We start from the raw sequence: 57,671 nt of genomic DNA, 5'->3' as shown, positions 1-57,671 counted from the left end.
TGATCCGCAGGACGTGCACGCCCTGGTTGGAGTAGTGGTTGCCCTCCCGGTCGGTGAGGTGGTCGACCCATTCGACGAAGGCGACGGTGTCCCACGGCCAGCCCTTGGCGACGACCTTCTTCAGCTCGAAGCGCAGGTCCGGCAGGACCTCCGCCAGCCTGTCGTACCACCGCTGGATCTGCTCGGCGTCGTTCCGCCCGCCCGCCAGGGCGTGCGAGCCGGAGAACCAGTGCTCCGCGTCGGGGGTGAACTGCCGGACGATGGCCGGGTAGTTGCCGCGGTTGACCTCGGCGAAGGAGTTGCGCAGATTGCGCCGGACGATGGCGTGGTACACGTTTCCACCTCTGGTCGGTATGGTGACGGTCCGTCAGGGACTCTAGGGCTTCGCGGCGGCCGGCGGTGTCCCGCCCTCGCGGAGTCCGAAGCGCTCGTACAGCCACCGCAGGGGCGCCGGCGCCCACCAGTTCCAGCGGCCGAGCAGGCGCATCAGCGACGGCACGAGCAGCGCCCGGACGATGGTGGCGTCCAGCAGTACGCCCAGTGCCGTCCCGAAGCCGAGTTCCTTGATGAACACGATGCTCGACGTGGCCAGTGCGCCGAGGGCGACGCAGAAGAGCAGGGCGGCGGCCGTCACGACACGGCCGGTCCTGCCCACGCCGAGCGCGACCGACTCCGCCTCGCCGGCCCCGGCGTCCCGCGCCTCCTTGATCCGGGCCAGCAGGAACACGCCGTAGTCCGTCGAGAGCCCGAAGACCATCGCGAAGAGCAGCACCGGCTGCGTGGCGTCCAGGGCGCCCTGCGCCGAGGTGCCGAACAGTCCGGCGAGGTGCCCGTCCTGGAAGATCAGGACCAGGACGCCGAAGGTCGCCGTCAGGGTCAGCAGGTTCATCAGGACGGCCTTGAGCGGCAGCACCAGGGAGCCGGTCATCAGCAGCAGCACCAGCATGCTGGTCAGGAAGACGATCAGGGCGGCCGCCGGGAGCCGGTCGACCAGGCTGTCCTTGAGGTCGACGAAGACGGCCGTCTGCCCGCCGACCAGGACCTCGTCCGGCCCCGACAGCGCGCGCACGTCCTTGACCAGCCCCTGGCTCGCCGCGCTCAGTCCGGACTCCCGGGGGGTGGCCTGGATCAGCCAGGTGTCGCCGTTCAACTGCCGCGCGGGGGACACCGTCCCGGCGGCCGGCAGCGCGGCGACCCGCTCGCGCAGGGCGGCGAGCCGCTGCCCCGCCGCCGCCCGGTCGCCCTGGGCGGAGACGACGACCTGCACCGACTCCAGCGGGTCGGCGGCGAATTCGGCGCGCAGGACGTCGTTGACGGACCGGCTGCTCGCACTGGTCGGCAGGGACGCGGGGCCGACCGTGGTGAAGGCGACCTTCAGGAAGGGCAGGCCGAGCACCACCAGCAGCGCACTCGCGCCGAGCGCCACCAGCGGGGCGCGCCGCATGACGCCCCGGGCCACCGCGAACCAGCCGCCCGTGGTGCTCTCCGGCTCCTCCAGCGACCGGTGCCAGCGGGCCGGGGCAAGGAAGTCGATGCGCCGGCCCAGCAGTCGCAGCGCCGCGGGCAGCACCAGCAGTGCCACCAGCAGTGCGGAGGCGGACACCAGCAGGCCGCCCACCGCCATCGAGTAGAGGAAGCGCTGGCGGAAGACGAACAGCGAGGCCATCGCCGCGCTCACGGTCAGCGAGCTGAAGAGGATCGTGCGGCCCGCGGTGTGCAGGGTGACGGTGATCGCCCTGGACACGTCCGGGTCGGTGGCCAGTTCGCTGCGGAAGCGCGAGACGATGAGCAGGCTGTAGTCGATGGCGAGGCCGAGGCCCAGCGCGGTCACCAGGTTGAGCGAGAAGATCGACATCGGCGAGAACTGGTCGACCAGCCGCAGGCCCAGCAGGGTGAGGACGACGTTCAGCCCGCCGATCACCAGGGGCAGCGCGGACGCCACCAGGCTCCGGAAGATCCACAGCGACAGCAGGAACAGCACCGGGAAGGCGAGCAGTTCGGCCCGCTGCAGGTCGTGCTGGACGGTGCTGACGACCTGGTTGCCGACCACCTCGCTGCCGCCGAGGCGGACGTTCGGGTTGCCGTGCAGCTCCTCGGTCAGCCGGTCGACCGCGTCCTGGTAGTGGTCGCTCTCCCCCGCCTTCAGCCGCCCGACCACGATCGTCCGGAGGCCGTCACGGGAGACCAGGGCCTCGTCGCGGGTCCGCTCGTACGTCAGCACGTCCGCGAACACGGGATCGCCGGCCATCAGCGCGGCGACCCGTCCGACCTCGTCCCGGGTGCGGGGGCCGTTCACCGACTCGCCGGTGGAGACCAGGGCGATGACGCCGCCGTCGCTGCGGATGCCGGTGGCCTCCTCCAGCCGCTGGTCGGCCCGCACGCTGCCGGAGCCGGGGGTGACGAAGTCCGGGTTGCCGCCGGTCAGCGACGCGACGACGGGGGCGCCGAGGATCGCCGCCACCGCGGCCACCACGACGCCGCACAGCACCATCACCCGGGCGTGCCGGTCCGCCAGCCGGGCGAGCAGGTCCATCATGCGTGGCTCCTCTGCCGGGCCGCTTCCGGTGCCTCGGGCGCCTCGGGCGTCCCGACCCGGGCCGGCGCGGCTCCCCCGGCGCCCGCAGCCCGGCCGGCCGCGCCGGCCGCGCCGCCTGCTCCGACCCGGCGGTCCGCGACGGCCGGCGGCTCGGCCTTCATCCGGCGGACGAGCTTGCGCAGCATGGCCCGGTAGGAGAAGTGCTCGACCTGGAGCCAGTGCCGCTCGGAGTCGTAGTAGCTGATGCCGCCGCTCAGTCCGGCCGCGCTGAGCGGCCGGGCCTTGGCCTGCTTGAACCAGGCGGCCCGCTGCGGGTCGGTCCGCAGCAGGTGCAGGTAGCGGGCCATCAGCTGCGACTGGTAGTCCATGATCGGCCAGTTGCCGGTGGAGGTCTGGAAGTACCCGATCACGAAGAGGTTGTCGTAGTCCGGGTGGAAGGCGTTCAGGTGCAGCTGCGGGGTGCGGTCGCCCCAGTTCAGGTGCTTGCGGTCGATGAACGGGAACTCGGTCATCCGGTAGCCGGTGGCGTAGACGATGACGTCGAACGCCTCCTCGGTGCCGTCGGTGAACCTCACGCGGTCACCGCGGAGTTCGGCGATGTCCGGCCTGGCGGTGATGTCGCCGTGCCCGAGGTGGTACAGCAGCGTCGAGTTGATGACGAAGTGCTCCTCCAGCAGCTTGTGCGAGGGCTTCGGCAGCCCGTACTGCTCCGGCCGGCCGGCGCTGTTGAGCCGCAGGAAGAGGCCGCCGAAGAAGCGCACCACCGGCCGGGGCATCCGCCACTTCAGCACGTTCTCGTAGAGCACGTCGGTCGGCATGCCGAACAGGTACTTGGGCCAGTAGTAGCAGCCGCGCCGGATGCTGAGCGAGGTCGCGGCGGCGTTCTGCGAGGACTCCACCGCGATGTCGCAGCCGGACGTCCCGCCGCCGACCACCAGCACCCGCTTGCCGCGCAGCGGCTCCGGGTCGCGGTACTCGCACGAGTGCATCGTCACGCCGTCGAAGTGCCCGGGGTACGAGGGCATCCGGGGGCTCCAGTTGTGGCCGTTGGCGATCACCACCCCGGCGTAGCGCCGCACTTCGCCGCCGTCGAGGACGACGTACCAGTCCGGGGAGCCGTCCCGGCGCTCGATCCGCTCCACCGTGCGGTGGAACTCGACGTGCTCGTGGACGCCGAAGTGCTCGGCGTACGACCGCAGGTAGGCGTGCGCGTGGTCGCGGCCGAGGTAGGTCGGGAAGTGCTCAGGGATCGGGAAGTCGTCGTACTGGATGTAGGGCTTGGACGTGATGAGGTGGACCGAGTCGTAGGCGGCGCTGTGGGAGTTGCCGCCGTACCAGTTGCCGCCGACGTCGCCCGCGCGCTCGATCACGTCGATGTCGAACCCGAACTCCCGCAGGTTCTTGGCGGCGGCCAGGCCGCCCGCCCCGGCGCCCACGATGCAGTAGGCATCCGATCGGTCAACGATCGTGGTCAACGGTGCCCCCGGTAGATGGTGTCGTCGTGCCGTGCGGCACGGGTGGAATGGTCATCGGAAGCGCAGGCCCGTCACCCGGAGCAGCGGCCGGCCGACCCCGGCCGTGCCGGCCGGCCGGTGGCCGCTCCAGTCGCGGCCGTCCGGCGAGCCGACCAGCAGGGCGGCGGGGGCGGTCGGGGCCGGCGGGTCGGCGCGCAGCCGCTCCACCGTCAGCCGGGACGCGCCGCCCGCGGCGCCCTGTCCGGCCCGGTGGAGCCAGGCGGCCCGCACCACGTTCTCCAGCTGGTTGAGCGGGAGCACGGAACCGGGGGCCGGTGAGGCGACCAGCAGGTCGGACATCCGGCCCGGCTCCGCCCGCCCGTACCAGTGCCCGGTCTCCCGGTCGCGCTGCCAGGCGGCCAGCCGGAAGGCGTGCCCGGTCCACCCGAGCGCGCCGCCCGGGACCGGGGGGACCGCGGTCGCGGACGCGGGTGCGGCGAGCGGGCCGTCCCGGCCGTCCTGGCCGTCCTGGTCCGACCGCTCGCCCGACGGCTCGGCCCGGTAGACCAGTTCGGCCGAGGCCAGCCGCCGCCCGTCGCGTTCCAGGGTCACCGCCACCCGCCACGTCCCCTCCGACCAGCGGCCCTCGGCGTGCCGGGTCAGCTCGGCCGTCCGCCGCCCCGAGCCCATCCGCAGGCCCGGCAGGTCGACGGTGACGTCCCGCAGTGCGTCGAACCGGAGCTGATCGCCGTTCTCCGGCAGCACCCACTCCCCGGCGGCCCTCAGGTACTCCAGGCAGAGCGAGACCGGCAACGCGGGCCCGCCGTCCACCCGGAAGTCGTCACAGCACGGCAGTTCCTCGGCGCGCAGCAGGTGGGCCGTACCGATCGCCCCGTACGGCCGGAAGTGCAGCGGCTCGCCCAGGTAGAAGCGGCTGGAGGCGAGGCGCTCGATGCCGGGCAGCCCCGAGTCCTGCTGGTAGCCGCGCAGCACGGCCGGCAGCATCGCCGGGCCGACGTCGCCGATGAAGGTGGACTCGCCGCTGCCGCCGGCGAGCAGCTCGCGCTTCCAGTGGTGGAGCCCCTCGCGGACGTCGACCGCCGACATGTAGCGCAGGGTGGCCTCGTAGTTGGTGATCATCCCGAGGCGTTCCCAGGTCGGCCAGCAGACCGTCGACACGGGGGTGCGCCGCTCCCGCCCCGACTGCTCGCCGTCCTGCGAGGCCCACAGCCCGAGCCGGCTCAGGGCCTCGTTGGCGGCCCCGTAGTCGAGCTGGCCGACCATGCCGCCCCAGCGGCCGGTCAGCGAGCCGACACTGCAGAAGAACGCGAGCGGCGGACGGTCCGCGACGGCCCGCAGCAGGTTGAGGAAGCCCCCGACCTTGACCCGGACCACCCTGGAGACGATCTGCTCGCTCTTGCCCGGCAGCCGCACGGGGACGTCCACGCCCGCGTTGTGGACGACGCCCACGAGCCGGTCGCCGGCCTCGTCGAGGAGCCGGGCGACCTGCTCCCGGTCGGTGATGTCGCACCGGACGTAGTCGATCCGCAGGCCGTCCTCCCGGGCCGAGGCGAGGTTGGCCCACAGCTCACGGTCCTGGGCCAGCTTCTCCAGCTCGGCCCGGACCTGCGGCACCCGGCGCCCGGCCACCGCCTCCCGCAGCCGCTCGTCCCGGTACCGCCGGAAGTCCCGGTCGTCCAGCGCCAGCGACGGCGTCTCCCGGGCGTCGGGCTCGGCCCCGCGGCCGCTGACCACGACCCGGGCGCCGAAGTCCTCGGCGAGCGACCGGGCGAGGGCGAAGCCGATGCCGCGCCCTCCCCCGGACATGACCACGGTGTCGCCGGGCCGGATCGCGCGGCGCGGCGCACCGGGGTGCGCCTGGCGCGCCCGCAGGCTGTAGCGGCGCCCGCCGTGGTACCCGATCTCGAACGGACCCCACCGGTAGAGCTCCCGGCCGACCAGGTCGCCGATCTCCTCCGCCGAGTGCTCGGCGGTGAGGTCGAGGATCCTGATGTTGCAGTTGGGTACCTCCCGGGGCAGGCCCTTGGCGAGCCCCGCCCAGAGTCCGCCGAGCGGCTGCTCGACCCGGTCGGGGCCGAAGCCCATCCGGCCGCCCAGCCAGGTGACCGGCAGGTAGAACAGCCGGCCGGCGTCGGTCTCGGCCACCCAGTCGGCGAAGCAGGCCTGGAGCAGCGCGATCGTCTGCAGGAAGGGGCCCTCCCAGCCGTCCGGTCCGCTGCGGTCGAAGGGCTCCTCGACGTTGAGGTCGACGATCCCGTCGATCCGCCCGGCCGCCGCGCGGAAGGCGGCGGCCGACTCGACGAACCCCCCGGTCCGCCCACCGGCGGGCGGGGCGAGCCTGTGCACCACGGCCCCGGCGGCGGTCAGCGCGGCGCCGACCGCGGCGGCGGTGGCCTCCCGGCCGCCGATCACCGCGACCGAGCGTCCGCGCAGCCCGGCGGCGGCGCCCGGCGGGAGCGCGGCGGTCTCCACCGGCTCCCACACGTGGCGCCGCACGGGCCGCACCGAACCGTCGTCCGGATAGTCCACCACCGGCGCGGCGAGGGCCTCGGCCAGGGTGGGCGGTTCCTTCAGGGTCATCGCTTCCTCGGCTCCACGACGAGGCGGATGCCGTCCAGCGGCCGGAAGGAGACCAGCGTGCCCAGCGTCAGCGGGTGGTCGGGGACCAGCCGCAGCCGGAAGCGCTGGGCGACCATCGCCAGGGTCAGGTGCATCTGCACCACCGCCATCTGGTTGCCGATGCACTTGCGCTGGCCGCCGCCGAACGGGAAGTAGGCGTAACGCGGCTGCCGGGCCCGGTTCTCGTCGGAGAAGCGCTCCGGGTCGAAGCGCTCCGGGTCGACCCAGAAGTCCGGGTGCCGGTGGGTGACGTACGGCACCATGAAGACGCTGCCGCCGGCCGGGACGCGCCAGCCGCCGACCTCGTCCTCCTGGACGGCGTCGCGCGGGTAGACCCAGATCGGCGGGTGCAGCCGCAGCGTCTAGTCGGCGACCATCCGGGTGTAGGGGAGCTTGTCCAGGTCCCCGATCTCGGGCGTCCGCCCGCCGAGGACCTGTTCGACCTCCTCGTACAGCCGCTCCTGCGCCTCCGGGTCCTTGGCCAGTTCGTACAGCGCCCACGCCAGGCCGGTGCCGGTGGTCTCGTGGCCGGCCATGAAGACGGTCATGATCTCGTCGCGGATCTGCTGCCGCGTCCACTCGCCGCCCGACTCGTCGCGCGCCTGCAGCAGCAGGCTGACCAGGTCGGTCAACCCCTCGTGCCGGCCCGCACGGTGGGACTCGACGATCTCGTCCACCACGTCGTACATCAGCCGGCGGGCCTTGCGGATCCGCAGGTTGTACGGGATCGGCACGACGTCCGGGGTCAGCTGGTTGAGCGTCCCGCGGAAGACCATCGCCTCGATGGAGGTGACCATCGCCGGCCCCACCCGGTCGCTGACCGGGTGCAGGTCGGTGTCGAACATGACCTTGCCGAGGGCGCCGAGGGTCAGCTCCATCATCTCCGGCACCACGTCGACGCCGTCCGCGGCGGACGCCGACCGCTCCCAGCGGTCGAGCACCGTCGTGGTGGAGTCGGTCATGGTGCTCGCCATGCCGTCGATGGCGGTCTTGTGGAACAGCGGGTTGACCACCCGCCGGTGCTGCTTCCACTCCTCGCCGTCGAGGGTGAGCAGGCCCATCCCCATGAAGATCTTGAAGCGGTCGTAGCCCTTGCCGCGGACGTAGTTCTGGTTGTTCTCCTGGAGGACGTGGCGGACGTTGTCCGGGTGGTAGTTGAGGTGGACGGTGAAGAAGCCCAGCGGCAGCCGGACCATGTCGCCGTAGGAGCGGCCCAGGTCGCGGAAGAAGGCGGGCGCGTTCTGCTGGAACTTCCGCAGGCTGCCGGGGACGGTCCGCAGGCCGCGCGGTCCCGGTGCGGGGCGCGCGGTCCGGGGTTCCACGGGGGCGGCGGAGCGGCGCGGGGCGCGCCGTTCGGGGGCGGCCGTCGCGGGCCGCGTGTCGGGGAGGTTCTGCGGGGTGGTCACGGTGCTCCGGGGTTCGGTCGCGGTGCTCTGCGGGACGGTGGGCACCGGCGTCGGCTCACCCGCCGCGCCGGCCTCAGCTTTTCCCATCGGTGCCACCACCTCGCTGCTCTCGGCGCTCGTGGTGCTCCCGGTGCTTCCTGTGCTTTCCGTGCCTTCCGTGCTTTCGGTTCTCCCGGTTCTCCCGGTACTCCCGGTGCTCTCAGCGCGCGCGGTGCTCCCGGTAACCGGGCCGCTCTCCGCGCGCCCGGCACCGTCCGCGGCGGCCGCCGCCGCTTCCTCGGGCGTCAGGAACTGCCCGGTGCCGCGGTCGAGGTACCCCATCAGCGTCCAGCCCAGGTCCTTCATCTGGAGCAGGATCCGGCCGTCGGGCCGGACCGCGACGAAGCGGTTGCCCGCCCCCGGGGCCCGTCCGTCGGCATCGGCCTCCGGCAGGACGGCGTAGAGGTCGATCAGGCCGTACCGCTCGGCGACCCGGCAGTCCCCGCCGTGCTCGTAGACGTCGATCCGGCCGATGCTCAGCGGTGCGGCCAGCGGGATCAGGTCACCGTCGACCAGGGCCAGCACACCGGTCCGGGCGAGGCCGTCGAGCAGCACGACCGGCATCCCGAATCCGGCGAAGACCCGGTGGTCGGACGGAAGTTGCAGGTTGTACGTGGCGCGCTTGCCCTCCGGGTGCAGCCGGGTGTCGGTGGTGGACACGAACAGGTCGGTGAGCATCACCGGCGAGCCCGGGCTGTGGTACGGGTCGGGCACCGGGGTCTCGGCGGCCGGGTACCACGGCTTCCAGTCCGGCGCGGCCGGCAGCGATCCCGACATCAGCACCCGGACCTCGAAGTGCAGCCGGTCCTTGACCAGGACGGTGCCGTTGGGCGCCACCACGTCGCTGGTGATCCGCACCGCCACCACGGCCTGGTCGAGGTCGGCCCTGCGCTCCACGACCTCGGCGCGGATCTTCTTGCGCAGCCCGGCCCGGTCCTGCTCGCGCACCTTGAGGAAGTGGTGGAAGCGGAGGTCCTCGAACGCGTAGACCTGCAGGCCGGGCACCAGCCAGGAGGCCGCCTCGAAGGCGATCTCGGTGACGAACGTCCCGGGCAGGGTGGGCACGTCGCCGACCCGGTGGTGCCGCAGGTAGTCGTCGGTCTCCAGGTCGAAGACCCGCTCGAAGGTCACGGAGTCGGCGGCCCGCTCCAGGACCTCGCCGAGGTAGAACGAAGCGGCGGCTTCCCCGGCGGCCGGCAGTACCGGTGCCGGCGGCGCGGGCGCCGGAACGAGATCCGGCACGGCCGGACGCTGCGGGGCTGGACGCTGCACGGCCGGACGCTGCGCGGCCGGGTCGAGGAACCCGGGCAACAGCCCCTCCACGGCCCGCCGTTCGGCGACTCCCAGGTGGACGGTGTACGGCGACGTCTTCGCCAGGTTCAGCTCCCGGACGAAGTGGTGCACGCCCTCCGCGGTGCTCATCGCGGAGTACAGGCCGCTCTTCTCGAAGTACGCCTTGGTCAACTCGTTCGCTCCGAGGCCGACTTCGCCCCAAAGCGTCCAGCCGATCGTGAACTCCTCGGTCCCGAGCACCTGGTGGTGGTAGGTCGCGCTGGTGCCGAGGAAGTCGTTGCCCGAGGCGTAGTCGGCCTCCCCCACCTGGCCCGTCATGCCCAGCAGCGAACCGAAGTTGCACCAGGCCAGCGGAGCCCGGCCGCGCAGCGCGGCCTTGAGGTTGGAGTAGCCGCGGATCTTCAGGTCACGCACCTGGCGGAACTCCGCCGGGCTCTTGGTCGCGATCGGCGCCGAACGGTTCAGCCCCGCCGCGTTGATGAGGAGGTCGATCCGCCCGCTCCCGGCATGGATCCGGTCCATGGCCGCCACGACCTGGTCGAGGTCGTTCACGTCGCAGGTGACGTAGTGCACGGCGGCCGCGCCGCTGTGCTCGGCCATCCGGTCGAGGTTCGCCCGGATCACGCGGGCCTGGCCGATCCGTTCGTACTCCCGGTTGAGCTGCGCCGGGTTGCGGCCGGTCCGCAGCGCGAGCTGCCGGCGGATGTAGTCGGCGCGCCCCTTGGCGAACGCCTCGTCGTCCAGCTCCAGGTACTCCCTCGGGTGGGAGTCCACCGGGTTGCTGCCCAGCACGTACAGCGTGGGCCTGAAGTGCCGGGCGACCTCGGTCAGCAGCTCGGCGGTGATCCCGCGGCCCCCGCCGACCGCGACCACGACGCTGTCCGGGCCGAGGACGGCCTCACCCGGCGGCACGAGTTCGCCGGGTTCCGCGGAGAGGGTGACGGCGAACCGCCGCCCGCCGTCGTAGTACGCCACGGGCAGGCCGCGCTCCAGCCCGGACTCACGGGCCGCCTGCGCCGCACCGGTGCCGGCGTCGCGCGCCCCGGTGACCAGCGCGTACGTCACGCAGTGCGCGTACTCCAGGTGGATGACCTTGAACAGGCCCGTGAACAGGCCGGTGGCGGGGTGCGGCGTCCGGTCGGTCATCGCCCCGAGGAGCAGCCCGACGCAGCTGGCACCGCCGGCCGGGTCGGCCAGCGCCTCGTGGCGCTGCTGCACCACCAGGAACAGCAGTTCGTGCAGCGCCGTGAGAGCCTCGAACTCCGCCGGCGCGACCGCGTCGGCGGCCGACAGGTCGGTGACCAGCCGGACGTGCCGGATCCGGCGGTCCGGGTCCGCCCCGTCCAGCAGCGCCCGGACCGCCTCCGCGTCCTCGACGTCCCCGACGTGCCGGATCCCGGGACCGCCGGGCACGGTGGACAGCACCAGGGTGCCCGCCGGGGGCCCGGCCGCGGTCACCGCCTCGGGCCGGTCGGTCAGGACGACGGTGGGCTCCGCGGGCCAGAACGGCACCTCGCCGCGCACCCGTCGGCCCGGGGTCTCGGTCAGCCCGGGCACCTGCCGGGTGACCAGCAGCGGGTGCCCGTCGGCGTAGTTCTGCTCGTCGTAGAAGCCGGACGGCACCTGGGCACCGTCCTCGGCGGCGGGGAGGGCGGCCGGGCCGGGGGCCGAGACGCGCACCGTGAGGTCGGGGGCACCGCCCTCACCGCGGCAGACGACCAGCGCGTCGCGCTCCGCCGGCTCCTTCGCCAGCGCCTGGAGGATGCCGACCGCGCCCTCGGCGCCCAGGTAGCACGCCGGCCGCTCGGTCCGCCGGGCCCCGCACTCGATCGTCGGGACGTGCTCCTGCGAACGGCCCGGGTCCGCGAGCGGGGTGTCCAGGTAGCCCAGGATGTCGAGCCCGGCGGCGACCGCGGTCTCCTCGGTCACCAGGGCGAACAGGAAGGCGCCCTCGGCCAGGACCGTGTCGGTGTCGAGCGCGTCGTCCAGCAGCTGCCGGACCTCGTCGGTGCTGTTGCCGTTGATCCCGCCGACCAGCGCCATCGACAGCTCGCCCTGCCGCAGGTAGCGGATGGCCACGTCGATCGCGCTCAGGGTGGAGGTGAACCCCGTGTCGACCGTCATGTTGAGGCCCTTGAGGTCGAAGTAGTTGGCGACCCGGGCCGGGATCACGTTCGGCATCATGCCGGGGAAGGAGTCCTCGTTCGACGGCGGGACCATCCGCCGCACCTCGGACCTGAGCAGGTCGAGCGCCTGCGGCAGCCAGGGCGCCGACCCGAGCGACGGGTCGGTCCGCAGTGCGAGGGTGAGGTCGTCCAGGTAGCAACGGGTCGCGTAGAGCGTGGCGTTGCGGGTGGCACCGAGGTGGCCGAGCACCACGCCGGTCGTCTCGCTGTTGTCCTCCCAGAACGAGCCGAGGCCGTCCCGCAGCCGGTGGGCGCACTTGAGGATCATCAGCTGGCAGCGGTCGATGCCGCGCATCATGCCGGGAGGCATCCGCACCTGCTGGAACGACGGCAGCGGGTAGGTGTCGCCGAACGACAGGCCCTCCGCCGCGGGCGCCCTGCCCAGCCAGGAGTCGACGTCGTCGGCCGACTCCGTCCCCGGCACGTGCGCGGTCCGCGCGACGATCGCGATGCGCTGCGCCCCGGCCGGGTCCTGCGCCGCCGCGGCCGGCGGCGGCGCCGTCAGCCCGGTGGCGGGCGGCTCCTGGACGACCAGGTGCGCGTTGGTGCCGCCGAACCCGAAGCCGGACACCGCCGCGGTCCTGCGGCGCCCGCCGCGCGGCCACGGCACGGCCTCGGTGGGCACGACCAGGTTGGAGCTGCCGATCGCGAAGTCCGCCGGGGTCTCGGTGAACCGGTGCTGCGGCGGGATCAGGTCGTGCTCGAAACCCAGCACGACCTCGATCAGCGACGCCACGCCCGCGGCCCAACCGGTGTGCCCGATCACGGACTTGTTCGAGGTGACGACCACCGGTGCGGCCCCTGGGCCCCCGTTGCCCAGCGTCTCGCGCAGGGTGGTGAACTCCGCCAGGTCGCCCGCGGGGGTGCCGGTGGCGTGCGCGACGATCCAGTCGGGCCGCACGTCCGCCATGCCCGGCCGGTCCAGCGCGCGCCGGATCGCCAGCTTCTGCCCCGCCGCACTGGGGGCGTAGATGGCCTTGCCCTTGCCGTCGGAGGAGGAGCCGAAGCCGCGGATGGTCGCCAGCACCCGGTCGCCGTCCCGGCGGGCCTTGCTCAGCCGCTTGAGCACGACCGTCGCGGCGCCGTCCGAGAACAGCACCCCGTCGCTGGCCGTGTCCAGGGAGCGCACCTCCCCGCTCACCGACAGGCCGTTGAGCTTCGCGAAGAGGATCGACCCGCGCGGCCCCACGGCGAACGAGCCGCTGCACACCGCGATGTCGTGGCGCCCCTCCAGCAGCCCCTTGAGGCCGAGGTCCACCGCGTAGAGGGAGGACGAGCAGGCGGTGTCGACGAGCAGCAGCTCGGCCCGCTGCGGCAGCAGGCCCCGCATCGCGTTGAGGCCCACCCGGTGCGGGAAGAACTCCAGCGGCTCGGGGCCGCTGCGGGGGTAGTGGCCGGTCAGCCGCTGCTCGACGGCGTCGAGGGCGGCGGCGCGGTCGGCTCCCGAGAGGCCCAGTCCGTCCAGGATCGGCCCGATCCGCCCCAGCACGCCGGCCCGTACGGTCGCCTCCTCCAGGTGCTGGCTGCCGTCCGCGGTGTAGCCGACCAGGAACGAGCACCGGTCGTCCTCGCCGCGCGCCACGCCTTCCATGGCCTGCATCAGCGAGTGGCGCAGCCACAGCGTGGTCGACTCGACGGAGTCCGGGTCGATCCCCGCCGCGGCCAGCTCCTCGGCCAGCCGCGGGTGCGGCACGAAGTCGGTGATGAACGCCGACCGCTTGGAGTAGGTCTTGTCCTCGTCGCGCTTGTCGGCGGAGTGGAACTTGTCGTTGTCCCAGCGGTCCGCCGGGATCTCCACGAACCGGTCGGCCCCGTGCAGGAGTTCCTTCCAGTACTCCTGGAGGTCGTTGGCGCCGGGCACGACGATGCCCATGCCGACGATGGCGATCTCGTCGTCGTCGAACGGCGCGCCGTCCCCGGTCGGGAGGTCCGCGGGGGCGGGCGCCGCCGGCGGGGCCACCGCCGGCGCGGCCGGGGCGACGGCGGCCGGGGCCGCCACCGGGGCGGGCGCCGCCGTCACGACCGGGACCACGAGGTCGGCCGGGGACGCCACGGCGGCGGCCACGACCTTGGTGACCGGTGCCGGGACGGGGGCCAGGAACGCGGGTACGGGTGCGGGTGCCGGGGTGGGTGCGGCTGCCGCCGTCGGCACCGCGACCGGCACGACCGGGGCGACCGGCGGAACCGGCACGACCGCCGAGACCGGCACCGTCGGCGGAACCGCCACCACCTCCGCGCGGGGCGGCGAGAGCAGGGCCTGCCCCGTCGAGAGCCCGCCGTCGGCGAGGATCAGCTGCCCGGTGATCCAGCTCGACCGGGGGGACGCCAGGAAGGCCACCACCTCGGCCAGTTCCTCCGGGTGGCCGAGCCGCCCCATCGGCGTGGCCTCGATCGTGGCGCGCTGCATGCGCGCGGCGTCCGGGAAGAGGTCCACCACGTCGCTGTACAGCATGCCGGCCGCGGCCGTGTTGACCCGGATGCCGTCGCGGGCGTAGTCGACGGCCAGGTAGCGGGTCATGGCCTCGACGGCGGCCTTCGCCGGCCCGCAGGCCAGGTAGTTGGCCATGACGAACTGCCCGCCGCCGAGGGTGGAGACGTTGATGATGCTGCCCCCGCCGCGCCCGGCCATCAGCTCGGCGGCCCGCTGGGCGCACGCCAGCCCGCCCTTGAGGTTGGTGCCGAGCGCCCGGTCGAGCAATTGCTCCGTGACCTCGCCGCTCGGCACGAGCGCACCGTTGGCGGCGTTGTTGACGAGGATGTCGAGCCCGCCGAAGCGCTCCCCGATCTCGTCGAACATGCGGTCCACCTGACCGCGTACGGCGACCGAGGCACGCAGCACGTACGCCTGCCCGCCCGCCCGCTCGATCTCCGCCTGGGTCTCCCGGGCCGGGCCGGGCGAGTGCAAGTGGTTGATGACGACCAGCGCGCCGTCGGCGGCGAGCCGCTGGGCGATGACCTTGCCGACGTTCCGCGCCCCTCCGGTGACCAGGGCGATCTTTCCCCGCAGCTCCCCGGACACGCCACTCACGCCGTTCCGCCCGACGCGAGGATCAGGTCCGCGATCTTGCCGAGGGTGTTGTACGCGGCCGGCCGCACGTCGGAGGGGCGCGGCGGCAGTTCGTAGCGGTTGCCCACCCGGACCAGCAGCTCCGTCTGCTTCACCGAGTCGACGCCCAACTCGGCCTCCAGGTCGGTGCCTTCCTCGAAGACCTCGGCCGGGTACTCCAGCGCCTCGGCGTAGATGTCGGCCAGCTGCCGGACCAGGGAGTCCCGGTCGACGGCCGGCGCGCTCGCCGCGGCCGGCACAGCCGTGGCGACCGCGGCGGAGACGGCGACCGCGGCCGCCGGGCCCCCGGCACCGGCCGGGCCGGCCTGCGCGCCCGCGTAGGTCAGGTACGCCTGCCGCGCGAACGCCCGAACCTCCTCGCCGCGCCCGCTCCAGAACTCCTCGAAGTCCTCGACCGACACGTCGGACAGCAGCGCGTGCCGCAGGTGGTCGGCCGACGAGTGACCGGCCGGGGCCGGCTCGATCGCGCCGGCCGAGGCGAGCCGGTCGACGGCCTGCCGCAGCACGGCGGCACCGCCCGCCTCGGGCAGCAGGGTCGGCACGGTGACCACCGGCGACCCGACGATCCGGCCGACGATCCGGCTGAGCGCGTCCAGCGCGCCGCTCTCGACGAAGACCGGCAGTCCGTCGCCCGTCAGCTCGCGGATGGCGTCGGCGAAGCGCACCCGGCTGGTGAAGTGACCGGCCAGCAGCTCGGTCAGGACGTCCCCGTCCTCGTAGGCCCGGCCGAGGATGGGCGAGTACACCGTCGTCTCCAGCGGGCGCTGGCGGATGTCCCCGATGCGCTCGGCGAACTTCTCCGCCGCCGGACCGAGCAGCGGGCTGTGGAAGGCGTAGGGCGACTTGAGCCGGGCGAAGTCGATCCGCAGCACCGCCGCGAGGCGGCCGACCGTGTCCAGCGTCTCGGCCCGGCCGGAGAGGACGGTCTGCCCCGCGTGGTTCTCGACCGCGATGCCGGTCAGCGGATCCCCGGTGACGTCGAGGAGCCGCTGCGCCCGGTCCGCGTCGGTGCCGACGGCGGCCATATAGGCGTCGCCGAGGCCGGCCTCACGCAGGGCGATGCTCCGGTGACAAACGATCTCCGCGCCTTCGGCCGCGGTGAAGGCACCCGCCGCGACCAGTGCGGCAATCTCACCGAGGCTGTGGCCGATCAGGACGTCGGGGCGCAGACCACGTGCCCGCAGCACGGTGTACGTGGCCGTCGAGACGGCGTAGATGGCCAGCTGGAGCGCCTCCGGGGCGTCCTGGAGCAGCTCCGCGGTGTCCGGGGTCCGGGTACCGAACAGCTGGTCAACGGCCTCGCCGCCGAGCAGCGGCCGGGCAGCGTCACGGATGTCGGAGAGAACCGGTGCGACCTCGGGGAATTCGTCCCGGAGGTCGGCGAGCGCACGGCCGTAGAAAGCTCCCTGGCCCGGGAAAAGGACGGCGATCGGATTATTGGGCATGATGCACACTTCCCCCATACTCTTTTTTGCGTGATCAGCTGTACCGGCCGGGCATGCGGAAATAAATCGGCCGAGAAAGGACCGTATTCACACCCCGGTCGCACAGCGAGGCGCTCCCGGAAAATTTCCGGTTAATTCAGGGAGCACCGAAGCCGGAAATCGATGACGTCCGGCGCGGATTCACGGGTCGCGGCGCCCGGCGGCGCGGGCACGGCACTGCCCGGCCCACGCGTTCCGACGGCGCGGGACAGGGCGAGGCAAACGGGACATGGCGAGGCAACTGGCAAGAACTGGGCAGCTGTTGGGATCAACCGACGTCAGAAGGCACCGGGCGGCCACCCACCGCCCCCCACACCCGCCGGTCGAACGACTGGAATGGCCGGGCCGACTCCCTAGGATTGGCAGCCGCTGCCATATTCAAAGTTCAATTTTCCCCCGTATCGCTGCATGCCGAGCCGGCACAACGACTCATGTGCATTCACCCTAGGAATCCGGGTCCAACGAAGTCAAGCACTTCCCCGGTGCGACCAGCCGGTAACATTCGCGACCTGCGACGGAGCACCCCGGATTTTCCGCGGCCCGGCCGCGGCATCCGGTCCATGACAATCCACCGGGCCGCTCGGCCGCTTTCCGGGGCGGCCGGCCGGCGCCGGCCGGGAAAACGGAAAGGCCGCGCGGATCGGCCCGACTGGGTGCGCCGGGCTCAATCCGCCCCCGCCCGACTACCGGGAGTCACCGCGTGCCGCCGGACGAGAGTCGTACGGGAGCCGGAGCCGGACGCGTCGGCCCGGACCGGACTGACCCGCTCGGCGCAACCCGAATCGTGGCGCGCGCCCGTTGTTCGCAGACTCGGATGCAGGGGTGGACTCCCGGGGGTGGACTCCCGGGGGCGGACCCACACGGAAGAGGCATCCTCATGAGCAACGGTCTTCGCCACGTCGTCGCGGTGATCGCGATGGCGTCGGTCGGTCTCGGCCTGGCGGCCTGCGGCAGCGCCAAGGAGTCGACCGGCGGCACGTCCTCGGGCACCGCTGCCTCGGGCGGAACGATCAAGATCGGCCTGCTGCTGCCGGAGACCAAGACGACCCGGTACGAGCAGTTCGACCGCCCGCTGATCGAGCAGAAGATCAAGGAGTTGGCGCCGAACGCGCAGATCGACTACTACAACGCCAACGAGAACGCGACCACCCAGCAGACCCAGGTCGACACCGCGCTCACCAAGGGCGACCAGGTGCTGATCCTGGACGCCGTCGACTCCAAGTCGATCCAGTCCTCCGTCCAGAAGGCGCACGACGCCGGGGTGAAGGTGATCGCGTACGACCGCCTGGCGCAGGGGCCGGTCGACGCCTACGTGTCGTTCGACAACAAGAAGGTCGGCGAGCTCCAGGGGCAGGCCCTGGTGGCGGCCGTCGGCGACAAGGCGAACGCCGGACAGATCATCATGATCAACGGCTCGCCGACCGACCCCAACGCGGCCGACTTCAAGGCGGGCGCGCACAGCGCGATCGACGGGAAGCTCCAGATCGGCAAGGAGTACGACACCCCGAACTGGGACCCGAACAACGCCAACCAGGAGGCCGCCGCGGCGATCACGGCGATCGGCGCGCCGAACGTCGTGGGCGTGTACTCGGCCAACGACGGCATGGCCGCCGGCATCGCGACCGCGCTCAAGGCCGCGGGCATCAGCGTTCCACTGACCGGCCAGGACGCCCAACTCGACGGTGTCCAGCGGATCCTGGTGGGCACTCAGACCATGTCGATCTACAAGCCGTTCAAGCCCGAGACGGAGGCCACGGCCAAGATCGCGGTCGCCTTCGCGGAGGGGAAGACGCCGGACCCCGCGCTACTGCCGACCACGGTGACCAACGGCAGCGGCAACACCGTGCCGGCCAACCTGATCACCCCGATCGTCCTGACCAAGGACAACATCAAGAGCACGGTGGTCGCCGACGGCCTCTACACCCCGCAGCAGATCTGCACCCCCGACTACGCAGCGGCCTGCGCCGAGGCCGGCATCTCGTAACCGACCACCGCCCCGCCCGGGCCGGGGCGTCCCCCGGCCCGGGCCCCGGCCCACCCCGCGCCGGCCCGCGGCCGGCCCCCGGCCGCATCTCCCGGCCGGCCCCGCAATCCGTAGACGCCCCGCCCTCCCCGAGGGCGGGGCAAGGGAGTTGGTCACAGTGGCAGGTGAGACCGTGCTGGCCCTGCGCGGGGTCTCCAAACGGTTCGGCGCCGTACAGGCGCTCACCGACATCGAACTGGAGGTGCACGCCGGCGAGGTGCTCGCCCTGGTCGGCGACAACGGCGCCGGCAAGTCGACCCTGGTCAAGGCGATCGCCGGGGTCCACCAGCCGGACGAGGGCGTCATCGAGTGGCACGGCAAGCCGGTCTCCATCCACCGGCCGCAGGACGCCCAGCACCTGGGCGTGGCCACCGTCTATCAGGACCTCGCGCTCTGCGACAACCTCGACGTGGTCGGCAACCTCTTCCTCGGCCGCGAGATCCGGCGCTTCACCGTGCTCGACGAGGTCGAGATGGAGAAGCGCTCCCGCGAACTGCTGGACACCCTCTCCATCCGCATCCCCAGCGTCCGCATCCCGATCGCCTCGCTCTCCGGCGGCCAGCGCCAGGTGGTGGCGATCGCCCGCGCGCTGATCGGCTCGCCCAGCGTCGTCATCCTGGACGAACCGACCGCCGCGCTCGGTGTCGAGCAGACCGCCCAGGTGCTCGACCTCGTCGAGCGGCTGCGCGAGAACGGCCTCGGCGTGATCCTGATCAGCCACAACATGGCGGACGTCATGGCGGTCGCGGACACCGTCGCGGTCCTCCGTCTCGGGCGCAACAACGGCGTCTTCGACCGGCGCTCCACCACCCAGGAACAGATCATCTCGGCCATCACCGGTGCCACGGACAACGCCGTGACCCGTCGGCAGGCCCGCGGCACGGAGGGCACCCAGTGAGCGACCCCACTCCCGGCGGCGAGCACGGCCGCCACGTCCCGCTGCCCGAGGACAGCATGCCCAAGGGCGGCGTCAACGCGCCCGTCCCGGTGGCCGCGGAGGCGACCCCGGCCGTCGACCCCCGGCTGATCGTCCGCCAGGAGGGCATCAAGGGCTACCTGGGCGAGTTCCGTCGCCGCCTCAGCAGCGGCGAACTCGGCTCGCTGCCGGTCTTCCTGGCCCTGATCGTGATCTGGGCCGTGTTCGGCAGCCTCAACAGCAGCTTCCTCTCCGCGCAGAACCTCTCCAACCTGTCGCAGCAGATCGTCGGCACCGGCATGATCGCGATCGGCGTGGTCTTCGTCCTGCTGCTCGGCGAGATCGACCTGTCGGTCGGCTCGGTCAGCGGCCTGTGCGCGGCGATCTTCGCGGTCATGAGCGTCACCCACGGGATCAACCAGTGGGTGGCGCTGATCGTGGCCGTCGCCGGAGGTGCCGTCGTCGGCCTGATCCAGGGCCTGTTCTTCGCCAAGGTCGGCGTGCCCGCCTTCGTCGTCACCCTCGCCGGCAACCTCGGCTGGAACGGCGCCATGCTGCAGATCCTCGGCTCCAGCGGCACGGTCAACCTCCCCGGCACCGACATCGTCTCCAGGCTGTACAGCACCATCTACGGCCAGCAGGCCGCCGCGTACGGCGCGGCCGCGATCGGCGTCGGGCTGTTCCTCCTGGCCTCACTGGTCGACACCCGCCGCCGCCAGCGCGCCGGAGTACCCTCCCGGCCGGTCGCGGACATCGCGCTGCGCACGGCGGTCCTCGCGGTCATCGCCTTCCTGGCCGCCTACACCCTCAACCAGTACAAGGGGCTCCCGCTGGCCCTGCTGATCTTCCTGATCTTCATCGTGGTGCTGGACTTCGTGCTGCGCCGCACCCGCTACGGCCGGCAGGTCTTCGCCCTCGGCGGCAACATCGAGGGCGCCCGCCGCGCCGGCATCAACATCTCCTGGACCCGGATCAGCGTCTTCATGATCTGCTCGACCATGGCGGGCATCGGCGGCCTCTTCCTCGCCGCACAGATCCAGTCCGCCAGCCAGACCTCCGGCGGCGGCAACCTGCTGATGAACGCCATCGCGGCGGCCGTCATCGGCGGCACCAGCCTCTTCGGCGGCCGCGGCACGACCTGGTCGGCCCTGCTCGGCGCCCTGGTGATCGGCTCCATCCAGTCCGGCATGAACATCCAGGGCCTCAGCAACGCCATCCAGTTCATGATCACCGGCGCCGTCCTCCTCGCCGCCGTGGTCATCGACTCCCTGGCCCGCCGCACCCAACAGGCCGCCGGCCGCGCCTGACCCCCGGCCGCCCCCGACCGCCAAACCCCACCCACCCACGCAAAAGCCCCAGGTCACGGCGAGTGAGTCCTGGGGCTTCCACAGAGCCGCCTGCGGGATTCGAACCCGCGACCTACGCATTACGAGTGCGTTGCTCTGGCCAACTGAGCTAAGGCGGCACCGCTGCCGTAAGTGACGGCAACGCGGGTCAGTCTACACAGGTTTCGGCGGTGATCCGTACCGGGTGGAGGGGGGCGGTCAGGCGGAGGTGACGGCGAGCTTGGCGGCGAAGCCGGCGAAGAGGGCGGCGACGCCGCTGGTGAGGCCCGCGGAGAGGCGCTTGCGGCGTCGGAAGGCGGCGGAGAGCGTGGTCCCCGCGAAGATCAGGAGGGAGAGGTAGAGCACGCTGAAGGTCTGGAGGACGCCGCCGAGGAGGCCGAAGGAGAGGACCGGGCTGCCGTAGGAGGGATCCACGAACTGCGTGAAGAAGGAGAGCAGGAAGAGGATCGCCTTGGGGTTCAGCAGGCTGATCATCAGGGCCCGGCGGAACGGGTGCTCGTTGGACTCCGGGGCGGGGGCGGCGGGGTCGGGGGTGTCGTCGGCGGTGCGGTGTTCGCGCCAGAGCTGGCGGGCCGCCCGCAGCATGCCGATGCCTATCCAGAGCAGGTAGGCGGCGCCGCCGAACTTGACCACCGCGAAGACCGCCGGGTTGGCCTCCAGGAGGGAGGAGGCGCCCAGGGCGGTGAGGCTGATCAGGGTGAAGTCGCCGACGAAGACCCCGGCGGCGGCGGTGTAGCCGGTGCGGACGCCCTTGCGGGCGGCGACGGACAGCACGTAGAGGGAGTTGGGGCCGGGGAGGAGGACGATGACGAGGGCGCCGAGGACGTACGTCGCCAGGTCGTTGACTCCGAGCACGGGGGGCTCCGGTGGGGTGACGGGGAGGGCGGGGGGCGCTCATCGTAACGTCGCACCGGGTGGTGGCAGAAGGCTACGCAGAACGGCCCGCCCGGCTCACTTCCCGCAGCGCTTCCCGTTCTCCGGCGGCTCACCGCCCAGCAGGTAGCGGTTGACGGCGCCGTCGAGGCAGATGTCGTGACGGCCGTACGCGGTGTGGCCGTCCCCGTCGAAGGTCAGCAGCCGGCCGGACTCCAGCTGCCCGGCCAGTGCCTGCGCCCAGGCGTACGGGGTGGCCGGGTCGCGGGTGGTGCCCACGACGACGATCGGCGTGGCGCCGGCGGCCCGGACGGTGTGCGGCGCGCCGGTGGACCGGGCCGGCCAGTAGGTGCAGGTCAGCGCCATCCAGGCCATGTCGCGGCCGAACCGCGGCGAGGTCCGCTCGAAGTCCGGCACCGCCCGCGCGGCGTCGTCCGGGCCGGCGAACGGCGCGGGCAGGTCGAGGCAGTTCACGGCCATGTTGGCGAACATCAGGTTGGGGTACGAGCCGTCCGACTCGCGGCCGTAGTAGGAGTCGGAGAGCTTCAACAGGCCGGTGCCGTCGCCGGCCCGGGCGTCGGCGAGCGCGGTCCGCAGCCGGGGCCAGAGGAAGTCCGCGTACATGGCCTGGATGACGCCGGTGGTGGCCTGCGCCTCGGTGAGCCGGCGTCCGTCGGCGGTGGTCGGCAGCGGGTGGGCGTCGATCGCCGTGAACAGGGCGGTGAGCTGTTCGCCGACCTGCTGCTCGGTCCGGCCGAGCGGGCAGTCCTCGCGCTTGGCGCAGTCCCGGGCGAAGGCGGCCCAGGCGGTCTCGAAACCGCCCGCCTGGGTGCGGTTGCCGGCCAGCGAGTCGAGCGAGGGGTCCATCGCGCCGTCGAGCACCATCCGGCCGGTCCGGCCGGGGAAGAGGCCCGCGTAGGTGGCGCCGAGGAAGGTGCCGTACGACTTGCCGACGTAGTTGAGCCGCTCGTCGCCGAGCAGGGCCCGCAGCACGTCCAGGTCGCGGGCCGCCTCGACGGTGCTCAGGTGGCCGAGCCGGTCCCCGGCCTGCCGGCGGCAGCCCTCGGCGAACTCCTTGGCGGCGGCGACCAGGGCGTCGATCTCCGCCTGGTCGTCGGGGGTGATGTCGGCCGCGGTGTACGCGTCCATCCGCGGGCCGTCCAGGCAGGTCACCGGGGCGCTGCGGCCGACTCCGCGCGGGTCGACGCCGACCAGGTCGTAGCGGGCGCGCACGCCGCTGTCGTACGTCCGGGCGACGCCCTCGACGTACTCGACGGCGGAGGCGCCGGGGCCGCCGGGGTTGAGCAGCAGCGAGCCGAGCCGGTCGCTCCGGCCCCCGCCACCCGCCGCACCGGCCCCGGCCCCGGCCCCGGCCGCGGAGCCGGGGCCGGCGGGGACGGCCGGGGCGCGGACCGCCGCCAGGGTGAGGTCGCCGCCGGCCGGGCGGTCGTAGTCCAGGGGCACCTTGAAGCTGGTGCACTCGTAGCCGTCGTCGCACGGCTGCCAGGCCAGCCGCTGCCCGTAGTAGGGCGCGAGCGCGGCCGGAACGGCGGCGGGCAGCGGTTCCAGCGGCGCGGCCCCGGGCCGGGCCGCCGCGAGGGCCGGAGCTGACGGCACGGCGGACGGGACGGCGGACGGGGCGACGGACGGGGCGACGGACGGGGCGACGGAAGGGGCGACGGAAGGCAGGGAGGAGGCGTCGCCGACCGGCGGCAGCGTGTCGGACGAGGCCGCGCCGGGTGTGACCGTCCCCGTCGAGCTGCAGCCCCCCGCCACCAGTCCGACGGCCGCCAGCAGCGCGGCCGCGGCCACGACACCCCCACGCCGCTCACGGTCGGCCCGCAGCTCGGCCGGCATATGGGATCCCCCCTCAGCTGATCGCGCCCGGTGGCCTCGGTGCCGCCGGGGGCCGGTACCGGGGCCACCCCGGGCCCCGGTACCGGGAAGCGTAGTGCCCGCCCGGGGCAGGTCAGGACGCCTTGGCGAGCGCCTCGCCGAGGTACTGCGCCGCCTGCCGGACCAGGCGCAGCCGGATCCGGTCCGCCGAGAAGTCCTGCGCGTTGTCGGAGATCCGCACCTCGGCGCGGGCCGCGGCGCCGGTGCCGGCGTGCAGCGTGGACTGCAGCTTGCGGGCCGCGTCGAGCCCGGCGGTGTCGGCCTTGCCCGCGGCGAGCAGCAGCTTGGGGGTGGCGGTGGCGGGCGCCTCGGCCCCGGTCCGGGCGAGCGCGGCAGTGTCGTACCGGCCGGAGACCGCGGCGGCCGCGCCGTAGAGGTCGGGGCGGGCCAGTCCGGCGGCCGCGGCACAGGGCGCGCCGCCCTCCACGCCGAGCGTGCCCCAGGTGGCCGGCCCGGGCGGCAGGGTGCGGAAGGTGGCCGCGATGGTGGTGCGCAGCGCGGCGTCGTCGGCGACGGCCATCGGGGCGGCGGCGAGCAGGTCGCAGGGGTACCCGGTGCCGATCGGCGCCTCCGGGGCGACCAGGATGAACGGGCGGGCCTTGGCGGTCTGGGCGGCCGAGGCGAGGCCTTCGAAGACGTCCGGCACCTCGGTGTCGGCGGTCTTCCCCGGGGTGGCGGCCTGCATCACGACGACCGGGAAGCGGGCGTTCGGGTCCTTGCCGTACTGGGCGGGCAGCCAGACGCGGACGTTCCGCGGGTGGCCGTCCGGGCCGGGGACGGCGGACTGCAGCAGTTCGCCGCCGCCCGGACGGCCGACGCTGTCGAACCGGCTGACCACCGGCGGCGGCGCGGGCGCGGCGGCGGCCTCCGACGGAGCCGGGGCCGCGGCGGGAGCCGCGGCGGGAGCCGCGGCGGGAGCCGCCGCAGGGGCTGCGGCGGGAGCCTGCGCGTCGGCCGCGGCCTCCGGCGGGGCGGCCTGACGGTCCGCCGCGTCACCGCCGGCCGGCGCGGCCGACGTGCCCGGCCCTCCCTGGTCACCGGACCGGACCAGGTCACCGAACGCGCCCAGCGCCGTCAGCAGGGTCAGGACGGTGACGCAGATCCCGCAGACCATCGCCCCGGCCGCCCGTACGAGCACCGGCCGCTGGTCGCCGGTCAACTCGTACGTCTCGGCGGAGCGCAGGTCGCGCCAGCGCAGCAGCGCTCCGCGCGCCAGCCAGAGCCCACCTCCGGCGGCGGCCAGCAGGGGGACGACCAGAAGCGAACCGACCATGGGACGCACCACCTCGGGGAGGGCCGGACGACCGGTCGGGCCCGGCGCCGTACGGGACGCGACGGCCCCGGTCCCGGGGCTCAGTCGGCCCCCAGCGTGCGGGACGACCCGGCGGTCACACGCGGGTGTGCCCGGCGAGTATCGCTCGTTCACTCGAACGTGGGACGCCGGGTGGGCGGGAAGCCGTACCCGGACGCCCGGTCCCGGCGTTGTCCGCCGCCCTCGGCCACGAGCGGCGGACAGCGGACAGCAGCCATCGGACACCCGGCATCAGGCATCAGGCATCAGGCATCAGGCCCAGCGGAACGGACCCCGGGCGAAGCCGGTCGGAGCCCGCGCCGGACCCGTGGGACGCCGTCAGGTCGGCTCCCGGCTCCCGGCCCGCAGTCTCAACCGGCCCGCAGACTCACCCGGCCCGCAGGGCCACCGTCATCGCCTCGACGGCGAGCAGCGGGTCGACGTTCCGGTCCAGCGCCTGCCGGCAGGCCAGCACGGCCTCGATCCGCCGCAGCGTCGACTCCGGCGGACCGGCCTGGGCGACCCGGCCGAGCGCCGGCCGCTGGTCCTCGTTGGACAGCGTGCCGGTCGTGCCGAGCTGGATCGCGAGCACGTCCCGGTAGAAGCCGAGCAGGTCGAGCAGCGCGACGCCCAGCGTCTCGCGGCGGGTGCGGGTGGCCCGGCTCTTCTGCCGCTTCTCCAGCTCCTTGACCGCCCCGGCCATGCCGCGCGGCGCCTTGCTGCCCTCCGACGCGCCGTAGGCGGCCTTGAGGTCGTCGGTCTCCTTGGCGTCCTGGGTCTCGGCGAGCGCCTCGGCGTCGGCCTTGGCGGTGTCCACCAGCCGCTGGGCGGCGGCCAGGCAGCCGCCGATGTCGGCGACCTCCAGCGGGATCCGCAGCACCTCGTTGCGGCGGGTCCGGGCCTGTTCGTCGACGGCGAGGCGGCGCGACCGCTCGATGTCCCCCTGGCCCGCCAGCGCTGCCAGCCGGGCGGTCTCGGGCTCGACGCCGTCGCGGCGGACCAGCATGTCGGCGACGGCCTCGGCGGCCGGGGTGCGCAGCACCAGCAGGCGGCAGCGGGAGCGGATGGTCGGCAGCACGTCCTGCACGGAGGGCGCGCAGAGCAGCCAGACGGTGCGCGGGGACGGCTCCTCCACCCCCTTCAGCAGGGCGTTGGCGGCGGCCTCGGTGAGCCGGTGGGCGGCGTCGACGAGGATGACCGACCAGCGGCCGCCGGTCGGGTAGCTGGAGGCGCGCAGCACGAGGTCGCGCATGTCGCCGACGCCGATCGACAGGCCGTCGGTGCGGACGTACTTCACGTCGGCGTGGCTGCCCGCCAGGACGGTGTGGCAGCCGTCGCAGAAGCCGCAGCCGGGTGTGCCGCCGAGCGCGAGGTCGGGGCTGGTGCACTGGAGGGCGGCGGCGAAGGCTCGGGCGGCGGTGGTCTGGCCGGCCCCGGGCGGGCCGGTGAACAGCCAGGCGTGCGTCATCAGCGAGGCGTTGCCGCCCGCCCCGGCCGCGGCCCCGCGTCCGGCGGCGACCGCCGCCCCGGCCGCCCGGGCGGCGGCGGTCAGCTGCTCGACCACCCGCTCCTGGCCCACCAGGTCGTCCCAGACGGCCACTGCTGCTCCCAAGCTAGGTACGGACTCCGCCCCGGTACGGGCTCCGCCACGGCACGGACCGGTAGCGGTGCGGACCGGCGGCGGTGGGGACCGGGACACGGACGGACGGACGGACGGCGGCCCCGGCGCCGTCTCCCGCCGTCGAGCATACGTGCCCGGTACGACGGCGGGCGGCGCCGCCGGAGCACTGCCCCGGCCGCACCGCCCGCCGTCGGTCGTACTTCGCCCACCGCCCGCCCCGCGGGCCGTACCGGCCGAAACGGCCCCGGCCCCGGCGGTCGGTCAGCTCCGGCGGCCCCAGCGCCGGCCCTTGCCCTTGCCGCCGCCCTGACCGCCGTCCTGACCGCCGTCCTGGTCACCCCGGCCGTCCGCGTCGCCCGGCGGGACCGGACCGGCCGGACCGGCCGGACCGCCCGGGGCACCCTGGCCGGTCCCGTCGCCGCCCCAGCGGGCCCACTCGTCCCGGGAGCCGAGCAGGGTGTCGGTGAGGCTCGGCAGGTCGTCCATCGGGGTCTCCTCCGCCCAGTCCGGCCGCGGCCGGGACTCGGCGGTGGGCGGCTGCTCCGGGTCGATCACCGGCAGCTCACGCGTGCTGTCGACCGGCGGCCGGTCCGCCGGCCGGGCCGCCGGCGGGGCGTCGGCGGACCGCTCGTCCCGCCAGAGGCCGGGCGGCAGCGCGTCGTCCGGCCGTCCGGGCTCGATCCGGGGCAGCACCGAGGTCCGGTCGTCGGCGTCGTCCGCCGGGATCCGGGGCAGGACGGCCGTCTCGTCCGCTGGGGCGGCCGGAGCACCCGGGACGACCGGCAGCTTCGTCGTCGCCGCGGCGTCGCCCACCGAACCGGCACCCGTCACACCGGCACCGGCACCGGCACCAGCACCCGTCGGACCGCCCGCAGCCTCGGCGGCCCGGACGGCGGCCCGCCGGTCCCGCTCCGAGATCTCCTGCGTCGCGTCCTCGCCGCCACGGCCCCGCGGATCCGCCGCCCCCGCGTCCTTCACGACCCGCAGCTCGGTGGTCACCGCGTCGCCCGGCGCGGCCACGGGGCGCGCCGCAGCCTCCGCCCGCTCCGCCGCCTCGGCAGCCGCCGCGGCCGCGGCAGCCAGCGCGGCGGCCTGCGCCAGCCGGGCCTCCTCGGCCCGCTGCAGCGCCTCCTCCGCCCGACGGCGCTGCTCCTCCCGCGCCAGCTCGCGCTGCCGCTGGAGCTCCGCCTGGGCGGCCGCCTCGGCGGCGAGCCGCTTGCGCTCGGCGGCCTCGGCCGCCAGCCGCGCCTCCTCTTCGGCGCGCCGCCTGGCTTCCTCCTCGGCCCGCTTCCGGGCCTCCTCCTCCGCGCGCTTGCGGGCCTCCTCGGCCGCCTTGCGCGCCGCCTCGGCGGCGACCCGCTCGGCCTCCTCCTTGGCCAGCCGCTCCTGCTCGGCCTGCTCGGCCCGGAGCTGCGCCAGCACCTCCTGCCGCTTCCGCTCGGCGGCCTCCTCCTCGGCCCGCTTGCGGGCCTCCTCGGCGGCGCGCCGCTCGGCTTCCTCCCGGGCGAGGCGTTCCTGCTCGACGCGGGCGGCCTTCTCCTGCTCGGAGAGCGGCAGCTCCCGGTCGAGCCGGTGGCGGATCGCGGTGGTGACGAAGCCGGGCTGCTGGCTGCCGTCGACGACGAGGTAGCGCGCCGGGTCGGCGGCGGCGAGCGCGAGGAAGCCCGAGCGGACCCGCTGGTGGAACTCGGTCGGCTCGGACTCCAGCCGGTCCAGCGCCTCGGTGAACCGCTCCCGGGCCCGGGTCGGGTCGACGTCCAGGACGACGGTCAGGTCGGGCAGCAGCCCGCCGGTCGCCCAACGCGAGATCCGGGCCACCTCGGTGGCGGCCAGGTCGCGGCCGGCGCCCTGGTAGGCGATCGAGGAGTCCATGTACCGGTCGGTGATCACCACGGCGCCGCGGGCCAGCGCGGGGCGGATGACGTTCTCGACGTGCTCGGCCCGGTCGGCGGCGTAGATCAGTGCCTCGGCGCGGTGCGAGAGACCGGTGTTGCCGACGTCCAGGACGAGACCGCGCAGCCGCTGCCCGACCGGGCTGCCGCCGGGCTCGCGGGTGAGCACCACCTCGTGGCCCTTGCCCCGGATCCACTCGGCGAGCGCCTGGGCCTGGGTGGACTTGCCGGCGCCGTCGCCGCCCTCCAGGGCGATGAAGAACCCGGTGCCCGTGGTGCGGTGCGGCGCCGGGCCGGTGGCGCCGCGCAGGGCGTCCAGCAGGTCCTTGCCGAACGGGGCGGTGCCGCGCCGGTCGTCGGTCCGGAGCAGGACGACGGCCGCCAGCACCAGCGTGAGCAGTCCGGCGGTGGCGACCGCGAGGGCCGCACCGCCGTGGATGAAGGTGAACGAGCCCGGCTCGACCGTGCCGTAGGCGACGTCCCCGTAGGCGGCGGCGATCAGCGGGACGACGACCAGCGCGGCGCCGACCACGGCCCGCAGCACCGCGTACAGGTGCTCGGTGACCTTGGGCAGCCGGGCCTCCTCGACCTCCTGGGCGAGCAGGCTGCGCCCGGTGGCGATGACGATCCCGGCGGCCAGCGCGGCCAGCACGGTGAGCAGCAGGACGAGCACGAAGTCCAGCACCAGGCCGGCCAGGATCAGCGCGACGCCCTCGGTCAGCAGCGCGAGCGCGAGCAGCCTGCGGCGGGAGAGCGCGGGCAGGGTCGCCCGGGTGAGCCGGACGCCCAGTGCGGGGGCGGCGGTGGCGGCGAGCACCAGCAGGCCGTAGCCGATCGGACCGGCGCGGTGCTCGGCGGCGGTGAGCAGCGCCAGCGCGCAGACGCCGGCCATCGCGGCGTACCCGGCGGCGACCGCGAAGGTGAAGTACGGGGCGGAGCCGGTGCGGCCCTTGCCCAGGGCCGGGCCGGGGGTCGCGTCGGTCGGGGCGCGCAGGCCCTGCAACGGGGAGTGCGGGGCGACCGGAACGACGCCTCCGGGCAGCTCCTGGAGGTGGACCCGGACGGCCGAGACGGCGAACAGGGCGGTCGCGCCGAGGGCGGCGAAGGTGGTCTGGTGGGCGCGCAGCCAGTCCGAGCCGAGCGCCGCGAAGACGTTGTTGAGCAGGGTGAGCGCGACGAGCGCGGCCGCGGCGAGCGGCACGGTGGCCCAGCCGGTGCGGTGGTCCAGGGTCCGGACGCTGGCCAGGTTGGCGGCGGACGGGCGCCGCTCGGCCGGCGGGGCGAAGGGGTTGGCGGGCGGCAGCAGGCCGGGGACGGCGGCGGCCTTGCCGATCGCCCAGACCCGTTCGGCTGCGCCGGTCAGGAAGACGGTGGCGAGCAGCACCCAGGTCGCGGCGCCGGAGGGCTTCGGTCCGGAGCCCAGCCAGACGATCCACCACGGGGCGACACCGATCAGCACGGCGCGCAGCGCGTCCGCGCCGAGCAGCGTCCAGCGGCGGTCGAGCTTTCCGGTGAGCAGCCCGTGCACCGGGCCGAGCAGGGCGGCGCCGACCAGCCCGGTGGCCGCCAGCCGGGCCGCGAAGACCGCGGCGACGGCGAAGGCGAGGCTGCGCGGGAGGTCACCGAACTGCCCGCCGACCGCGGCGGCGATCACGGTGAGGGCGAGCAGCACCAGGAGTCCGAGCCGGTCGGCGGTGCCGCTGATCAGCTGGGTGGTCCAGAGCCGGCGGTAGGGGCGCAGCCGCAGCAGCGCGCGGACCCGCTCGCCGGTGGTTCCGGCGGGCGCGACCTCGGGGAGGTCGGGCGTGCCGGCTCTGGCGGCCTCGGCGGCGCTGGGGGTGGGCTGCTCCTCGCTCGTCATACGGTCAGCGTAGCGGTCGGCGCATGGCGCAAAAGAGGGGAGCGCGGCTCCGGGCGGGCGCCATCGCAGGGTTGTGACAGAGTGCGCACACCCTCGTCGCGGGTTGCCCGCGAACGAACCGGGCCCGCGCCGCCGGAGCGGACGCGGGCCCGGGGCCGCCGACTGCGGGTCAGCCCTCGTCGGTGGCGGTGGTCTTGCTCGCGGCGGCCTTCTTCGCCGTCGTCGTCTTCTTGGCGGCGGCCTTGGTGGTGGTCTTCTTCGCCGCCGTCTTGGCCGCCGCCGTCTTGGTGGTGGTGGTCTTCGCCGCGGTCTTCTTGGCCGCCGCCTTCTTGGCCGGGGCCTTCTTCGCGGTCTTCTTCACCGGTCCGCGCGCCCGCTTCTCGGCGAGCAGCTCGTAGCCGCGCTCCGGGGTGATGGTCTCGACCTCGTCGTCCTTGCGGAGCGTCGCGTTGGTCTCGCCGTCGGTCACGTACGGGCCGAAGCGGCCGTCCTTGACCACCACGGGGCGCTCGCTGACCGGGTCGGTGCCCAGCTCCTTGAGCGGCGGCGCGGCGGCGGCCCGGCCGCGCTGCTTGGGCTGGGCGTAGATCGCCAGCGCCTCCTCCAGCGTGACCGTGAACATCTGGTCCTCGCTGGTGAGCGAGCGGGAGTCGGTGCCGCGCTTGAGGTACGGGCCGTAGCGGCCGTTCTGCGCGGTGATCTCCACGCCCTCCGCATCCAGGCCGACCACGCGGGGCAGCGAGAGGAGCTTCAGCGCGTCGTCGAGGGTGACGGTGTCCAGCGCCATCGTCTTGAGCAGCGAGGCGGTCCGCGGCTTGACGGCGTTCTTGCCGGTCTTGGGCGTGCCCTCGGGCAGGATCTCGGTGACGTACGGGCCGTACCGGCCGTCCTTGGCGACCAGCATGTTGCCGCTGACCGGGTCCGCGCCGAGCTCGTAGTCGCCGCTGGGCCGGGCCAGCAGCTCCTCGGCCAGCTCGACGGTCAGCTCGTCCGGCGGCAGGTCGTCCGGGATGTCGGCGCGCTGGCCGGGCTCGCCCTCGACCTCGGAGGCGCGCTCGACGTACGGGCCGTAGCGGCCGACCCGCAGGGTGATGTCGTCGCTGACCCGGAACGAGCTGATCTCCCGGGCGTCGATCGCGCCGAGGTCGGTGACGAGCTCCTTCAGGCCGCCCAGGTGGTCGCCGTCGCCGTTGCCGGCCTCGGCGGCACCGCCGGCGGCCGCGCCCTCACCGGCGCCCTCGCCGAAGTAGAAGCGCTTGAGCCACGGCACGGACTTGGCCTCGCCGGCCGCGATCCGGTCGAGGTCGTCCTCCATCTTCGCGGTGAAGTCGTAGTCGACGAGCCGGCCGAAGTGCTTCTCCAGCAGGTTGACCACGGCGAAGGAGAGGAAGGACGGCACCAGCGCCGTCCCCTTCTTGAAGACGTACCGGCGGCCGATGATGGTGTCGATGATCGAGGCGTAGGTGGAGGGGCGGCCGATCTCCCGGTCCTCCAGCTCCTTCACCAGCGAGGCCTCGGTGTAGCGGGCCGGCGGCTTGGTGGCGTGGCCCTCGGGGGTGAGCTGCTCGGCGGCCAGCGGGTCGCCCTCGGTGACCTGCGGCAGCCGGCGCTCGCGGTCGTCCAGCTCCGCGTTCGGGTCGTCGGCGCCCTCGACGTAGGCCTTGAGGAAGCCGTGGAAGGTGATGATCTTGCCGGAGGCGGAGAACTCGACGTCCCGGCCGTCCGCGGCGCGGCCGCCGACCTTCACGGTGACCGACTGGCCGACCGCGTCCTTCATCTGGGAGGCGACGGTGCGCATCCAGATCAGCTCGTAGAGCCGGAAGTCGTCGCCGGTCAGGCCGGTCTCGGCGGGCGTGCGGAACCGGTCGCCGGACGGGCGGACCGCCTCGTGGGCCTCCTGCGCGTTCTTCACCTTGGAGGCGTAGGTGCGCGGCGCGTCCGGCAGGTAGTCGGCCCCGTACAGCTGGGTGACCTGCGCGCGGGCGGCGTTGATGGCCGTCTCGGACAGCGTGGTCGAGTCGGTGCGCATATAGGTGATGAAGCCGTTCTCGTACAGCTTCTGGGCCACCTGCATGGTCCGCTTGGCGCCGAAGCCCAGCTTGCGGCTGGCCTCCTGCTGGAGCGTGGTGGTGCGGAACGGCGCGTACGGCGAGCGGCGGTACGGCTTCGACTCGACGCCGCGCACCGCGAACGCGGTCTGCTCCAGGGCGGCGGCCAGCGCGCGGGCGGCCTGCTCGTCCAGGTGCAGGGTGCCGGTGCTGCCCGCCTTGAGGCGGCCGTCCTGGCCGAAGTCGCGGCCGCTGGCGATCCGCTTGCCGTCGACGGCGGAGAGACGGGCGCCGAAGGTCTCCGGGTTGGCCGCGTCCGCCGGGGTGCGGCCGGTGCCGAAGGTGCCGACCAGGTCCCAGTACGAGGCCGAACGGAAGGCCATCCGCTCGCGCTCGCGCTCGACGACCAGCCGGGTCGCGACCGACTGCACGCGGCCGGCCGACAGCTTCGGCATGACCTTCTTCCAGAGCACCGGCGAGACCTCGAAGCCGTAGAGGCGGTCGAGGATGCGGCGGGTCTCCTGGGCGTCGACCAGGCGCTGGTTCAGCTCGCGCGGGTTGGCCACCGCCTCCTGGATGGCGGCCTTGGTGATCTCGTGGAACACCATCCGGTGCACCGGCACCTTGGGCTTGAGCACCTGCTGGAGGTGCCACGCGATGGCCTCGCCCTCGCGGTCCTCATCGGTGGCGAGGAAGAGCTCGTCGGACTCCGCGAGGAGCGACTTCAACTTGCTGACCTGGGACTTCTTGTCCGCGTTGACCACGTAGATGGGAGCGAAGTCGTGGTCGACGTCCACGCCGAGGCGGCGCACCTCACCGGTGTACTTGTCGGGGACCTCCGCCGCCGTGCTCGGCAGGTCGCGAATGTGCCCGACGCTCGCCTCGACGATGTAGCCGGGGCCAAGGTAGCCCTTGATCGTCTTCGCCTTGGCCGGCGACTCGACAATGACGAGTCGCTGTCCGTGCGCGGTCTCGCTGCTCGGGGACACCTTCGCTCTTCTCTCCCGGTCGTTACGTGAGCTGGTCGGCGCGGGCAGCACGGGCTGCGCTCCGCCCGACCCCTCCACCGTCCCGGGGCTGCCGCTGTACGACGACCCCACCAGCGGAGTGTGACCGTACCCCGGCCACCCTTGTCAAACGGACGGATCCCGCTTTTTCACCGGCAAGGCCGACCGACGCCACTCGAACGGTAACCCGACGACGGAGGATCGCGCCCTGCGGAGGGGGGCTTCGGCGGGTTCCGAAGGATGGAATGACGGATTTCAAGATCTGTCAACGGAGAATCCGGGCGACCGTGCCGGACCGGCGGCGGGGCGCGACGGGAACCGCAGAAGCGGCCGGAGGGACAGGAGCGGCAGGGACGGCAGAAACGGCAGGAACGGCAGGAACGGCAGGAACGGCATCAGGCTGGACGACGGGTGCGGGCCGGCAGCCGGACGGTACGGGCCGGGACGCGACGTCGGACGGCATGTTCGAGCCGAGGCGCCATGCCACGGCCACGGCGTCGGGCCAGGGCGCGCGGCACCGCGCGGGGTACGGCTGCACCCGTGGCGTCGGACGCGGAGCAGCACCGCGGGGCCGCCGGCACGGCTCCGCACTCAGCCTCCGGTGCTCAGACCGAGGAGGCCGCGACCAGCAGAATCGCCCCTGCGACCAGGCAGCCCAGTCCGAGAGCCGTCCACAGCAGGTCGGCCACCACCGCCCGGGGGGCCTCCTCCGCCGCCAGCACCGCCAGCCCGGGGCGGCGCGGGTCGTAGGAGATCCGGACCGACGTGCCGGGCGAGAGCCCGGCCGGACGGCGCAGCGGGGTGTGGCCGCGCGGCCGGGTCAGCACCGGTCCGCCGAGCCGGCCCGGCCCCGTCGGGGCGTCGGCCGACACCGAGTACCCGGCCGGTGCGGGGTACCCGGCCGGTGCGGAGAAGGAGAGCAGTGGGGCACTGTCGAGTCCGCCGTGCGGGCCGGACTCGGCGACCACCGTCGCCACCGTCGCCACGCCCCGACGGCGCGTCCGGTGGCGAAGGCGCACTTCGGCGGCGCACCAGAACAGGAGTGCGCCGCCGAAGAGGGCAAGTATCAGGCCCCCGGCCGTCGCCGTCGTCGTCTCCACCGCGCGCCCCCAGCCCTGTCCACAGCCTGTGGACAGAGACTCACAGCCGGGGACCAACGAGGGGCGGCCACCAGGCGTCCGTCCGGCGAACCAGGGGACACGGCGAAGTGAACCGGGCAGCCCGAAGGGCCCGCGGGAAACCCCGGATCGCCGTGCACGGCCGGGCGCAGCGCCGTACGTTGCCGTACGTTGCCGTACGGCGCCGTGCAGGACGGCGAGGGCGCCCGGAGCATCCAGGGCGACCGGGGCGTCCATGGCGTCCAGGGCACGAGGAGCCCTCGGTGCCCGAGGGTCGTGATCAGGCCACCGGGCGGATGAACCCCTGCTCGGTGAGCAGCCGCAGCGACTCCGGCACGCGGTCCCGCAGCACCACCCGGTCCTCACCGAGCAGCTGCGCGATCGCGTCCACGATCTCGCCCGCCGACAGCGTCCCGTCGCAGACCCCGACGAAACCGGCGCCCACCGTGTCCACCTTGGTGGCACGCCGCATGCCCCGGTTGTGGCGCAGGACCACGTGCTCCGGGTCCTCCGCCCCGGGCTCGCCCACCTGCTCCTGGACCACCTCGTCGGCCAGCACGTACCGGGCCGCGAGCAGGCCCGCGTCGTCGTGCGTCCGCAGGAAGTCCTGCCGGTCGAACCACTCCTCGATGTGCGGGCCGAGCGGCTGCTCGACCGGGTGCGGCCACTCCTCCACCCGGACGGTCGGCCGCTCGGCGCCGCCCGCGCGCAGCGTGATCCAGCCGAAACCGATGCCCTCGACCCGGCCCGCCTCGAACGCGTCCAGCCACTCCCCGTACCGGGCCTGGTAGTCCCCGCCGGGGCCGCGGTGGTCCCCGCCGTCCCGCAGCCACAGCTCGGCGTACTGGGCGACGTCCTGCACCTCGCGCTGGACGATCCACGCGTCCAGGCCGGTGCCCGCGACCCAGCCGGACACCCGGTCGCGCCAGTCCTCGCCCCTGACGTGCTGCCAGTTGGCCAGCAGCTGGCAGTAACCGCCCGGCTCCAGGTGGGCGGCGGCGGAGCGGACCAGGCCCCGGCAGAGGTCGTCGCCGGCCATTCCGCCGTCCCGGTAGGTGAACCGGCCGGTCGGCGAGATCACGAACGGCGGGTTGGAGACGATCAGGTCGAACCTCCGCTCCCCGACCGGCTCGAACAGGCTGCCGCCGGCGGTCTCGGTGTTGTCGAACCCGGACAGCGCCAGCGTCAGCTCGGTGAAGCGCAGCGCCCGCGCGTTGACGTCGGTGGCGGTGACCCGCTGGGCGTGCCGGGCCGCGTGCAGCGCCTGCACACCGGAGCCCGAACCGAGGTCCAGCGCGGACCTCACCGGCCGGCGCACGGTGATGTTGGCCAGCGTGGTGGACGCGCCCCCGACCCCGAGCACCAGGTCCTTGCGGGCCACGCCGTGCGCGGTCTCCCCGGACCCGATCCCGCCCGCGCCGCCGACCGCACAGCCCAGGTCGGAGACCACCCAGGCGTCCGCGCTCGGCAGACCGGCGACCTCGTCCGCGTACGGGCGGATGTCCACGGTGGCCCGCACCAGATCGCCGTCCGGACGCAGCCAGCCGTCGGCCAGGCAGTCCTCGACGGGCAGCGCGGCGGCGGCCGCCTGGTACGGCACGGGCTGTTGCAGCAGGAAGAGCCGCACCAGCGTCTCCAGCGGACTTCCGCCGCGGGTCGCTCGCAGCGCCGGCACCGCTTCGCTGCGGGCCAGCGCCGCGTACCCGGTGGGCCCGAGCAGGTCCAGGCAGCCGTCGGCGGTGTACGAGGCGGCGAGCAGCGCCTCGCGCAGCTTGGCGAGGCGGGTCGGGTCGAGAACGGGGCTACTGATCACCCCGCCATTGTCCCCCGTCCGGGCGCCCCCGCTCCTCCGCCGCTCCCCACGGTCCGACCGGCCGGGGGCAGCACGAGCGCCCCTGCGGCCGGTCGGCCGAGGGGTGCGTCGTGCACCGGACTGAGGGTGCGGGTGCGGGTGCCGGCTCCGGCGGGCGCGCGTGCCGGTTCGGCCGCCGGTACGGTCCGTCAGCTCGCCGAGGGGGCGGGGCCGGAGGGCGTCTGAGTGGCGGCGGCGGGGTCCGTGGCGGCGGGGCTGCCGGCCGGGCTCGTACCGTCCGTCGGTGCGCCCGTCGCGGTGCCGGTGGCACCCGCCGTCGGGGCCGCGCCGGCCGCGCCCGGCTTGCAGCCCTCCTGCTTGGCCATCGCCGCCCCGAGTTCACCGCGCTGCAGCTTGCCCTGCGCCTGGGTGGAGAGCGTGGCGAGCTGCTGGACCTGGTCGGCGACGCTGCGCAGCCCGTCGGCGAACTTCGCCTGGTCGGCGTTGGGCAGCGCGTCCAGCTTCTTCTGGACCTCCAGGTAGCCGTCAGCCGCCTTGGTGAGCTCGGCGACGGTGTCCTTCTGCAGGGTGGCGCCGTCGTCCACCTTGGGCGCCCCGGCGCCGTCGATGGCCGCGGCGATGTCCTGGTTGGTCTTGGCCAGCCGCCCGATGTCCGCCGAGAGGCGCTTCTGGAGATCGGCCGGGACCTCGCCGGTCTTCACCTGGCCGGTGTCCGCCAGGGCGGTCTGCGCCTGGGCGATCGGATCCTTGGCCGCGCCGCACACGTTCGCCGCCCAGGACTCCAGCTGCTTGCTGTTGTCGTCGCCGCAGCCGACGGCGCCGAACGCGAGCAGCGCGCCGAGCGCGGGTACGGCCAGCAGTCGCTTGTTCACCGGGAGAAGCCCTTTCGGTTTCGGTCGTCGAACAGCGAACCTACACGGCCGCGGTACGACCCCCGGTTCCCGCCCGTGCCGACCGCACCACCGCTGCGGCGATCGTCAGGAGGCCGCACGGAGGCCGCCGGGAGGGCACGGCGGAGGCGTGCGGCAACGCACCCAGGAGCGGCGCGCACACGGATCGCGGCGCGCGGGCGAGGCGGAACGGACGCCAGCAGTGGCAGGCGTCCGACGTCCGAAGTTCGGTGCCCGATGACCGGCGATCCGCGATCGGGGTCCGGCGATCGGGGTCCGTCTGCCGGGGTGGCCGGAGCCGCGGGATCCGCCGGGACCGATCTGCCGGACGGGACCGCGGATCAGCCCGCCTGGATCAGACCGCGAGCGCGTCGACCGAGACCGGCCAGCTCATCCGGATCAGGCCGCCACCGGTACCGCTGGTGACCTCCAGGTCCTCGACCAGGCCGGTGAGGACCGCGAGACCGAGGGTGTCCTCGTCCGGATCGGCGCCTTCCGCCGCACCGGCGGAGGTGGGAACGGTGTCAAGGCCGGCCTCGTCCTCGACCTCGATGAGGAAACGCTTCTCCTGGTCGATGAGCGCGACCCGCACGGCGCCGGTGATGCCACCGCGCTGGTGCAGGCCGACCGCGCGGGAGCACGCCTCACCGACGGCGAGCCGCACCTCGTCGAGCACCGACTCGTCGACCCCGGCTCGTCTGGCGACTGCCGCGGCGACCAGCCGGGCCGTACGCACGTGCTCGGGAAGCGCACTGAATCGAAGTTCGACGGTTGCCATCTCTCCCCCTCGGGGTGCTCCGACCGGGGCCGGGCATACGGCCCCTGCGGGCCGGCCTAGGCCGGCCCCGGGACGGCCGGACGGGCCGGGGCCGGAATCAGGGCCCCGGCTCCCGGACGCGTAAGGATCGGGCGGGGCGGCCACGGAGGGCCGACCCGGCCGGGTCAGTCGGTCGCGTTGACCGCGTCGTCCACCGAGTTGTGGATCGGGAAGACCTTCGTCAGGCCGGTGATCCGGAAGATCTTGAGGATGCGCTCCTGGTTGCAGACCAGCCGCAGGGAACCCTCGTGAGCGCGCACCCGCTTCAAACCGCCCACCAGCACGCCGAGGCCGGTGGAGTCCAGGAAGTCCACGCCCTCCATGTCGACGACGAGGTGGTAGCTGCCGTCGTTGACGAGCTCGACCAGCTGCTCGCGCAGCTTCGGGGCGGTGTACACATCGATCTCGCCGCCAACCTCGACGACCGTGCGATCGCCGACTGTACGGGTCGACAGGGACAGGTCCACGGAACCTCCAGCACCTTGCCTTGCTACGTCATTGCGATCCTCGGCCGGACGGCCGCCACCGCATGGTCACAAGCCCCGGGCACGCCCGGCGAATGCATGGCAAGCCTCAGCGCTGCGACCCCCGGCCGTACGGCCGTCACGGCCACATTCAACCACCTGTGACCATGCCCGCACGATGGCTTGGGACGATTCTGCGTCACTCCGGTGACACACTGGGTCCTCATGCCGCCGCGTCACAGCCTGCCCGAGGCACTGCTCACGACCCTGTCCACCACCCGCGGGCGGTCGGACCGGCTCACCCATACGGAGCACCTTCCCGCCCGGGCCGCCCGCTATTCACCGTGGCCCGACTGGATCCGGCCCGAGATCGTCGCGTCCGCCCGGTCCCTGGGCGTGGAGCGCCCGTGGGCCCATCAGGCGGAAGCGATGAATCTGGCCAAATCCGGCCATACTGTGGTGATCGCCACAGGCACCGCCTCGGGCAAGTCCCTCGGCTACCTGGCCCCGGTGCTCTCCGATCTGCTGGACGGAACCGAAGCCCGCAACGGGCGTGGCGCCACCGCGCTCTACCTCGCCCCCACCAAGGCGCTCGCCGCCGACCAGCGCCGGCGGGCCGCGGAGCTCGCACCGCCCCGGGTCCGGGCCGCCCTCTACGACGGCGACACCCCGCCCGAGGAACGCGAGTGGGTCCGCCAGTACGCCTCGTACGTACTCACCAACCCGGACATGCTGCACCGCGGCATCCTCCCCGCCCACGCCCGCTGGTCCTCCTTCCTCAAGACCCTCCGCTACGTCGTGATCGACGAGTGCCACAGCTACCGGGGCGTGTTCGGCTCGCACGTCGCCCAGGTCCTGCGACGGCTGCGCCGGATCTGCGCCCGGTACGGCTCCACACCCACCTTCCTGCTCGCGTCCGCCACCACCGCCGACCCGGCCGTCACCGCGCGGCGGCTCACCGGCCTGCCCGCCGAGGCGGTCACCGAGGACGCCTCCCCGCGCGGACCGATGGTCTTCGGGCTCTGGGAGCCCCCGCTGACCGAGAACGTCGGCGAGCACGGCGCACCGGTCCGCCGGACCGCCACCGCCGAGGCCGCCCACCTCCTGACCGACCTGGTCGAACGGGAGACCCGCACCGTCGTCTTCGTCCGCTCCCGCCGCGCCGCCGAACTGGTCGCGCTGCAGACCCAGGACCAGCTCGGCCGCCCGCTCGCCGACCGCGTCGCCGCCTACCGCGGCGGCTACCTCGCCGACGAGCGCCGCGCCCTCGAACGCGACCTGCACTCGGGCCGGCTGCTCGGTCTCGCGTCCACCTCCGCCCTGGAACTCGGTGTCGACATCTCCGGCCTGGACGCCGTGCTGATGGCCGGCTACCCCGGCACCCGGGCCTCGCTCTGGCAGCAGGCCGGCCGGGCCGGACGCGAGGCCCAGGGCGCCCTCGCCGTCCTGATCGCCCGGGACGACCCGCTGGACACCTACCTGGTGCACCACCCGGAGGCACTGTTCGCCACCCCGGTCGAGGCGACCGTGCTGGACCCGGACAACCCGCACGTCCTCGCTCCGCACCTGTGCGCGGCCGCCGCCGAGCTCCCGCTCACCGACACGGACCTGGAGCTGTTCGGCGCCTCCGCCGGACCGCTGCTGCCGATACTGGAACAGCGCGGGCTGCTCCGCCGGCGCGGCGACTCCTGGTACTGGACCCGCCGCGAACGGGCCGCCGACGCCGTCGACCTGCGCGGCAACGGGGGCAGCCCGGTGCAGATCGTCGAGGCCCCGACCGGGCGGCTGCTCGGCACCGTGGACGCCTCCGCCGCCCACACCACCGTCCACACCGGGGCCGTCCACCTCCACCGGGGCCGCAGCTACCTCGTCCGCGAGTTCGACCTCGACAGCTCGGTCGCCCTGGTGGAGCCCGCCGACCCGCCCTACACGACCGCGGCGCGCGACATCACCTCCATCTCGGTGCTCTCGACCGACACCACCGTCGACTGGGGCGAGGGCCGGCTCTGCTTCGGTTCGGTCGAGGTGGTCAACCAGGTGGTCGGCTACCTCCGCAAGCGGATCTCCACCGGGGAGATCATGGGCGAGAGCAAACTCGACCTGCCGCCCCGCACCCTGCGCACCCGGGCGGTCTGGTGGTCCGTGACCGAGGACCAGCTCCTCGACGCGGACATCCCGCTCGACCAGCTGCCCGGCGCCGCCCACGCCGCCGAGCACGCCTCGATCGGCCTGCTCCCGCTCTTCGCCACCTGCGACCGCTGGGACATCGGTGGCGTCTCGGTGCCGCTCCACCCCGACACCGGCCTGCCCACCGTGTTCGTCTACGACGGCCACCCCGGCGGGGCCGGCTTCGCCGAACGGGGCTTCCAACGGGCCCTCCAGTGGCTGACGGCCACCCGGGAGGCGGTCGCGGCCTGCGAGTGCGAGCGCGGCTGCCCCTCCTGCGTGCAGTCACCCAAGTGCGGCAACGGGAACGACCCGCTGGACAAGGCCGCCGCCATCCGGCTGCTGGACGTGCTGCTCGCGGGCGCGCCGACAGCGGCGGCCGGGTCGGGCGCCGGGGAGGCAACCGGAGAGGCGGCCGAGGAGACCGACGAGCCGGCGGACGAGCCGGCGGACGGGCCTGCGACGGCACCCGGAGAGGCCGGGGCGACCGGGGCTTCATGAGCCCGTCCCTCCGGCCCGGGTGCCTCGGACGGCCGGGTCGGGCGCCGGGGTGACGGACTCGCCGACCGCGGCACGCGCGTCCTCGTCCGTCGGAGCGACCGCCGCCCGGACCGGGCCGGCCCTCGCCCGGGCTCTCGCCGGACCGACCGGCAGACGGAGCGGCAACCCGGTGACCGGAACCTCCGCCACCACCTCGACGGCGTCCGCCTCCCGGTCCACCGCGCAGGAGACCACGGTGGCCGACTGCGCGGCCGCCACGGCACCGGCCCGACCACAGCCGCCGTCCGCGTCCAGCAGCAGCCCGTCGGCCGCCGCGAGCGCCGACAGGTCCGCGGCGGACTCCGCCCGGTGCCTCGCACCGACCACCGCGCCGAGCGACAGCACGACGGTGAACGCCGCACAGCCCAGCAGCACGCACACCAGCAGCCAGACCGTCCCGGACCCGGCATCGGGCCCACCACCGCTCGCCTCCGCCCGACCGGACCGGAGCCGCGCCGCACGGCGCACCGCCACCGCACCCGCCACTGCCGCACCCGTCAGCCGGGCCACGGGCCGGCACCTCCCTCCCCGCCCCGCAGGGTGTCCTCCCGCGCCGCCACGGCCGCCGCGCCCAGCCGCACCGAAAGCACGCTCGCGAGCCTGCCCGGCGCCGTGGACGGCGCGTCCACGGCGACCCGCACGGTGTCCGGCATCAGCTCGACCCGGACCTCCGCCCCGGGCGGAGCGGCCGCCCTGGCGATCCCGGCGGCATCCGCCTCCCCGCGCGCTGCCGCCCTGGCTCCCGCCCGCGCCGCATCCACACAGCGGAGCTGCGCGGCTGCCGCGAGTACGGCCCAGACCAGCATCGCGGCCAGCACCACCAGGGCCGGCAACGCGACGGCGGTTTCGGCGGTGACGAAGCCGCCGTCGCCCTGCCGTCGGCACCGCCCGCCCCGGATGGGACCCCACCCGCCCTGGAAGGGGCCCACCCGGAAGGAACCGCCCCGGAAGGGACCGGCCCGCCGCCCTGAGGGCTGCCCGTCAGGTCGCATGGAGCGCCCGGTCCAGGACGTCGGTCAGCGCACCCAAGACCGCCGGACTGGTCACCACCTTGTAGAGCCCGGCGGCCAGCGCGCACGCTCCGAGCGTGCCGACCGCGTACTCCGCCGTGGTCATCCCGGCATCCGAGCCGGCCCTCGCCCGGACGGCCCGCCGGATCCGGCCGACCACCCAGCGGCCCCGGCGCCGGTACACCTGCGGCATCCGCCTGGACGAACCCCCGGCGACGACTGCGGACTTGATCACTGCATCCATGGTTCTCCCCTTGAATCGATCTCGGTACGGATCCGGCCGGAAGCGCCGGCAGCGGCCAGGACCGCTGCGCCACCCCAGCCGGCACCACTCGGTCGGGCTGACCCGACCGAAGCGGCCTGACACTGATTCACATGACCTGGGCGAAGCGAGCGGTGAGGCCGACCACCACCGGGACCACGCCGAGCAGGACGAAGGCCGGGAGGAAGCAGAGCCCGAGCGGTGCCGTGGCGAGCACGCCGGCCCTGCGCACCCGGGCGTGCGCCGCCCGTACGGCCTCCGCCCGGCGGCCCTCCGCCAGCCCGGTGAGCGCCCCCGCCACGGGGGCCCCGCTGAGGCTCGTCCGAACCAGGCAGCGGGCCAGCGGCGCCAGCGCCGGGTGCTCCTCCCCCAGCCGGTTCCAGCAGTGCTCCGGGGGCGTGCCGAGCGCGAGCTCGGCCGCCGTCGCCGTCAGTCGCGGCCCCATCGGGGCACCCACGCTCCGGCCGACCGCCGCGACGGCCTCCGCCGGCGAGGCCGCCGATCCCAGGCAGGCCGCCAACAGTTCGGCGGTCAGCGGTAGCTGCCGGACCAGCCGCCGCCCGTCCGACATGGCACGCCGCTCCGCCGGGGACCGGGCCCGTGGCAGCCACCGGCACAACCCGGCCGTCAGCAGCCCGCCGGCCACCAGGCCCACACCGCCGCCGAGGAACACGGCTGCGCCGATCCCGGCGGAGGCCGCCGCCACCACCCGCCGCACCCGCTCCGCCCGGGCGGAGCCCTCCGCGGTCGGCCCTGCCCAACCACCCGGCCACCCTCGGCCCGGTCGCGCTGCCCCCGCACACCTCCCAGCCGACCGCCACCTGCCCGAAACGGCCCGCCGGCCCGCCTGACCCCCCGAGCACCCCGGCCGCCAAGCCGGAGGGCCTGTCGACCTCGCCCAAGCCGCCAACCGCCGCCGCTCCGCCCGTCGGGCGCGCCGGTCGCCCTGGAGCAGCACGCCGACCGCGACCGCAGGGCCCACGCCGGCAGCCAGATCCACCATCCGTGTCACGCCGGCGTCACCTCCCGCCGGAACGACCCGCCCGGCCGCCCCTCCCGCGCCCGGGTACGGGCGATCCCACACGTCCACCCGTCGTCGGCCTCCGGGCGGCCCTCGGCGGGCGGCCCACCGTCCGGAGGGGCCTCCAGGGCCCCCTCGGACGCCGATCGGACGATGCGCGACGTCCAGACCAGTCCGAGCCCTTCCAGGACCGCCCCCGCGACCAGGCAGGCCAACCCGGCGGGTGTGTGGAGCAACACGTCCAACGGTCGGGCACCGATCGCCGCGCCGAGCAGCAGCCCGGCCAGTGGCAGCCCGGCCAGCACCGCGATCGTGGCGCGCGGCGCCGCGAGTTCGGCGGCGATCTCCTCGGCCAGCGAGCGTTCGACGCGCAGCGCCTCGGCCACCCCGTCCAGCCCGGCCGCCAGCCCGGTCCCGCCGTCGGAGGCGACCCGCCAGCAGGCGGCGATCGCGGCCGCCCCACGACCACCCGGCAGTTCGGCGAGCAGCCGGAACGCGGCGGGCACGTCCGCGCCGTACCGACCTGCCGCGAGCCGGGCGACCGGCTCCTCACCGATCCGACTCAGCTCCGCGCGGTCGGCGGCGATCCGCGTGGCCACCAGGTGCAGGGCCTGCTCGGGGGTCGCCCCGCTGCGCAACTCGCCCGCCAGCCCGGCGCAGAGCTCCACCACTGCGGCAGCCCGGAGCCGGGCCTCGGCAGCCGCAGCACGCCGCAGTCGCCAGCGCCGCACCGGTAGGGCGGCCAGTACGGCGGCCAGCACGGGGACGGGCGAGACCGTCACCCATCCTGCCGCCAACCCGCCGGGCAGGATGAGGAGTTCGGGCGCTCCGCGGGCGTACCGCCAGGACGCGCCCGCCCGGCCACCGACCAGCGCCGCCGCCCGCGGCCAGGAACGCCGGCCCCGTCCCCCGCCGTCGGGCCCACCAGCCTCGCCGATCCCGCTGATCCCTCCGATCCCGCCGCCGAGCAGCCCCCTGGTCCGCCGGACACCCGCGAACTGCCGCTGCAGGCCGCACCATCCGGCCGTCGCCGCTCCGCAGAGAGCCGCCGCCCAACAGAGTTCGATCCGGTCAACCGTCATGTCCGTCACCAGCCTCTCCTCGATCTCTCCCGTTCCAGGGCCCGAGCATCAGCAGCGCGCCCGCCACGCATCCGCACAGCAGCAGGAGGAACGCCGCCTCCGCCGAGGTCGCCGTCACGGTGGGCCGTCCGCGAGCCGCACCCCTCGACCGGCGAGCAGCCGGGCGAGCCGCTCCCAGCCGACGCCCGGTACCGTGCCGCCGTCCGCCGTGAATGTCACCGCCGGGGTGGTGACGGCCAGTCCGTGGCGGTCTCCGGCCAGGGTGTGGACCTCGGCGACCCGTCGCCTGCCGGTGGCCGGATCCCGCACGAGGTGCACCACCACGTCCAAGGCGGCCCGGAGTTGGCTGTGCAGGGCCGCCCGATCCAGCCCGGCCAGCGAGCCGAGCGCCTCCAGCCGGACCGGCACATCCGCCGCGGTGTTGGCGTGGACAGTCCCGGAGCCGCCTTCGTGGCCGGTGTTCAGCGCGGCCAGGAGATCCGACACCTCGGCCCCGCGCACCTCTCCGACCACCAGCCGGTCGGGTCTCATCCGCAGCGCCTGGCGGACCAGGTCCCGCAGCGTCAGCTCGCCCAGCCCCTCCTGATTGGGAGGGCGGCTCTGCAGCCGGACCACGTGCGGATGGTCCGGTCGCAGCTCGGCGGAGTCCTCGGCGATGACGATCCGCTCCTCCGGACCGACCAGGCCGAGCAGTGCCGCCAGCAGTGTGGTCTTCCCCGTGCCCGTTCCGCCGCTTACCAGCAGCGAGAGCCGGGCCCGCAGGATGCCGGCCAGCAGCTCCGCGCCGCGCGGAGGGACCGCCCCGCCGGCCACCAACTCGTCCAGGGTGAACGGCCGGGCGCGGCAGACCCGCAGCGAGATGTGCGTGCAGCCGGCCGCGATCGGCGGCAGCACCGCGTGCAGCCTGGTGCCGTCCGGCAGCCGGGCGTCCACCCACGGTCGTGCGTCGTCGAGCCGCCGCCCGGCCGCCGTGGCAAGGCGGTGGGCCAGCCGCCGCACCGCCTCGGCGTCGGCGAAGCGGACGCCGGTGGCCCGGCGGAGGCCGCCACCGCGGTCGACCCAGACCTCGTCCGGGCCGTTGACCAGGACGTCCGTGACGTCGGGCGCCGCCAGCAACCGGTCCAGCGGGCCCGCACCCACCAGTTCGGCGCAGAGCGAGCGCACGGTGTCGAGGACGTCGTCACCGCCGAGCGGCGGCCGGGCGGCGCGCAGCGCGGTCGCGACGGAGCCGGCCGTCGGCGCGGCCCCGGACTCGGCCAGCCGCAGCCGGACGGCGTCGACCAGCGCCGCCGTCCGCTCCTCCCGGGCCGTCCGACCGTACGGATTCAGCTCGGGAGGCGGGCCGACGACCGGAACCCTCCCGGCGGTGGGCACGCTCCGGAGCGGCCGCTGTTCGTGCGCGCCGGCGCCCCGGCCGGCGGCACCCGTACCGCTCGTCCTCCGCAGACGGACCATCAGTACACACCTCCCCCAACCGCCTGGACCGGCGGCAGCACCTCGTCCAGGAAGGTCTCGCAGAAGCGCGCGAGCGGGCCGTTCTCGCGGATGCCGGGCGGCACTCCCTGCTCGACGTCGGCGGCCAGGCCCGGCTCAGGCTCCAGCACCCCGGCGAGCTGCAGGCGCAGCCCCTGCGCGATCTTCCGGGCCGGGAGCCCGAAGGGCCCCAGGGGCCGCACCACGGCGCGCACGTCCTCGATCCGCATCCTGGCGGACGCGGCCACCCGGTCGGCGGCCGCCACCGCGCGCAGCTCGGCAGGCACCACCAGCAGGGCCGTGTCGGACTGCTCCAGCGCCTGCCCGGCCGCCGGGTCGAGCCTCCGGGGCACGTCGACCACCACCAGGCCGCCGCGGCGGCGCGCGGCGGCCAGCACGCTGCGCATGGCCTCGGGCGGCACGGCCAGCGTGTCGCCCCGGTCCCAGGAGAGGCAGGACAGCGCGGTGAGCCGCTTGAGCACGGGCAGCGCCCGGGCCAGCTCGGCGCCGCTCACCCGGCCCCGGGAGCCGGCCAGGTCGGGCCACCTCAGGCCCGCGGCCGTCTCACCGCCGAGCAGGAGGTCGAGTCCGCCGCCCAGGGGGTCGCCGTCGACGAGGACGGTCCGCCGCCCGCGCCGCGCGGCGGTCACGGCGAGCGCGCACGCCAGGGTGGAGGCACCCGCGCCGCCCCTGCCGCCGAGCACCGCGACGGTGAGCGCCGGCGTGGCGACGCCCTCCACGGCGTCGGCGATCCGGTCGAGCAGCCAGGCCTCCGCGTCGGGCAGGAACAGCACGTGCTCGGCACCGAGTTGGACGGCTCTGACCCAGACGCCCGGGTCGTCGAGGTCCAGCCCCAGCAACAGCACCCCGGCCCGGCGGGGCAGTCCGGCGCACTGCCCGGCCCGGTCGTCGCCGACCAGGACCAGCGACGATCCCTCCCAGAGCTCGCGCGGCGGCGGCGCTCCCCGGATCAGCCGCGGCTCGGTGCCGGCCGCCGCGCAGATCCGCAGCAGGTGTTCGGCCAGGCCGTCGTCCCCGGTGAGTACGAGGGGTCGGGCGGGCTCCGGGCCCCCGGCGGTGGCGCGGTCGGTGGTGGGCTTCGACATGGGCGGCTCCCCTGTGAGGTGCCGGGCCGCGCAGGGCGGCCCGGCACGCGTCCGGTCGGTGCGGCAGCCGGCCGCGGGCCCGCAGCTCGGACCCGGTGACCGCTGCCGACCATCACGGTGGGCGGTGATCCGGATTCCGTCTGCCGGCTTCCGATTCCCTGTGGACAACTCGGGGGCTGTGGATGAAAACGTTCACCCGGACGGGGGGCTATTGAGCAAAGAATTGACGAAACGGCCTCCCCGAGAAGAACCGGCATAGGCCGCGCCAAGGGGAAGCACCCGCTCCGGGAGCGGCTTCGGCCGACCATTCCCCGAGTTCGGGGGACCAGGAGCAGCCATGATCAATGATCTACGGAGAGTGACCAAAACGGTCGGAGAGCCTCATCGTCGACACCCCCTGTAGACGCCCGTCGGGCCCATCGGCCGATTCCCCGGGCAGAAGCCGCTCAGGCCCTGAAAATGGCCCCGGACGTGCGACGACCCCCGCCGGGGGGGAGAGCGGGGGTCGTCTATCCACGGCCCGACTCGGGGGGGAGGAGCCGGACCGGGTTAGCACGGTCGCGAACGATCCGTGACTTCCATGGTGTACCCGAGCGGCCAGAAACACAAACCCGCACGCCCACGAGTACGCCGAATGGCGGGCGGTTTTGCGGTGCCCTCTATCCTCGGTTCCCGTGGACACCACCGAGAACGCCGACGAGTACGCCGACGAGTCCCCGGACTCCACCGCCGGATCCGCCGAAGCCCCCGGAGGCGCCGGGGCGGCCGGGCCCGCCGGGACGGCCGGGGCCGCCGGGACGGCCGGGGCCGCCGGGACGCCCCTGACCGGCGCACCGGCCGAACCCGGGAGCGGCACTCCGGCCACCGGCTCCCCGGCCGTGCGGCCGCGCCAGGCGGGCCCGCGGACCGCCGCCTTCTTCGACCTCGACAAGACGATCATCGCCAAGTCGAGCGCCCTCGCGTTCAGCCGTCCGTTCTACCAGGGTGGCCTGATCAACCGTCGGGCCGTCCTGCGAAGTGCGTACGCCCAGTTCGTCTTCCTGGTGGGCGGCGCGGACCACGACCAGATGGAGAAGATGCGCGAGTACCTCTCCGCGCTCACCCGGGGCTGGAACGTGCAGCAGGTCCGCGAGATCGTCGCCGAGACCCTGCACAACCTGATCGACCCGATCATCTACGACGAGGCCGCCTCGCTCATCGAGCAGCACCACGCGGCCGGCCGCGACGTCGTCATCGTCAGCAGCTCCGGTTCCGAGGTGGTCGAGCCGATCGGCGCGCTGCTCGGCGCCGACCACGTGATCGCGACCCGGCTGAAGATCGAGGACGGCTGCTACACGGGCGAGATCGAGTACTACGCCTACGCCGAGAACAAGGCCGCCGCCATCCGGGAGTTGGCCGAGCGCGAGGGTTACGACCTCGCCGAGTGCTACGCCTACAGCGACTCGTCCACCGACCTGCCGCTGCTGGAGGCGGTCGGCCACCCGTCGGCGGTCAACCCGGACCGCGCGCTGCGCAAGGAGGCGGTCGCCCGCGAGTGGCCGGTCCTGGTCTTCGACCGGCCGGTGGAACTCCGGCGGCGGCTCCCGGAGTTCTCGGCCCCGAGCGGATCGGTGCTGACGGCGGTGGCGGTCGGCGCGGCGGTGCTCACGGCCGGGGTGATCTGGTACGTGGCCAGGCGGCGGCGCCCGGCGGCCTGACCCCGGCGGGGAACCCGGACAGGCCCGTCATACAAGGGCGATCCGGACAAAAGCCGAAGACTTCTCGTTTCGGGTTCCCCTTTCGCCCGAAACGCGATACAAATGAAGCACGGCCCGCGAGACCCGGTCAGGACCGAAGAGGTCAAACCGACAACGCAGTTAAGGCCCCACGGACCGCGTGTACAGATAACCGAGCACCCACATGCAGCCGACCCGCTGTCGGGCCGCCGCACCAGACGAACGGGCAGGATCCCCGTCTGATGGGCACTTCCGGTGCATGCATGGTCACCCGGCATCTGTGCCAGCGGCGGCACCCGGCAGGATCAGGTGCCGCCGCATCTCGCTGTCCGGGCCCGCCGCGCCCGAGCCCGCTGCATTCGGGCCCGCCGCCGACGGCCGCGGCCTCCGGCGGACCGCGACCCCCGGCACCGGTCAGACCATGCCGCGCTGCATCGCCTCGCAGACCGCCGTGGACTCCCGCACCCCGAGCCGCAGGGCCCGCCCGCAGTGGCCGATCCAGGCCGCCAGCCCCTCCGGCGTCCCCGCCAGGTAGCCCGCCAGGGCCCGCCGGTAGGCGTCCGTCCCCAGCTCCACCAGGCCGACCTCGGCCGGGCAGATCGACTTCGGGTCGAGCCCCTCCGCGATCAGCACGATCCGCTGCGCGGCGCGGGCGATCAGGCCGTTGTGGGAGCCGAACGGCCGCAGCGCCAGCAGTTCCCCGTGCACCACCGAGGCGACCACCAGGGCGGGCGTACCCACGCCCTGCCCCTCCGCGCGGGCCACCAGCAGCCGGGAGAGCTGGTCGAGCCGGGCGGCGACCTCCTCCGGGCCCGGCGCCGGGGGCAGCACGGGCGCCGGACCGTCCGCCGCGTCCGGCACCGGGGCGTCGACCCCCTCCACCGGCGCGAGCTCCAGCGGGAACGGGTCGTCGACGCCCTCTCCCGCCTGGCGCGGCCGCCCCGCGGGGGCGTCGGAGTCGCCCACCGCGAGCAGGTGCAACCGGGCCAGCACCTGGAGCGGCGAGTGCCGCCAGACGCTCAGCAGCTGGCCGGCCTCGGCCGAGATCCGCAGCGCGGCGCCGACCGCACGGGCCTCGGGGTCGGCGCTGAAGTCGCTGCGGCGCCGGACCTCCTCCAGCGGCCAGTCCGCCCCGGCCAGCGCGGCGGAGGCCCGGGCGCCGCGCAGGGCGGACTCGGAGGTGACCTCGGCCGCGCGGCGGCGCATCACCCGGTGGCCGTAGAGGCGGTCGACGGCCTTGCGGACCTCGGCCACCGCGTCGGGCACCCCGGGGAGCTGGGCCAGCGGGGCGAGGGGATCTGTTCCAGTGCTCACCTACCCGAGGGTAATGAACGGGGTGCCACTCCCGGAACGGCAACCTCGCATCACCCGTTAGAGGCAATCCTCACTTCCCTCCGGCGAACCGCCCGAAACCCCGGATAGCATGACCGCTATCGGAAGCGATAACGATTTCCACTTCTGGAGATCGTCGACCCCGGCCGCGGAGCGGACGTGCGACCGCGGCGGGCCCAGAGCGAGCGAGAGCCGGAGTCCCAGATGAAGATCGCCTTCGTCGGCAAGGGCGGCAGCGGCAAGACCACGCTGTCCGCACTGTTCATCCGCCACCTGGCCGCCGAAGGCCGCCCGGTCATCGCCGTCGACGCCGACATCAACCAGCACCTCGGCCCCGCACTCGGCCTGACGGACGCCCAGGCCGCCGAACTGCCCTCGCTCGGGGACCGCCTGCCCGAGATCAAGGAGTACCTGCGCGGCTCGAACCCGCTGATCCGGTCCGCCGAGGAGATGATCAAGACCACTCCGCCCGGACGCGGCTCGCGCCTGCTCCGGATCGTCGAGGAGAACCCGGTGTACGCGGCCTGCGCCCGTCCGATCGCACTCGACGAGGGCTCGGTGCGGCTGCTGGCGACCGGGGCGTTCACCGAGGAGGACCTCGGCGTGGCCTGCTACCACTCCAAGGTCGGCGCGGTCGAGCTGCTGCTCAACCACCTGGTCGACGGCCGGGACGAGTACGTCGTCACCGACATGACCGCCGGCTCCGACTCCTTCGCCTCCGGGCTGTTCACCCGCTTCGACCTGACCTTCCTGGTCGCCGAGCCGACCCGCAAGGGCGTCTCGGTCTACCGCCAGTACCGCGACTACGCGCGCGACTTCGGCGTGCGGCTGCGGGTGGTGGGCAACAAGGTGCAGGGACCGGACGACCTGGCGTTCCTCCGGCGCGAGGTCGGCGACGACCTGCTGACCACCTTCGGGCAGTCCGACTGGGTGCGCCGACTGGAGCAGGGCGCGGAGCCTCGGCTGCGCGCCCTGGAGCCGGCCAACCGCGCCGTACTGGACGAGCTGCGCGCGGAGGCGGACGCCGCGTACGACCGGCGGGACGCCCGCCGCTACACCGAGCAGGCCGTCCACTTCCACCTCCGCAACGCCGAGAGCTGGGCCAACGCCAAGGTCGGCATCGACCTCGCCACCCAGGTGGACGACGGCTTCGTGCTAGGCGACGAACCCGCCGCCGCCGGCGCACCCGCCTGACGGGCGGGCGGCACCGCCGCCGGCACCACGGACGGGCCGCGGCCTCCCCACCCCGGGGAGGCCGCGGCCCGTTCGGCGTTCCGGCCCGGCCCGCACCCCGCACCCACCCCGCACCGGCCCGCCCCCGGCGGCGGCGCCAGAGGCCTCCGGCGCCGCCGCGAGCCGCCCACCAGCAGATTCCCGTCCGTTCGACCACCACCCAATGGGGTGAATCAGACGGTTACTGCCTATCGCCCGAGATGACGCTGTGCAAAGATCCCATTACCCTCGGTTTACCGAGTCTTGATATTCACTCCCGTCCCGACGGCCCTCTCCGAGGCGTGGCTCCTCCCATCGCCCTCGACGAGCAGCCGTCGAGACCCCTGATGGTCCACGGTCCGGCCGGTGACACCCGCACTCCCCGCCGCGACCACGCCATCCCGCCACGCCGTCGCGACCCACGACAGCCGATCCGACCCGCCGAGCCCATCACCGGCTCACCGCACCCCCGGACCTGACTGCGTTCGTTCCCCCGGAAAAGACGGGAAGACATATGACCCTCGACATCTCCAGCGCACCCATCGCCTCCGACACCACCGACCACGCCCCGCCGGGCAGACGGCCGCGCGTGTCCTGGGCACCGGACCTCTCCGCCTCCCTGGTGGTCTTCCTGATCGCCGTGCCCTTCTCGCTCGGCATCGCCCTGGCCACCGGCGCCCCGCTCACCTCCGGCCTCGCCGCGGCTGCCGTGGGCGGCATCGTGGTCGGCCTGTTCGGCGGCACCCCGCTCCAGGTCAGCGGCCCCTCCGCCGCGCTGACCGTGATCACCGCCGGACTGATCTCCCAGTACGGCTGGCAGGCCACCTGCGCCATCACCCTCGCCGCCGGCCTGCTCCAACTCCTGCTCGGCGTAAGGCGGGTGGCCCGCACCGCGCTCGCCGTCTCGCCCGCCATCGTGCACGGCATGCTGGCCGGCGTCGGCCTCACCATCGCCATCGCGCAGCTGCACGTCGTCCTCGGCGGATCCCCGCAGAGCTCGGCGGTGGCCAACCTGCTCGCCCTGCCGGGCCAGTTGGCCGTTCCGCACCCCTCCGCCCTGGCCGTCGGCACCGTCACCGCGGCCGTCCTGCTCGGCTGGCCCCGGCTGAACCGGATCCCCGGCCGGACCGGGGAGTTCGGGGCCCGGCTCGCCAAGGTGCCCGGGCCGCTGGCCGCCGTCGCCGCCGCCACCACGCTCTCCGTCGTGCTGGACCTCCGGCTCGCGCGGGTCGAGCTGCCCGCCTGGCAGGCGCACGACCTCGTCCCCGACCTGCCGCACGGGTCGCCCGCCGCCGTGCTCGCCGCCGTGCTGACCGTCACGGCCGTGGCGAGCGTCGAGTCGCTGCTCTCCGCCGTCGCCATCGACCGGATGTCCCACCGCACCGGGGACCTCGACCGCGAACTGCGCGGACAGGGCCTCGCCAACATGATCAGCGGCCTGGTCGGCGGGCTGCCGATCGCCGGCGGCGCGGTACGCAGCACGGCCAACGTCCGCGCCGGGGCCCGGAGTCGCTGGTCCTCGGTGCTGCACGGCGTCTGGGTGCTGGCGGCGGCGCTGGCCCTCACCGGCGGACTGCGCCGGATCCCGCTCTCCGCGCTCGCCGCGCTGGTGCTGGTCGTCGGCCTGCAGATGGTGAGCTTCGCGCACATCCGCAAGGTCCACCGGCACCGCGAGTTCCCGGTCTACCTCACCACCGTGGCGGGCGTGGTGCTCTTCGGCGTCCTGCCGGGCGTGGCGCTGGGCGCCGCGACGGCGGTCGTGCTCGCGCTGTACCGGCTGACCCGTGCCCACGTGGACGTCCTGACCGGCCCCACCGGCTCGTTCACCGTGGAGACGCACGGCCCGCTCACCTTCACCGCCGTCCCCCGGCTCAGCCGGGCGCTCGCCGGCATCCCGGCCGGCGCCGACGTCACGGTCGTCCACGACGGGTCCTTCCTCGACCATGCCGCGTACGAGACCCTGCACAGCTGGCGCACCGGGCACCAGGCCACCGGCGGCCGGGTCTCGATGATGACGCGCCGCCAGGACGACGAGGTCCTCGATCCCGACGGTACGGTCCGCACCGGCAGCTCCCCCGGCCCGCACCGCTGCCGCGCCTGGACGCCCTGGGTCGGCCACCACTGCGTCGAACAGCAGGAGGACCCGCACGGCCGGCTGCTGGACGGGGTCCGGGTGTTCCAGTTGCACACCGCCCCGCTGATCCGGCCCGAACTGGCCAGGCTCGCGCGCGAGGGACAGACGCCGTCCCAGCTCTTCCTGACCTGCGCGGACTCGCGGATGGTCACCAGCATGATCACCAACAGCGGTCCGGGCGACCTCTTCACCGTCCGCAACGTCGGCAACCTGGTACCGGCGCCGTTCGAACCGGGCGCGGCCGACGACTCGGTGGCGGCGGCGGTGCAGTACGCCGTCGAGGTCCTGGAGGTGCGCTCGATCACGGTCTGCGGGCACTCGGGCTGCGGGGCGATGAAGGCACTGCTGGACGGACTGCACGAACAGCCCGGCCCGCCGACCCCGCTGGCCCGGTGGCTGCGAAACGGCCGCGGCTCCCTGGACCGGCTGCGCCGGGCCCCGGCCGAGTTCACCGCCCGGCCGGTGGTCGACCTGGTAGAGCAGCTCTGCATCACCAACGTGGTCCAGCAGCTGGACCAGCTGATGGCCAACCCCTCCGTGGAGCGGCGGGTGGCCGACGGCACGCTGAGGCTGGTCGGGATGTACTTCGACTTCGCCACCGCCCAGGCCTACGTGCTCGACCGCGGGAGCGGCCGGTTCAGCCCGGTCGAGGCGCTGGGCACACCGGTCGGGGACTCCGTCGCCGCCGTCCCCACAGCCATCGCCGCCACCGCTGCCACCACTGCCACTCCGAACCCGGACACCACCACGGGCACCGGGGACACCCCGGGCACCCCGGGCAGCACGGGCCCGGACGCCGCCGCTGTCACTGCGGCCGCCGCACCCGCCGCGTCCACTTCGGCGGCCGGCCGCGACACGCCCGAACGAGTGAATGAATTCGAACAGGTCCCAGCCCCCGGTACGGACCCCGCCGACGCGGTCAGGACCGGGGGTGGTCCGGGCCTGGCCGCCTGAGAGCCGGGTCCGCGTCCTGCCAGGCGGGCCGGGACGCGGACCCACCTCCGCCGCACCGCCCTAGGCGCCCCGGCCTCGGGCGACCGTTCGACGCCCGGTCAAAGGTCTACACCAATTACCCGGAGCCTCTTGTCAACTGACCTCTTCGCCTGGTGAGCTGTGCGCTGGGACACACGGGACAATCCCCACGCACGGGATTGCCCCCGATCATGACTCGATGAGGAGTGCGCGTTGAGCAACGAGAGCCTGGCCAACCTGCTCAAGGAGGAGCGGCGCTTCGCCCCGCCGGCAGAGCTCGCCGCCGCCGCCAACGTCACCGCGGCCGCGTACGCTCAGGCCTCCGAGGACCGCCTCGGCTTCTGGGCCGAGCAGGCCCGCCGCCTCACCTGGGCCGTCGAGCCCACCGAGACGCTCGACTGGTCCAACCCGCCGTTCGCCAAGTGGTTCGCCGACGGCAAGCTCAACGTGGCCTACAACTGCGTCGACCGCCACGTCGAGGCGGGCAACGGCGACCGCGTCGCCATCCACTTCGAGGGCGAGCCCGGCGACGGCCGCTCCATCACCTACGCCCAGCTCAAGGACGAGGTCTCGCAGGCCGCCAACGCGCTGCTGGAGCTCGGGGTCCGCAAGGGCGACCGGGTCGCGGTCTACCTGCCGATGATCGCCGAGGCGGTCGTCGCGATCCTCGCCTGTGCCCGGATCGGCGCCACCCACTCGGTGGTCTTCGGCGGCTTCTCCGCCGACGCCGTGGCCTCCCGCATCCAGGACGCCCAGGCCAAGCTGGTCATCACCGCCGACGGCGGCTACCGGCGGGGCAAGCCGTCCGCGCTCAAGCCGGCCATCGACGAGGCGCTGACCAAGGTCGACGGCGTCGAGCACGTCCTGGTGGTCCGCCGCACCGGCCAGGACGTCTCCTGGACCGAGGGCCGCGACGTCTGGTGGCACGAGCTCACCGAGCGCCAGTCCACCGAGCACACCCCCGAGGCGCACGACGCCGAGCACCCGCTCTTCATCCTCTACACCTCGGGCACCACCGGTAAGCCCAAGGGCATCCTGCACACCTCGGGCGGCTACCTCACCCAGGCCAGCTACACCCACCACGCCGTCTTCGACCTCAAGCCGGAGTCCGACGTCTACTGGTGCACCGCCGACATCGGCTGGGTCACCGGGCACTCGTACATCGTCTACGGCCCGCTCTCCAACGGCGCCACCCAGGTCATCTACGAGGGCACCCCGGACACCCCGCACCAGGGCCGGTTCTGGGAGATCGTCCAGAAGTACGGCGTGACGATCCTCTACACCGCGCCCACCGCGATCCGCACCTTCATGAAGTGGGGCGACGACATCCCCGCGAAGTTCGACCTCTCCTCGCTGCGGATCCTGGGCAGCGTCGGCGAGCCGATCAACCCCGAGGCGTGGATCTGGTACCGCGAGCACATCGGCGCCGGCAAGGCCCCGATCGTGGACACCTGGTGGCAGACCGAGACCGGGGCGATGATGATCAGCCCGCTGCCGGGCGTCACCGAGACCAAGCCGGGCTCGGCCCAGCGCGCGCTCCCGGGCATCGCGGCCACCGTGGTCGACGACGAGGCCCGCGAGGTCCCGAACGGCTCCGGCGGCTACCTGGTGCTCACCGAGCCGTGGCCGTCCATGCTGCGCACCATCTGGGGTGACGACCAGCGCTACATCGACACCTACTGGTCGCGCTTCGAGGGCCGTTACTTCGCCGGCGACGGGGCCAAGAAGGACGAGGACGGCGACATCTGGCTGCTCGGCCGGGTCGACGACGTCATGCTGGTCTCCGGCCACAACATCTCGACCACCGAGGTCGAGTCGGCCCTGGTCGGCCACCCGTCCGTGGCCGAGTCCGCCGTGGTCGGCGCCACCGACGCCACCACCGGCCAGGCGATCGTCGCCTTCGTCATCCTCCGCGGCAACGCCACCGACAGCCCCGAGCTGGTCGAGGAGCTGCGGGCGCACGTCGGCCGGACCCTCGGCCCGATCGCCAAGCCGAAGCAGATCAAGGTGGTAGGCGAGCTGCCGAAGACCCGCTCCGGCAAGATCATGCGGCGTCTGCTGCGTGACATCGCCGAGGGCCGCGAGATCGGCGACACCACCACGCTGGCCGACTCCACGGTGATGAACCTGATCCAGGCCCAGCTCCCCCCGGCGGGCAGCGAGGGCTGACCGACCCGGACGGCGGAGAACGCCGGAGGACTCCGGAGCACACGGTGCCCCCGGGCGGTGACGACCGCCCGGGGGCACCGCCGTCGGCGAGGTGGACGGCGGACCGGAAGGGCCCGGCCGCATGCCGCCTTCCGGGCCGGAACCGGGCCGGAACCAGACCGGGAGCGGACCGGCAGGGTCGGTCAGCCGCCCCGGCGCTCGGCGACCAGGGTGCGCAGGGTGTCGTACGCGCCCTGGACCAGACCGCGGCTGCGCAGCGGCAGCGCGCCGGCCATCACCGCGAGCCCGACCTGGGCACGCGGGCTGAACCCGACGAAGGCGGTGAACCTCCGGGTGACGCCCGCGTGGTAGACCATCTCATCGGTCTCCGCGCCGTCGTCCGGGGCCGGCGGACCCTCCGAGCCCGCCGGATCCAGCGGGTCCCCCCGGCCCGCCCGACCCATCAGGCCCACCAGTCCCGCCAGGCCGGCCCGGTCCACCGGGTCCGACCGGTCCGACGGCTCCGACGGGTGCGCCGCGTCCACCGGGTCCATCAGGCCCATCAGGTCCGCCGCGCCCGGGTTCGGCCGGAGCGCACGGTGGTTCCAGCCCAGACAGATCCGGGCGCCACCGCGCCGACCGCCGGTGCGCGGCTGCCGGACCTCGCCCAGTGCCGTCCGCAGCACCGCCGCGTCGGCCCGCTCGGGGAGCGGGACGGCGTCCAGCGCCAGGTGCGCCTGCAGATAGCGGAGCATGTCGTCCGCCGTGGAACGGAGCGCGGCCGCACCCGGCAGGGCGGGCAGCCGGAAGGACGGGACGCGCCGACCGCGCCGGTACCCGGCGTCCTCGTCACGGCCGGGGCCGCAGGAGGTGTCCACCAGTCCGAGCGGCCCGCAGACCCTGGCGGCGAGCAGGTCGTCGTAACGCTGGCCGGCCGCGTTGGCCAGCAGTAGGCCGAGCAGGCCGCACCCGAGGTTGGAGTACCGCACCTGCGCGCCCGGGGTCCCGCGGACCGCCGTCCGGGGCAGCGCCCGGAGCAGGTGGGCCGGGCCGAAGGTGGCGTACGGGCGGGTGAACCAGCGCGGGGCCAGCGCCGGGAGCAGCCCGTCCGGCAGCCTGGGCAGCCCGGAGGTGTGGGTGGCCAGGTGGAGCAGGGTGATCGGATGCTCGTGCGGGTACCCGGGAGCCGCGTCGGCGGGCAGGTAGCGGTCGATCGGGTCGTCGTAGCCGACCTCGCCGCGGGCCACCATCTCGGCCAGCAGCAACCCGGTGAAGGTCTTGGTGACGGATCCGAGTTCGAAGCGGGTGTCGGCGCGGACCGGTCGTTCGGCGGAACGGGACGCGTGCCCGCGGCAGGCGACCGTCCGCTCGTCGCCGCGGATCACCACGACGGCGGCGCCGCCCGGCGCGGCGGCCCGGAAGAGCGGGCGGAGCAGACGGTCGAGGTCCGAGCCGGGCTCGGTGTCGGCACCGGAACCGAAACCGGAGCCACGCCCGGATCCCCGGTCGGATCGGTC

General features: G+C 74.2%; 33 protein-coding genes, 1 tRNA gene and 1 pseudogene (2 of these 35 running past the window's edge). 8 read left to right on the top strand and 27 right to left on the bottom strand.

Annotated elements, in window-relative coordinates; translation table 11 throughout:
• The 6 genes and pseudogenes from AC067J_RS04265 to AC067J_RS04240 all read right to left on the bottom strand — a co-directional run.
• Nucleotides 1–334 carry the 5' portion of a nuclear transport factor 2 family protein gene (locus tag AC067J_RS04265; RefSeq protein WP_478296442.1) on the bottom strand. It extends 152 nt beyond the left edge of the window, so 334 of the gene's 486 nt are visible here — the first part of the coding sequence; its start codon is at nucleotides 332–334; its stop codon lies off the left edge, out of view.
• 42 nt (nucleotides 335–376) lie between these two features.
• Nucleotides 377–2,536 (bottom strand): MMPL family transporter, encoded by a 2,160-nt coding sequence (locus AC067J_RS04260; protein ID WP_478296441.1) that lies wholly within the window; start codon nucleotides 2,534–2,536, stop codon nucleotides 377–379.
• On the bottom strand, nucleotides 2,533–4,011 hold the full coding sequence (locus tag AC067J_RS04255) for a flavin-containing monooxygenase (protein ID WP_478296440.1): 1,479 nt from the start codon (nucleotides 4,009–4,011) through the stop codon (nucleotides 2,533–2,535). The genes AC067J_RS04260 and AC067J_RS04255 overlap by 4 nt, the downstream gene beginning before the upstream one ends.
• Nucleotides 4,012–4,062: 51 nt before the next feature.
• Nucleotides 4,063–6,591 (bottom strand): KR domain-containing protein, encoded by a 2,529-nt coding sequence (locus AC067J_RS04250; protein WP_478296439.1) that lies wholly within the window; start codon nucleotides 6,589–6,591, stop codon nucleotides 4,063–4,065.
• Nucleotides 6,588–14,573 (bottom strand): annotated as a pseudogene (locus AC067J_RS04245) (cytochrome P450). Before AC067J_RS04245 ends, AC067J_RS04250 begins: the two are co-directional and overlap by 4 nt.
• 5 nt (nucleotides 14,574–14,578) lie before the next feature.
• Complete coding sequence (locus AC067J_RS04240; protein WP_478296438.1) at nucleotides 14,579–16,066, bottom strand: acyltransferase domain-containing protein; 1,488 nt, start codon at nucleotides 16,064–16,066, stop codon at nucleotides 14,579–14,581.
• Between the two features lie 916 nt (nucleotides 16,067–16,982).
• On the opposite strand from AC067J_RS04240, the gene AC067J_RS04235 reads away from it, so the two are divergent.
• The 3 genes from AC067J_RS04235 to AC067J_RS04225 all read left to right on the top strand — a co-directional run bounded on the left by AC067J_RS04235 (nucleotide 16,983) and on the right by AC067J_RS04225 (nucleotide 20,351).
• Complete coding sequence (locus AC067J_RS04235) at nucleotides 16,983–18,089, top strand: sugar ABC transporter substrate-binding protein (protein ID WP_478296437.1); 1,107 nt, start codon at nucleotides 16,983–16,985, stop codon at nucleotides 18,087–18,089.
• Between the two features lie 157 nt (nucleotides 18,090–18,246).
• Entirely contained in the window at nucleotides 18,247–19,026 is a 780-nt protein-coding gene (locus tag AC067J_RS04230) for an ATP-binding cassette domain-containing protein (RefSeq protein ID WP_478296436.1), read from the top strand.
• 56 nt (nucleotides 19,027–19,082) lie between these two features.
• A complete protein-coding gene (locus AC067J_RS04225) occupies nucleotides 19,083–20,351 on the top strand; it encodes a sugar ABC transporter permease (RefSeq protein WP_478296928.1) in 1,269 nt (422 codons plus the stop codon).
• Between the two features lie 84 nt (nucleotides 20,352–20,435).
• Here the strand turns inward: AC067J_RS04225 and AC067J_RS04220 are convergent.
• The 12 genes from AC067J_RS04220 to bldG form a co-directional block, all read right to left on the bottom strand.
• Nucleotides 20,436–20,509 (bottom strand) — tRNA-Thr (locus tag AC067J_RS04220).
• A 79-nt stretch (nucleotides 20,510–20,588) separates the two neighbouring features.
• Entirely contained in the window at nucleotides 20,589–21,245 is a 657-nt protein-coding gene (gene leuE, locus AC067J_RS04215; RefSeq protein ID WP_478296435.1) for a leucine efflux protein LeuE, read from the bottom strand.
• 96 nt (nucleotides 21,246–21,341) lie between these two features.
• Nucleotides 21,342–23,120, bottom strand: coding sequence for an alpha/beta hydrolase (locus AC067J_RS04210; protein ID WP_478296434.1), 1,779 nt, complete (start codon nucleotides 23,118–23,120; stop codon nucleotides 21,342–21,344).
• 112 nt (nucleotides 23,121–23,232) lie between these two features.
• Entirely contained in the window at nucleotides 23,233–24,432 is a 1,200-nt protein-coding gene (locus tag AC067J_RS04205) for a hypothetical protein (protein ID WP_478296433.1), read from the bottom strand.
• A gap of 406 nt (nucleotides 24,433–24,838) precedes the next feature.
• Nucleotides 24,839–26,050, bottom strand: a complete 1,212-nt coding sequence (locus AC067J_RS04200; protein WP_478296927.1) for a DNA polymerase III subunit delta' — start codon at nucleotides 26,048–26,050, stop codon at nucleotides 24,839–24,841.
• A gap of 282 nt (nucleotides 26,051–26,332) precedes the next feature.
• Complete coding sequence (gene tmk / locus AC067J_RS04195; RefSeq protein ID WP_478296432.1) at nucleotides 26,333–29,824, bottom strand: dTMP kinase; 3,492 nt, start codon at nucleotides 29,822–29,824, stop codon at nucleotides 26,333–26,335.
• 169 nt (nucleotides 29,825–29,993) lie between these two features.
• Nucleotides 29,994–32,861 carry a type I DNA topoisomerase gene (gene topA / locus AC067J_RS04190; RefSeq protein ID WP_478296431.1) on the bottom strand — a complete coding sequence of 956 codons (2,868 nt, stop codon included), beginning with the start codon at nucleotides 32,859–32,861 and terminating at the stop codon, nucleotides 29,994–29,996.
• Nucleotides 32,862–33,484: 623 nt separating this feature from the next.
• The gene (locus AC067J_RS04185; protein ID WP_478296430.1) at nucleotides 33,485–33,979 is read right to left on the bottom strand and encodes a hypothetical protein; all 495 of its coding nucleotides are present in this window, start codon (nucleotides 33,977–33,979) and stop codon (nucleotides 33,485–33,487) included.
• A 298-nt stretch (nucleotides 33,980–34,277) separates the two neighbouring features.
• Nucleotides 34,278–35,810, bottom strand: coding sequence for a DUF7059 domain-containing protein (locus tag AC067J_RS04180; protein ID WP_478296429.1), 1,533 nt, complete (start codon nucleotides 35,808–35,810; stop codon nucleotides 34,278–34,280).
• 188 nt (nucleotides 35,811–35,998) lie between these two features.
• Nucleotides 35,999–36,682: a small secreted protein gene (locus tag AC067J_RS04175; protein ID WP_478296428.1), complete on the bottom strand. Its 684-nt coding sequence runs from the start codon at nucleotides 36,680–36,682 to the stop codon at nucleotides 35,999–36,001.
• 373 nt (nucleotides 36,683–37,055) lie between these two features.
• On the bottom strand, nucleotides 37,056–37,478 hold the full coding sequence (locus AC067J_RS04170) for an ATP-binding protein (RefSeq protein ID WP_478296427.1): 423 nt from the start codon (nucleotides 37,476–37,478) through the stop codon (nucleotides 37,056–37,058).
• A 164-nt stretch (nucleotides 37,479–37,642) separates the two neighbouring features.
• Entirely contained in the window at nucleotides 37,643–37,984 is a 342-nt protein-coding gene (bldG, locus tag AC067J_RS04165) for an anti-sigma factor antagonist BldG (protein WP_327678470.1), read from the bottom strand.
• A 222-nt stretch (nucleotides 37,985–38,206) separates the two neighbouring features.
• Between bldG and AC067J_RS04160 the strand changes: the two genes are divergently transcribed.
• Complete coding sequence (locus AC067J_RS04160; RefSeq protein WP_478296426.1) at nucleotides 38,207–40,648, top strand: DEAD/DEAH box helicase; 2,442 nt, start codon at nucleotides 38,207–38,209, stop codon at nucleotides 40,646–40,648.
• Here the strand turns inward: AC067J_RS04160 and AC067J_RS04155 are convergent.
• From AC067J_RS04155 to ssd, 7 genes are all read right to left on the bottom strand, one after another.
• Nucleotides 40,643–41,197 (bottom strand): Rv3654c family TadE-like protein, encoded by a 555-nt coding sequence (locus tag AC067J_RS04155; RefSeq protein WP_478296425.1) that lies wholly within the window; start codon nucleotides 41,195–41,197, stop codon nucleotides 40,643–40,645. The two genes, AC067J_RS04160 and AC067J_RS04155, sit on opposite strands and share 6 nt — an antisense overlap.
• Nucleotides 41,185–41,616, bottom strand: coding sequence for a TadE family type IV pilus minor pilin (locus AC067J_RS04150; RefSeq protein ID WP_478296424.1), 432 nt, complete (start codon nucleotides 41,614–41,616; stop codon nucleotides 41,185–41,187). The genes AC067J_RS04155 and AC067J_RS04150 overlap by 13 nt, the downstream gene beginning before the upstream one ends.
• Nucleotides 41,617–41,668: 52 nt before the next feature.
• Nucleotides 41,669–41,890 (bottom strand): DUF4244 domain-containing protein, encoded by a 222-nt coding sequence (locus tag AC067J_RS04145; RefSeq protein WP_478296926.1) that lies wholly within the window; start codon nucleotides 41,888–41,890, stop codon nucleotides 41,669–41,671.
• A gap of 178 nt (nucleotides 41,891–42,068) precedes the next feature.
• Nucleotides 42,069–42,665, bottom strand: coding sequence for a type II secretion system F family protein (locus AC067J_RS04140; RefSeq protein ID WP_478296423.1), 597 nt, complete (start codon nucleotides 42,663–42,665; stop codon nucleotides 42,069–42,071).
• A gap of 302 nt (nucleotides 42,666–42,967) precedes the next feature.
• Nucleotides 42,968–44,062, bottom strand: coding sequence for a type II secretion system F family protein (locus AC067J_RS04135; protein WP_478296925.1), 1,095 nt, complete (start codon nucleotides 44,060–44,062; stop codon nucleotides 42,968–42,970).
• 114 nt (nucleotides 44,063–44,176) lie between these two features.
• Nucleotides 44,177–45,508 carry a TadA family conjugal transfer-associated ATPase gene (locus AC067J_RS04130; protein ID WP_478296924.1) on the bottom strand — a complete coding sequence of 444 codons (1,332 nt, stop codon included), beginning with the start codon at nucleotides 45,506–45,508 and terminating at the stop codon, nucleotides 44,177–44,179.
• Between the two features lie 8 nt (nucleotides 45,509–45,516).
• On the bottom strand, nucleotides 45,517–46,641 hold the full coding sequence (ssd, locus tag AC067J_RS04125; RefSeq protein WP_478296422.1) for a septum site-determining protein Ssd: 1,125 nt from the start codon (nucleotides 46,639–46,641) through the stop codon (nucleotides 45,517–45,519).
• Between the two features lie 878 nt (nucleotides 46,642–47,519).
• Between ssd and AC067J_RS04120 the strand changes: the two genes are divergently transcribed.
• The gene (locus AC067J_RS04120; RefSeq protein ID WP_478296923.1) at nucleotides 47,520–48,338 is read left to right on the top strand and encodes an HAD family hydrolase; all 819 of its coding nucleotides are present in this window, start codon (nucleotides 47,520–47,522) and stop codon (nucleotides 48,336–48,338) included.
• Between the two features lie 432 nt (nucleotides 48,339–48,770).
• Here AC067J_RS04120 and AC067J_RS04115 read toward each other — a convergent pair whose 3' ends face one another.
• Nucleotides 48,771–49,670: a Fic family protein gene (locus AC067J_RS04115; RefSeq protein ID WP_478296421.1), complete on the bottom strand. Its 900-nt coding sequence runs from the start codon at nucleotides 49,668–49,670 to the stop codon at nucleotides 48,771–48,773.
• Between the two features lie 222 nt (nucleotides 49,671–49,892).
• Between AC067J_RS04115 and AC067J_RS04110 the strand changes: the two genes are divergently transcribed.
• The 3 genes from AC067J_RS04110 to acs all read left to right on the top strand — a co-directional run bounded on the left by AC067J_RS04110 (nucleotide 49,893) and on the right by acs (nucleotide 56,175).
• Complete coding sequence (locus AC067J_RS04110; protein ID WP_478296420.1) at nucleotides 49,893–50,882, top strand: ATP-binding protein; 990 nt, start codon at nucleotides 49,893–49,895, stop codon at nucleotides 50,880–50,882.
• Nucleotides 50,883–51,414: 532 nt separating this feature from the next.
• Complete coding sequence (locus AC067J_RS04105; protein ID WP_478296419.1) at nucleotides 51,415–53,988, top strand: SulP family inorganic anion transporter; 2,574 nt, start codon at nucleotides 51,415–51,417, stop codon at nucleotides 53,986–53,988.
• Nucleotides 53,989–54,219: 231 nt separating this feature from the next.
• Nucleotides 54,220–56,175 (top strand): acetate--CoA ligase, encoded by a 1,956-nt coding sequence (acs, locus tag AC067J_RS04100; protein WP_478296418.1) that lies wholly within the window; start codon nucleotides 54,220–54,222, stop codon nucleotides 56,173–56,175.
• 182 nt (nucleotides 56,176–56,357) lie between these two features.
• Here acs and AC067J_RS04095 read toward each other — a convergent pair whose 3' ends face one another.
• On the bottom strand, nucleotides 56,358–57,671 hold the 3' portion of the coding sequence (locus AC067J_RS04095) for a serine hydrolase domain-containing protein (RefSeq protein ID WP_478296417.1). Its footprint extends 114 nt past the window's final position; only the last 1,314 of its 1,428 coding nucleotides appear in the window; its start codon lies beyond the right edge, outside the window — the gene reads right to left on this strand; it ends in the stop codon at nucleotides 56,358–56,360.

The sequence above is a fragment of the Kitasatospora sp. NPDC042419 genome, assembly GCF_056437345.1.
Note: the sequence above shows the minus strand (reverse complement) of the source record. Positions and strands in the feature narration are given on the sequence as shown.

Coding starts and splice junctions, on each gene's coding strand:
- AC067J_RS04145 (WP_478296926.1), bottom strand. CDS start 41,890: ATGCCGCAGGTGTACCGGCGCCGGGGCCGCTGGGTGGTCGGCCGGATC.
- AC067J_RS04235 (WP_478296437.1), top strand. CDS start 16,983: ATGAGCAACGGTCTTCGCCACGTCGTCGCGGTGATCGCGATGGCGTCG.
- AC067J_RS04170 (WP_478296427.1), bottom strand. CDS start 37,478: ATGGCAACCGTCGAACTTCGATTCAGTGCGCTTCCCGAGCACGTGCGT.
- AC067J_RS04250 (WP_478296439.1), bottom strand. CDS start 6,591: ATGACCCTGAAGGAACCGCCCACCCTGGCCGAGGCCCTCGCCGCGCCG.
- AC067J_RS04135 (WP_478296925.1), bottom strand. CDS start 44,062: ATGACGGTTGACCGGATCGAACTCTGTTGGGCGGCGGCTCTCTGCGGA.
- AC067J_RS04105 (WP_478296419.1), top strand. CDS start 51,415: ATGACCCTCGACATCTCCAGCGCACCCATCGCCTCCGACACCACCGAC.
- AC067J_RS04110 (WP_478296420.1), top strand. CDS start 49,893: ATGAAGATCGCCTTCGTCGGCAAGGGCGGCAGCGGCAAGACCACGCTG.
- tmk (WP_478296432.1), bottom strand. CDS start 29,824: ATGACGAGCGAGGAGCAGCCCACCCCCAGCGCCGCCGAGGCCGCCAGA.
- AC067J_RS04240 (WP_478296438.1), bottom strand. CDS start 16,066: ATGCCCAATAATCCGATCGCCGTCCTTTTCCCGGGCCAGGGAGCTTTC.
- AC067J_RS04210 (WP_478296434.1), bottom strand. CDS start 23,120: ATGCCGGCCGAGCTGCGGGCCGACCGTGAGCGGCGTGGGGGTGTCGTG.
- AC067J_RS04160 (WP_478296426.1), top strand. CDS start 38,207: ATGCCGCCGCGTCACAGCCTGCCCGAGGCACTGCTCACGACCCTGTCC.
- AC067J_RS04225 (WP_478296928.1), top strand. CDS start 19,083: ATGCCCAAGGGCGGCGTCAACGCGCCCGTCCCGGTGGCCGCGGAGGCG.
- AC067J_RS04205 (WP_478296433.1), bottom strand. CDS start 24,432: ATGGTCGGTTCGCTTCTGGTCGTCCCCCTGCTGGCCGCCGCCGGAGGT.
- AC067J_RS04260 (WP_478296441.1), bottom strand. CDS start 2,536: ATGATGGACCTGCTCGCCCGGCTGGCGGACCGGCACGCCCGGGTGATG.
- ssd (WP_478296422.1), bottom strand. CDS start 46,641: ATGTCGAAGCCCACCACCGACCGCGCCACCGCCGGGGGCCCGGAGCCC.